Annotated in this window: 51 protein-coding genes and 1 rRNA gene; 26 read left to right on the forward strand and 26 right to left on the reverse strand. The window is 41.9% G+C overall.

Annotated elements, in window-relative coordinates:
- Window positions 1-21: 21 nt before the first annotated feature.
- From C4B60_RS20640 to C4B60_RS20675, 8 genes are all read right to left on the reverse strand, one after another.
- A 16S ribosomal RNA gene (locus tag C4B60_RS20640) occupies window positions 22-1572 on the reverse strand.
- 291 nt (window positions 1573-1863) lie between these two features.
- Complete coding sequence (locus tag C4B60_RS20645; protein WP_104059858.1) at window positions 1864-2643, reverse strand: ABC transporter permease; 780 nt, start codon at window positions 2641-2643, stop codon at window positions 1864-1866.
- Window positions 2640-3539: an ABC transporter ATP-binding protein gene (locus C4B60_RS20650; RefSeq protein ID WP_104059859.1), complete on the reverse strand. Its 900-nt coding sequence runs from the start codon at window positions 3537-3539 to the stop codon at window positions 2640-2642. Before C4B60_RS20650 ends, C4B60_RS20645 begins: the two co-directional genes overlap by 4 nt.
- A gap of 2 nt (window positions 3540-3541) precedes the next feature.
- On the reverse strand, window positions 3542-3733 hold the full coding sequence (locus tag C4B60_RS20655; RefSeq protein ID WP_104059860.1) for a PLD nuclease N-terminal domain-containing protein: 192 nt from the start codon (window positions 3731-3733) through the stop codon (window positions 3542-3544).
- Window positions 3724-3951: a hypothetical protein gene (locus C4B60_RS20660; protein WP_104059861.1), complete on the reverse strand. Its 228-nt coding sequence runs from the start codon at window positions 3949-3951 to the stop codon at window positions 3724-3726. The genes C4B60_RS20655 and C4B60_RS20660 overlap by 10 nt, the downstream gene beginning before the upstream one ends.
- Window positions 3944-4252, reverse strand: a complete 309-nt coding sequence (locus C4B60_RS20665; protein ID WP_104059862.1) for a DUF5345 family protein — start codon at window positions 4250-4252, stop codon at window positions 3944-3946. Before C4B60_RS20665 ends, C4B60_RS20660 begins: the two co-directional genes overlap by 8 nt.
- On the reverse strand, window positions 4230-4772 hold the full coding sequence (gene sigY, locus C4B60_RS20670; RefSeq protein ID WP_167578722.1) for an RNA polymerase sigma factor SigY: 543 nt from the start codon (window positions 4770-4772) through the stop codon (window positions 4230-4232). Before sigY ends, C4B60_RS20665 begins: the two co-directional genes overlap by 23 nt.
- A 180-nt stretch (window positions 4773-4952) precedes the next feature.
- A complete protein-coding gene (locus C4B60_RS20675) occupies window positions 4953-5903 on the reverse strand; it encodes a phosphatidate cytidylyltransferase (protein WP_104059864.1) in 951 nt (316 codons plus the stop codon).
- A gap of 45 nt (window positions 5904-5948) precedes the next feature.
- Between C4B60_RS20675 and C4B60_RS20680 the strand changes: the two genes are divergently transcribed.
- Window positions 5949-6506, forward strand: coding sequence for a hypothetical protein (locus tag C4B60_RS20680; protein WP_104059865.1), 558 nt, complete (start codon window positions 5949-5951; stop codon window positions 6504-6506).
- 45 nt (window positions 6507-6551) lie between these two features.
- On the opposite strand, the gene gyrA is transcribed toward C4B60_RS20680, so the two are convergent.
- From gyrA to dnaA, 7 genes are all read right to left on the reverse strand, one after another.
- Window positions 6552-9098 carry a DNA gyrase subunit A gene (gene gyrA, locus C4B60_RS20685; RefSeq protein WP_104059866.1) on the reverse strand — a complete coding sequence of 849 codons (2547 nt, stop codon included), beginning with the start codon at window positions 9096-9098 and terminating at the stop codon, window positions 6552-6554.
- Window positions 9099-9420: 322 nt separating this feature from the next.
- Window positions 9421-11343, reverse strand: a complete 1923-nt coding sequence (gyrB, locus tag C4B60_RS20690; RefSeq protein ID WP_104059906.1) for a DNA topoisomerase (ATP-hydrolyzing) subunit B — start codon at window positions 11341-11343, stop codon at window positions 9421-9423.
- Between the two features lie 64 nt (window positions 11344-11407).
- Window positions 11408-11659, reverse strand: a complete 252-nt coding sequence (gene remB / locus C4B60_RS20695; protein ID WP_104059867.1) for an extracellular matrix regulator RemB — start codon at window positions 11657-11659, stop codon at window positions 11408-11410.
- 4 nt (window positions 11660-11663) lie between these two features.
- Complete coding sequence (gene recF / locus C4B60_RS20700) at window positions 11664-12791, reverse strand: DNA replication/repair protein RecF (RefSeq protein WP_104059868.1); 1128 nt, start codon at window positions 12789-12791, stop codon at window positions 11664-11666.
- Between the two features lie 14 nt (window positions 12792-12805).
- The gene (yaaA, locus tag C4B60_RS20705) at window positions 12806-13027 is read right to left on the reverse strand and encodes a S4 domain-containing protein YaaA (protein ID WP_104059869.1); all 222 of its coding nucleotides are present in this window, start codon (window positions 13025-13027) and stop codon (window positions 12806-12808) included.
- Window positions 13028-13207: 180 nt separating this feature from the next.
- Window positions 13208-14344: a DNA polymerase III subunit beta gene (dnaN, locus tag C4B60_RS20710; RefSeq protein ID WP_104059870.1), complete on the reverse strand. Its 1137-nt coding sequence runs from the start codon at window positions 14342-14344 to the stop codon at window positions 13208-13210.
- Between the two features lie 199 nt (window positions 14345-14543).
- The gene (gene dnaA, locus C4B60_RS20715) at window positions 14544-15890 is read right to left on the reverse strand and encodes a chromosomal replication initiator protein DnaA (RefSeq protein ID WP_104059871.1); all 1347 of its coding nucleotides are present in this window, start codon (window positions 15888-15890) and stop codon (window positions 14544-14546) included.
- A gap of 780 nt (window positions 15891-16670) precedes the next feature.
- Between dnaA and rpmH the strand changes: the two genes are divergently transcribed.
- The 9 genes from rpmH to noc all read left to right on the forward strand — a co-directional run bounded on the left by rpmH (window position 16671) and on the right by noc (window position 24121).
- Window positions 16671-16805 (forward strand): 50S ribosomal protein L34, encoded by a 135-nt coding sequence (gene rpmH / locus C4B60_RS20720; RefSeq protein WP_084215458.1) that lies wholly within the window; start codon window positions 16671-16673, stop codon window positions 16803-16805.
- A gap of 73 nt (window positions 16806-16878) precedes the next feature.
- Complete coding sequence (gene rnpA / locus C4B60_RS20725; RefSeq protein ID WP_104059872.1) at window positions 16879-17238, forward strand: ribonuclease P protein component; 360 nt, start codon at window positions 16879-16881, stop codon at window positions 17236-17238.
- 56 nt (window positions 17239-17294) lie between these two features.
- On the forward strand, window positions 17295-18062 hold the full coding sequence (gene spoIIIJ / locus C4B60_RS20730; RefSeq protein WP_104059873.1) for a YidC family membrane integrase SpoIIIJ: 768 nt from the start codon (window positions 17295-17297) through the stop codon (window positions 18060-18062).
- 17 nt (window positions 18063-18079) lie between these two features.
- The gene (jag, locus tag C4B60_RS20735; protein WP_104059874.1) at window positions 18080-18706 is read left to right on the forward strand and encodes an RNA-binding cell elongation regulator Jag/EloR; all 627 of its coding nucleotides are present in this window, start codon (window positions 18080-18082) and stop codon (window positions 18704-18706) included.
- Between the two features lie 249 nt (window positions 18707-18955).
- Window positions 18956-19093: a hypothetical protein gene (locus tag C4B60_RS21570; RefSeq protein ID WP_167578723.1), complete on the forward strand. Its 138-nt coding sequence runs from the start codon at window positions 18956-18958 to the stop codon at window positions 19091-19093.
- A gap of 46 nt (window positions 19094-19139) precedes the next feature.
- Window positions 19140-20525: a tRNA uridine-5-carboxymethylaminomethyl(34) synthesis GTPase MnmE gene (gene mnmE, locus C4B60_RS20740; protein ID WP_104059875.1), complete on the forward strand. Its 1386-nt coding sequence runs from the start codon at window positions 19140-19142 to the stop codon at window positions 20523-20525.
- A 30-nt stretch (window positions 20526-20555) separates the two neighbouring features.
- Window positions 20556-22451: a tRNA uridine-5-carboxymethylaminomethyl(34) synthesis enzyme MnmG gene (mnmG, locus tag C4B60_RS20745; protein WP_104059876.1), complete on the forward strand. Its 1896-nt coding sequence runs from the start codon at window positions 20556-20558 to the stop codon at window positions 22449-22451.
- A gap of 17 nt (window positions 22452-22468) precedes the next feature.
- On the forward strand, window positions 22469-23182 hold the full coding sequence (gene rsmG, locus C4B60_RS20750) for a 16S rRNA (guanine(527)-N(7))-methyltransferase RsmG (RefSeq protein ID WP_104059877.1): 714 nt from the start codon (window positions 22469-22471) through the stop codon (window positions 23180-23182).
- A gap of 78 nt (window positions 23183-23260) precedes the next feature.
- On the forward strand, window positions 23261-24121 hold the full coding sequence (noc, locus tag C4B60_RS20755) for a nucleoid occlusion protein (protein WP_104059878.1): 861 nt from the start codon (window positions 23261-23263) through the stop codon (window positions 24119-24121).
- Between the two features lie 119 nt (window positions 24122-24240).
- Here noc and C4B60_RS20760 read toward each other — a convergent pair whose 3' ends face one another.
- Genes C4B60_RS20760 through C4B60_RS20790 form a run of 7 tightly spaced genes read right to left on the reverse strand, consistent with a single transcriptional unit; the run spans window position 24241 to window position 31468 of the window.
- Window positions 24241-25173 carry a U32 family peptidase gene (locus C4B60_RS20760; RefSeq protein WP_104059879.1) on the reverse strand — a complete coding sequence of 311 codons (933 nt, stop codon included), beginning with the start codon at window positions 25171-25173 and terminating at the stop codon, window positions 24241-24243.
- 1 nt (window position 25174) lies between these two features.
- The gene (gucD, locus tag C4B60_RS20765) at window positions 25175-26623 is read right to left on the reverse strand and encodes an alpha-ketoglutaric semialdehyde dehydrogenase GucD (RefSeq protein ID WP_104059880.1); all 1449 of its coding nucleotides are present in this window, start codon (window positions 26621-26623) and stop codon (window positions 25175-25177) included.
- A gap of 18 nt (window positions 26624-26641) precedes the next feature.
- On the reverse strand, window positions 26642-27406 hold the full coding sequence (locus C4B60_RS20770) for an IclR family transcriptional regulator (protein ID WP_104059881.1): 765 nt from the start codon (window positions 27404-27406) through the stop codon (window positions 26642-26644).
- Between the two features lie 4 nt (window positions 27407-27410).
- Window positions 27411-28676: a TRAP transporter large permease gene (locus C4B60_RS20775; protein ID WP_104059882.1), complete on the reverse strand. Its 1266-nt coding sequence runs from the start codon at window positions 28674-28676 to the stop codon at window positions 27411-27413.
- 9 nt (window positions 28677-28685) lie between these two features.
- Window positions 28686-29192: a TRAP transporter small permease gene (locus C4B60_RS20780; protein WP_104059883.1), complete on the reverse strand. Its 507-nt coding sequence runs from the start codon at window positions 29190-29192 to the stop codon at window positions 28686-28688.
- 54 nt (window positions 29193-29246) lie between these two features.
- Window positions 29247-30284: a DctP family TRAP transporter solute-binding subunit gene (locus C4B60_RS20785; protein WP_167578724.1), complete on the reverse strand. Its 1038-nt coding sequence runs from the start codon at window positions 30282-30284 to the stop codon at window positions 29247-29249.
- A 17-nt stretch (window positions 30285-30301) separates the two neighbouring features.
- Window positions 30302-31468 (reverse strand): iron-containing alcohol dehydrogenase, encoded by a 1167-nt coding sequence (locus C4B60_RS20790; protein WP_245154070.1) that lies wholly within the window; start codon window positions 31466-31468, stop codon window positions 30302-30304.
- Window positions 31469-32428: 960 nt separating this feature from the next.
- On the opposite strand from C4B60_RS20790, the gene C4B60_RS20795 reads away from it, so the two are divergent.
- The 3 genes from C4B60_RS20795 (at window position 32429) to C4B60_RS20805 (ending at window position 34833) form a co-directional block, all read left to right on the forward strand.
- Window positions 32429-33190, forward strand: coding sequence for a ParA family protein (locus tag C4B60_RS20795; protein WP_104059886.1), 762 nt, complete (start codon window positions 32429-32431; stop codon window positions 33188-33190).
- Window positions 33183-34031, forward strand: a complete 849-nt coding sequence (locus tag C4B60_RS20800) for a ParB/RepB/Spo0J family partition protein (RefSeq protein WP_104059887.1) — start codon at window positions 33183-33185, stop codon at window positions 34029-34031. Before C4B60_RS20795 ends, C4B60_RS20800 begins: the two co-directional genes overlap by 8 nt.
- A gap of 91 nt (window positions 34032-34122) precedes the next feature.
- Window positions 34123-34833 (forward strand): DUF554 domain-containing protein, encoded by a 711-nt coding sequence (locus C4B60_RS20805; protein WP_104059888.1) that lies wholly within the window; start codon window positions 34123-34125, stop codon window positions 34831-34833.
- On the opposite strand, the gene yyaC is transcribed toward C4B60_RS20805, so the two are convergent.
- On the reverse strand, window positions 34796-35446 hold the full coding sequence (gene yyaC, locus C4B60_RS20810; RefSeq protein ID WP_104059889.1) for a spore protease YyaC: 651 nt from the start codon (window positions 35444-35446) through the stop codon (window positions 34796-34798). The two genes, C4B60_RS20805 and yyaC, sit on opposite strands and share 38 nt — an antisense overlap.
- Window positions 35447-35663: 217 nt before the next feature.
- Here yyaC and C4B60_RS20815 point away from each other — a divergent pair, with 217 nt between their 5' ends.
- From C4B60_RS20815 to dnaB, 12 genes are all read left to right on the forward strand, one after another.
- The gene (locus C4B60_RS20815; protein ID WP_104059907.1) at window positions 35664-36557 is read left to right on the forward strand and encodes a mechanosensitive ion channel family protein; all 894 of its coding nucleotides are present in this window, start codon (window positions 35664-35666) and stop codon (window positions 36555-36557) included.
- 12 nt (window positions 36558-36569) lie between these two features.
- A complete protein-coding gene (locus C4B60_RS20820) occupies window positions 36570-36767 on the forward strand; it encodes a DUF951 domain-containing protein (protein WP_104059890.1) in 198 nt (65 codons plus the stop codon).
- Between the two features lie 183 nt (window positions 36768-36950).
- On the forward strand, window positions 36951-38051 hold the full coding sequence (gene ychF, locus C4B60_RS20825) for a redox-regulated ATPase YchF (RefSeq protein WP_104059891.1): 1101 nt from the start codon (window positions 36951-36953) through the stop codon (window positions 38049-38051).
- A 300-nt stretch (window positions 38052-38351) separates the two neighbouring features.
- Window positions 38352-38720, forward strand: a complete 369-nt coding sequence (locus C4B60_RS20830; RefSeq protein WP_104059892.1) for a PadR family transcriptional regulator — start codon at window positions 38352-38354, stop codon at window positions 38718-38720.
- Window positions 38683-39324, forward strand: a complete 642-nt coding sequence (locus C4B60_RS20835; RefSeq protein ID WP_104059893.1) for a DUF1129 family protein — start codon at window positions 38683-38685, stop codon at window positions 39322-39324. Before C4B60_RS20830 ends, C4B60_RS20835 begins: the two co-directional genes overlap by 38 nt.
- 144 nt (window positions 39325-39468) lie before the next feature.
- Window positions 39469-39759 (forward strand): 30S ribosomal protein S6, encoded by a 291-nt coding sequence (gene rpsF / locus C4B60_RS20840; protein WP_104059894.1) that lies wholly within the window; start codon window positions 39469-39471, stop codon window positions 39757-39759.
- Window positions 39760-39838: 79 nt separating this feature from the next.
- Window positions 39839-40360 (forward strand): single-stranded DNA-binding protein, encoded by a 522-nt coding sequence (gene ssb / locus C4B60_RS20845; RefSeq protein WP_104059895.1) that lies wholly within the window; start codon window positions 39839-39841, stop codon window positions 40358-40360.
- Between the two features lie 45 nt (window positions 40361-40405).
- Window positions 40406-40642 carry a 30S ribosomal protein S18 gene (gene rpsR, locus C4B60_RS20850; RefSeq protein ID WP_104059896.1) on the forward strand — a complete coding sequence of 79 codons (237 nt, stop codon included), beginning with the start codon at window positions 40406-40408 and terminating at the stop codon, window positions 40640-40642.
- Between the two features lie 209 nt (window positions 40643-40851).
- Window positions 40852-41781: a YybS family protein gene (locus tag C4B60_RS20855; RefSeq protein ID WP_104059897.1), complete on the forward strand. Its 930-nt coding sequence runs from the start codon at window positions 40852-40854 to the stop codon at window positions 41779-41781.
- Between the two features lie 108 nt (window positions 41782-41889).
- Window positions 41890-43866 (forward strand): DHH family phosphoesterase, encoded by a 1977-nt coding sequence (locus tag C4B60_RS20860; protein WP_104059898.1) that lies wholly within the window; start codon window positions 41890-41892, stop codon window positions 43864-43866.
- The gene (gene rplI, locus C4B60_RS20865; protein ID WP_104059899.1) at window positions 43863-44312 is read left to right on the forward strand and encodes a 50S ribosomal protein L9; all 450 of its coding nucleotides are present in this window, start codon (window positions 43863-43865) and stop codon (window positions 44310-44312) included. Before C4B60_RS20860 ends, rplI begins: the two co-directional genes overlap by 4 nt.
- Before the next feature lie 114 nt (window positions 44313-44426).
- Window positions 44427-45791, forward strand: a complete 1365-nt coding sequence (dnaB, locus tag C4B60_RS20870) for a replicative DNA helicase (RefSeq protein WP_104059900.1) — start codon at window positions 44427-44429, stop codon at window positions 45789-45791.
- Between the two features lie 34 nt (window positions 45792-45825).
- Here the strand turns inward: dnaB and C4B60_RS20875 are convergent, their stop codons facing one another.
- Window positions 45826-46128, reverse strand: a complete 303-nt coding sequence (locus C4B60_RS20875; protein ID WP_104059901.1) for a putative quinol monooxygenase — start codon at window positions 46126-46128, stop codon at window positions 45826-45828.
- Between the two features lie 831 nt (window positions 46129-46959).
- Between C4B60_RS20875 and C4B60_RS20885 the strand changes: the two genes are divergently transcribed.
- Entirely contained in the window at window positions 46960-48252 is a 1293-nt protein-coding gene (locus tag C4B60_RS20885) for an adenylosuccinate synthase (protein ID WP_104059903.1), read from the forward strand.
- 49 nt (window positions 48253-48301) lie between these two features.
- Here the strand turns inward: C4B60_RS20885 and C4B60_RS20890 are convergent, their stop codons facing one another.
- Together C4B60_RS20890 and C4B60_RS20895 are read right to left on the reverse strand one after the other, a co-directional pair.
- Complete coding sequence (locus C4B60_RS20890; RefSeq protein WP_104059904.1) at window positions 48302-49114, reverse strand: STAS domain-containing protein; 813 nt, start codon at window positions 49112-49114, stop codon at window positions 48302-48304.
- Window positions 49115-49224: 110 nt separating this feature from the next.
- A complete protein-coding gene (locus C4B60_RS20895) occupies window positions 49225-50136 on the reverse strand; it encodes a YitT family protein (protein WP_104059905.1) in 912 nt (303 codons plus the stop codon).
- Window positions 50137-50547 lie beyond the last annotated feature (411 nt).

A 50547-nucleotide genomic window follows, 5' to 3' on the forward strand; every position in this document is an offset into this window, starting at 1 on the left:
AGCCATCGGCCATTTCCTTAGAAAGGAGGTGATCCAGCCGCACCTTCCGATACGGCTACCTTGTTACGACTTCACCCCAATCATCTGTCCCACCTTAGGCGGCTGGCTCCATAAAGGTTACCTCACCGACTTCGGGTGTTACAAACTCTCGTGGTGTGACGGGCGGTGTGTACAAGGCCCGGGAACGTATTCACCGCGGCATGCTGATCCGCGATTACTAGCGATTCCAGCTTCATGTAGGCGAGTTGCAGCCTACAATCCGAACTGAGAACGATTTTATGGGATTAGCTCCACCTCGCGGTCTCGCTGCCCTTTGTATCGTCCATTGTAGCACGTGTGTAGCCCAGGTCATAAGGGGCATGATGATTTGACGTCATCCCCACCTTCCTCCGGTTTGTCACCGGCAGTCACCTTAGAGTGCCCAACTGAATGCTGGCAACTAAGATCAAGGGTTGCGCTCGTTGCGGGACTTAACCCAACATCTCACGACACGAGCTGACGACAACCATGCACCACCTGTCACCACTGTCCCCGAAGGGAAAAGTCTATCTCTAGACCGGGCAGTGGGATGTCAAGACCTGGTAAGGTTCTTCGCGTTGCTTCGAATTAAACCACATGCTCCACCGCTTGTGCGGGCCCCCGTCAATTCCTTTGAGTTTCAGCCTTGCGGCCGTACTCCCCAGGCGGAGTGCTTAATGCGTTAGCTGCAGCACTGAGGGGCGGAAACCCCCCAACACTTAGCACTCATCGTTTACGGCGTGGACTACCAGGGTATCTAATCCTGTTTGCTCCCCACGCTTTCGCGCCTCAGTGTCAGTTACAGGCCAGAAAGTCGCCTTCGCCACTGGTGTTCCTCCACATATCTACGCATTTCACCGCTACACGTGGAATTCCACTTTCCTCTCCTGCACTCAAGTTCCCCAGTTTCCAATGACCCTCCCCGGTTGAGCCGGGGGCTTTCACATCAGACTTAAGGAACCACCTGCGCGCGCTTTACGCCCAATAATTCCGGACAACGCTTGCCACCTACGTATTACCGCGGCTGCTGGCACGTAGTTAGCCGTGGCTTTCTGGTTAGGTACCGTCAAGGTACGAGCAGTTACTCTCGTACGTGTTCTTCCCTAACAACAGAGTTTTACGATCCGAAAACCTTCTTCACTCACGCGGCGTTGCTCCGTCAGACTTTCGTCCATTGCGGAAGATTCCCTACTGCTGCCTCCCGTAGGAGTCTGGGCCGTGTCTCAGTCCCAGTGTGGCCGATCACCCTCTCAGGTCGGCTACGCATCGTCGCCTTGGTGAGCCGTTACCTCACCAACTAGCTAATGCGCCGCGGGCTCATCCGTAAGTGATAGCCGAAACCATCTTTCAGCCGGCTCTCAGGAGAGAGCCGGAATTATCCGGTATTAGCCCCGGTTTCCCGGAGTTATCCCAGTCTTACGGGCAGATTGCCCACGTGTTACTCACCCGTCCGCCGCTAATCGTTTGGAGCAAGCTCCAAACGATCCGCTCGACTTGCATGTATTAGGCACGCCGCCAGCGTTCGTCCTGAGCCAGGATCAAACTCTCCGTAAAGTGTTTGAAAAGCTCATTTGTTTCATTTAAATCAAGAATTAACGTTGACGTTTTTGGTTGTTTAGTTTTCAAGGTTCAAGGTGTTTCACTTGCGCGTTGCTCTCTCAAGCGACTAGATCATCATACCATTTTTTCGATATCGATGTCAACAACTTTTTTTTACTTTCATTTTTCGCTGCTGCTAATGCGTCTTCAAAAGCGACGCTTATTAATATATCATCCTATTAAATTTAAAGCAACCATTTTGCCGAAAAACTTTTTACCAATTTATAAATAAAGAGAATGGATACGCTACCGCAGCCATTCTCTTCTTTTCATATATTGTATCGCTGTACTAATCATGCCCATAATCAGCAGGATGGTAATGGCTGCTATAGGAAACAGATCTGTCAGAGATTCTCCTGAAATACTTTGACCGGCAAGAGTCATCAGATTTCCCGGAGACCATTTTAAAGGTTCTATAAATAAAGCAGGTAAAACGGAAAAGCCAAGGATGAGCAGGATACTAACTGCTGCAACAGCTGTTGTTTTCTTTAATAGGGCACTGAACATAAGCGTAATAGAAACAATAAAGAGCAGCCAGAGAATATAGAAGGATGATGAAATGAAAACGTCAGTCCAGGACAGCGGTTCAAACAATAGGTGAATATAATAGATGGCACTCAGGATTCCAGCCAGGTATGAAAGGATGATTAATAGAAAAGCAGCAATCCATTTAGATAAGAAGTAGCTCGTGTAGGAGACGGGCTTTGTCAGAATCATATGGGCTGCCCCGCTCGTTCTTTCACCTGCAAGCATGCCCATAAGCGCTAATACGACAATCAGGTTTCCAAGCTGCGAAAATTGACTTAAAGTATCGATAAAAATTTGCGGTGATGTCGGAAGAGGGATTTCGACAATAGCTCCTTCTGGCAATCCGCCAAATTCCTTTAAAATATCTGAAAGATAATACGCAGTCAGCGGCTGCATGATTCCAAATGAAATAAAAAGCAAAGGCATCCAGATTATTTTGTAATTTCGGATCATTTCGATAAATTCCTTTTGCATCAGGACAAAGAGCTCTCTCATCATTTTTTCATCACCTCATGGAACACATCTTCAAGGGTGGTTGTTCCCACTTCGATTGATCGAACAGAAATAGATTTAGTCAAGAGCTCCCTCAACACACCTGCTCTAAGCTCCTGTATGGAGGCTCCTGTGACGACAGCAGAATTTTGTTCAACACTAACCGACCATTGCGGGTGTGCTATCACTAATTCTTTTGCCCATTTTTCGAGCGGCTCCTCAGCTTTCACTACGAGCTGCGGTCTGTCGAATTGTTTATACACGGAATCAAGCGAGTCAAATACCACTTTCTCTCCTTTATTCATAATCAGCACATCATCACATAGCATTTGTGCATCATGTAAAACATGAGTTGAGTATAAAATGGTTAAGCTTTCATTTTTTAATTCCTTTAACAGCTCCATCACTTCTTTTCTGCCAGTCGGGTCTAAAGCTGAGACCGGCTCATCAAGCAACAGCAGCTTCGGCTGATGAACAAGTGCCTGGGCAATGCCAAGCCGCTGCTTCATTCCACCCGAAAACCCGCCAATCTTTTTTCTTCTGAACTCTTTAAGCCCTACTCTTTCAAGCAGCTCCTCTGTTAATGCTGCAGCCTCCTTTCTTGTTTTTTTGCCCAGCTGTGCGACAAAATGGAGGTATTCTTCAGGCGTCATCCAGTTTAAAAAAGCTGGATATTGAGGAAGGAAGCCAATGATGGTCCTTGGATCGCTAATTGAAGCTTCATAGACAATTGTCCCGCTTGAAGGAGTGGTTAAACCGCTCAGCATATGCAGGGCAGTGGTTTTACCCGCTCCATTGGGTCCAACCAGTGCAGTGGTTTTTCCTTTTTGCAGACTGAAGCTCAAGTCGCTTACCGCTTGTGTAGAACCAAAAGATTTAGACAAATTTTTTACCTGAATCATGTTTACACGTCCCTTCGACCGAAAATGAAGTACAGGATCGGCCCAATCGTGCTTAAAAACAAAATAACAAGTGCCCAGACCACTTTTGGTCCGTTCGTTTCAGGTCTTCTAATAAGATCCACAATCGCCACAACGGTTAACAATAAGCTCACCACGATTAATGGAGCAAGGACCGCGATATTCGTTATTTCCATTTATTTTCCCTCCTTTTTATCATCCATGGGGTAACCACACGCGACCAAAGCAAGTAGCTAAGAATAGGCATTGGCGTTTGGAGCATTCCCCACACCCCCCAGAACCATCTTGCATGCCCATTTTTTCTGGCATCAATAAACAAGTAAATACTTTGCGCAAGTAATATAGCTGCAAGCAAAACGATGATCCAGCCTGGCACCTGACTTAGTTCATTCATACTGCATCACCAATTTTCGATATAAATAGTAAGCTCCTGCTCCAGCGATAATCACTCCAATGAAAATCTGCGCAATTAGATAAACAATAGGTGAATTAATAATGAAGGAAGCACTGAAGAAAGTAAGCAAAAGAGCGACCAGGATAAATAAGAAAAGCTCCTTTCGCTGTTTTTTTCGGGTTTCCTGAACAAGCATCGACAATGTTTCGACTGATGGGGTTTTGAATTCAATCTCGTCCAGTTTACTGAGACTTCCCCTTACTTTTTCTTCCATTATTTTATTCTCGCTTTTTTGATCCATCTTCCTCGAGCTCCTTTCTTAGCTTTCCTAGTGCATTGCTTAATCTGGATTTAACCGTTCCTATTGAAATGCTGCATATGAGGGCGATGTCTTCGTAGCTATAGCCGTAATAGTGCTTAAGAATAAGAGGAATACGATGCTTATCCTTCAGCTTTTTTAAGGCTTCGGTTACCGCTAGCCAGTCATCATTATTTCCCGGGTGATGAAGCTTGAAGGACAGCTGCTGCTCGTTAAAATAATTTCGTTCCCTTTTTCTTTTTCTTTTTTCATCAAGCCAGAGGTTTGTGGCAATCTGTATCATCCAGGTTGAAAAAGCTGCTCTTGTTGGATCAAATTGATAAAAACGTTCAATGCAGCGGACCATGGTATCCTGTGCAAGGTCTTCAGCGGCTGAAGGGTGAAGCGTCAGCTTAAGGACATATAAAAATAAAAAACGGTAATGATGCTGTAAAAGCTCAGCAAGCGCTTTGTCATTGCCTTTTAGTGCTTGCCTAATTAACTGATGGTCCTGATCGTTCACTTCTTCACCCTCCTTTCTGCTCCTTACTAGTACGCTCAGCTATCTTATTTTGTTCATTTTTTTAAAAAATTTTTTCAGCTCTGATTTTTACCGCATAAAAAAACAGGAGATTCCTTCTCCTGTTTTGTCTTTAGATATAACGATGGCTTTGCTTTTCACTCTCTTATTCTTTCTCTCTATTTAAAAAATGTAGTAATAAACCAAGTGGAAAAACACAGGTGCAGTATATGTTAAACTGTCTATTTTATTGATAAATTTACTTTCCGGCATGCTTTCGCTGCGTTCTCTGAAAAAGAAATTCCGCTTTAAAACGGAGATGACAACCGTTCCAAAAAATCCTGCCACACCAATGATTAATCCGGACACCATACTAAAACCTACTGACATAGGGGTGATGTAAGGGGCGATTAAGACAGATAAGATTATTGTCCCTGCTACACCAACCGCAAAGCCTTCCCAGGTCAGATTAGGGTTTGCGAGCGGAAGAACTTTCTTTTTGCCGAATTTTTTCGATACAAGATAATGAATAACATCATTTGCCTGTGTGAGCGAAACTAAATACAGAACCATTAACGCACCATATTGCGCTGCCAGATCCACATCGTGCCGGGTGATTTCAGGCATTTTTGCAAATAAAGCCAAGTGGCTGATACCAAACACCATCAGCATGACACCCCATTGCGTAACACTTACAGACTTTAAAAAACCGATACTTCCCCCTTTGAAAATCCGTGCAAGAGGAAGAAATAAAAAAACATAGATTGGAATAAAAACGATAAACATCCCATACCAGCCGATATAAATCCAATAAAAGTTAAGAGGAATCGATAAATACGCCCAAATAAAAATCCTTCGATCCTGCTTTCTCGTGTCCATCATCGAAAAATATTCTTTTAATGCCAAAAAACATAGAATCATCAGGGATAATAATGATACATTTGGATGGAAGGCAATTGATAAAAAGAAAATAATCGCCATTCCCCACCACATTCTTGTCCGAATGACCAAGTCATCATATTTATTAATTCCCCTGTTTTTGCGTTTCTGATAAAAAGCAACCAGCGAAACGAGCAGACTTACTAAAATTAATAGAATAAAAATAAAGTAAATGTACTGAAAAGAATAATTCATACGAAGTGACAGCTCCATTCACGACAAGATAAGGAGTGGCAAACCATGCAGCAAAGAAAAATTTATATTCTTCTCACCGACACCGGGTCCATCTTTACAAAAGCAATAAAAAGATACACAAGAGCACCTTATAACCATTCCTCTCTTGCGCTGGATGAGGAATTAATTCAATTATATAGCTTTGGCCGTAAAAATCCTAATAACCCTTTAAATGGAGGATTTGTCCATGAAGATGTGCTAAATGGCACTTACAGAAATTTTCCTAACACAACCTGTGCTGTCTATGAAATTTCAGTTACCGACAGGCAGTACCACAAAATCAACCGCTTGATCAGTGTGTTTAAGCAAAATGACCGAAAAATGCTTTACAATTTATTAGGTGTGTTTGGTGTTGCTTTAAAAGAACCGTTTGAGCCAATTGGTTCCTACTTCTGTTCTCAATTCGTAGCTGATATCCTTCACCGCTCTGATATTAAACTCTGGAATAAACTGCCAGCCCTTGTCGAGCCGAACGATTTTAGAGAATCAAATCAAACTACATTAATCTATGAAGGCCCGCTGTCGCTTTATCCCCCTCTTCAAAAACGAAAGCACCTCCCATAAGGAGGTGCTTTTATACTGACTATTTATTGTCCGCTGTTCTGCGTCTTATTCTTCTGTATCATCGTCTGTCGTGTAATCTGCAGTAATATCCGTTTCTTCAGTTTCGACCGGATTTGCAGGCGACTCTGTTTCAAGCATTTCTTCGATTTCTTCTTCAATCTCTTCTTCTTTTTCAATACGGGTAACAGTAGCCACGTATTCCTGATCGCCAAGTCTGATCAGCTTTACGCCCTGAGTGCTTCTGCCCGTTTGAGAAATATCACTTACGCCCATACGGATGAGTACACCCTGAACCGTGATAATCATAACATCCTCATCACCTGTCACCGATTTTACGGCGACGAGCTTGCCGTTTTTATCCGTGATATTGCAGGTCTTGATTCCTTTACCGCCACGGGACTGAACGCGATAATCCTTTTCAGTCGTCCGCTTGCCGTACCCGTTTTCAGTTACGACAAGAATCTCATTGTCCGGTTCAAGGATTTCCATCCCGACAACAACATCTTCCCCTTTTAAACGAATGCCCCGAACCCCTGTAGCTGTACGTCCCATCGAACGTACATCTTTTTCAGGGAAGCGGATAAGCAATCCGTTTTGAGTTCCAATTACGATTTCTTTGTTTCCATCAGTAAATTTAACGGAAATCAGATCATCGCCTTCTTTTAGGTTGATGGCGATTAATCCGTTCGTTCTGATATTGGCAAAATCAGAAACCGGTGTACGCTTGGATATTCCGTATTTCGTTGTAAAGAAGAAGAATGAATCTTCTTTAAACTCTTCAACCCGGATCATCGCATTAATGTCCTCATCTTTATCAATGCCAAGCAGGTTAATAATCGGAAGTCCTTTTGCTGTACGGCTGTACTCAGGAATTTCATATCCTTTCGTACGGTATACCTTCCCTTTATTGGAGAAGAAAAGAATTGTATCGTGAGTTGACGTAGTCAGGAGATGTTCAACAAAGTCATTTTCATTTGTTCCCATCCCTTGAATGCCCCGCCCTCCGCGTTTTTGGCTGCGGTATGTAGAGGCAGGAAGTCGTTTAATATACCCGTTATGCGTAAGTGTAATGATCAGGTTTTCACGAGGGATCAAGTCCTCATCCTCAATCATTTCAGCTCCGCCTGTTGTGATTTCTGTGCGTCTGCCATCATTGAAGCGCTCTTTAATTTCAAGCAGCTCTTCTCTGATGATTTCAAGAACACGCTCATCACTGTTTAACACCGCTTTTAAATCGGCAATCAGCTGCACAAGCGCCTGGTATTCCTCTTCAATCTTATCCCGTTCAAGACCGGTTAAGCGCTGAAGACGCATATCCAAAATAGCCTGCGCCTGCTTTTCTGATAAGCTGAATTGCTCCATCAAGCCTTCTCTTGCTGCATCGGTTGTTTGAGAACCGCGAATAAGCGCAATAATCCGGTCGATATGATCAAGTGCGATACGCAGACCCTCTAGAATATGAGCGCGTGCTTCTGCTTTACGAAGCTCGAATTCCGTTCTGCGACGGATCACAACCTTCTGATGCTCCAGGTAATGATGAAGTGCTTCCTTCAAATTCAAAACCTTTGGCTGTCCATCCACAAGCGCAAGCATATTAATTCCAAAGCTTGTCTGAAGTGCCGTTTGCTTATACAGATTATTTAACAGGACATTTGCATTGGCATCGCGGCGTACTTCAATGACAATACGCATTCCGTTACGATCCGACTCATCCCGTAAATCAGTAATGCCATCAATCTTCTTATCACGGACTAATTCAGCAATTTTTTCAATTAATCTCGCTTTATTGACCTGGTATGGCAGTTCGTGAACAAGAATCGTTTCACGGCCATTAGCCTTTTGTTCAATTTCAACTTTAGCACGCTGGACAACGGATCCGCGTCCTGTTTCATATGCCCGTCTGATTCCACTTCTGCCGAGAATTAACGCGCCAGTCGGGAAGTCAGGACCTGGAATATGCTCCATTAACTCTGCGATGGTGATTTCCGGATACTCACTGAATGCAAGCAGACCGTCAATAACCTCTCCCAGCTGGTGAGGCGGAATATTGGTAGCCATACCAACCGCAATCCCGCTTGAACCGTTTACGAGTAAGTTAGGAAAACGGGACGGAAGAACAACCGGTTCCCGTTCTGATCCATCGTAGTTGTCTTTATAGTCAATTGTATCTTTGTTTATATCGCGGATAAGCTCCATTGAAATTTTCGACATTCTCGCCTCGGTATAACGCATCGCTGCCGCTGCGTCTCCGTCAACAGAACCAAAGTTTCCATGTCCCTGGACCAGCATATAACGGTAGCTGAAATCCTGCGCCATACGAACCATTGTGTCATAAACAGCTGAGTCACCATGCGGGTGATACTTACCGATAACTTCACCAACGATACGGGCGGACTTTTTATAGGCTTTATCAGATGTCATGCCCAGATCATTCATCGCATACAAAATACGGCGGTGAACCGGCTTTAAACCATCTCTTGCATCCGGAAGCGCACGCGCAACAATAACGCTCATGGCATAATCCAAAAACGATGTACGCATTTCCTGACTAATATTAATTTCATGAACATTCGAACTTGGCGTCTCGGCCATAAAGAAACCTCCTTTTCAAACTAAAAGCGTAAGGGGGCGGTTAGGGGCGACAAGTTTAAGGCGCGCTGGCATGATGGCGCTCTTTGCCATCAAGTCAGCGTGACTTAAAACCTCGAGCCCCTGCCCCCTGCAGCTGGATATTACTAAAAGCGTAAGGCGCTCGTTCAGCTCCGACAGACATAAGACGATCAGCCAATCAGGCGCTTTTTGCCTGAATGGATGAGCGGCTTTCGATCCGAGGAGATGCCCACTGCAGCAAGCTACTACAGCCTGTCTATTCTTTCAAAAAAAAGAAAGGATAGCTGAGGCTCTATCCTGCTTTTTATATATCTAGGTTTTTAACATACATTGCGTTATCTTCAATGAACTGACGTCGCGGTTCTACCTTGTCACCCATTAGGATCTCAAAGGTTTCATCCGCTTCAATCGCGTCCTTCAGACTTACTTGAAGCATCGAACGGGACTCAGGGTTCATGGTTGTCTCCCAAAGCTGTTCCGGGTTCATCTCTCCAAGACCCTTATAGCGCTGAAGGCCGGGCTTTGGAGCTGGTGATAATTCAGCAAGTACTTTATTCATTTCGCGCTCCGTGTACGCATAGTGAATCGCTTTTCCCTGCGTAATCTTGTAAAGCGGCGGCTGAGCGATATAAATATAACCCGCTTCAATGATATTTCTCATATACCGGTATAGGAAGGTTAACAGCAATGTACGGATGTGAGCGCCGTCTACATCGGCATCTGTCATGATCACCACTTTATGATAACGCGCTTTGGAAAGGTCGAATTCTTCCCCTATTCCAGTTCCCAGAGCAGTAATAATGGCACGGATTTCATTATTGGAAAGAATCTTATCGAGTCGTGCCTTTTCTACATTTATAATTTTTCCGCGAAGCGGTAAAATCGCCTGGAAGTGACGGTCACGGCCCTGTTTTGCTGAACCGCCGGCTGAGTCACCCTCAACCACATACAATTCGCTGATTTGCGGATCGCGTGATGAGCAGTCAGCCAGTTTACCAGGAAGACTTGAAACCTCAAGCGCTCCTTTGCGCCGGGTTAATTCCCGTGCTTTTTTAGCTGCCAGACGGGCGCGTGCAGCCATCAGACCTTTATCAACAATCTGGCGGGCAACCACCGGATTTTCCATTAAGAATTTATCGAAATGCTCGGAGAACAGATTATCCGTAATCGTACGGGCCTCTGAATTCCCAAGCTTTGTTTTGGTTTGTCCTTCAAATTGAGGATCAGGGTGCTTGATTGAGACAATCGCAGTCAGCCCCTCACGAACATCCTCCCCTGATAGATTGCTGTCAGCATCCTTCATCAGGTTATTACGTGTTGCGTAGCTGTTAATCACACGTGTCAGTGCTGTTTTAAAGCCGGATTCATGTGTACCGCCTTCATGAGTACTAATGTTATTGGCAAAAGAATAAATATTGCTTGCATAGCCTTGGTTGTATTGGAGAGCGATTTCAATTGAAATGCCTTCCTTTTCTCCTTCAACAAATACAGGCTCATCATGAATCACTTCTTTTGAACGATTCAAGTGGGATACATACGATTTAATTCCGCCTTCATAGTGGAATCGTTTAGAGACCGGTGAGCCGTCCTCCTGTGTAACCCGCTCATCGGTAATAACAAGGGCCAGTCCTCTGTTTAAGAAAGCAAGCTCCCGTACCCGGTTTGCAAGCGTGTCAAAATCGTATTCGGTTGTTTCAGTGAAAATTTCAGGGTCTGCCTTAAAGCGTGTAATCGTTCCTGTACGGTCGGTTTCACCTACTACTTTAAGATCAAAGCTTGGAACACCTTGTCGATATTCCTGGTTGTACACCTTTCCGTCACGATGAACAAACACTTCAAGCTTTTCAGACAGGGCATTTACAACAGATGCACCTACCCCGTGAAGTCCTCCGGAAACCTTATAACCGCCTCCGCCGAATTTACCTCCGGCGTGGAGTACGGTCATAATAACCTCTACAGCCGGGCGTCCCATTTTTTCATGATTCCCTACAGGAATACCTCGTCCGTTATCTTCTACGACGATTGCGTTATCTTTTTCAATGCTTATCTTTATTTCATCACAGTAACCGGCAAGTGCTTCATCAATACTGTTATCAACAATTTCCCAAACGAGATGATGCAGTCCTCTTGCCGCTGTCGACCCGATGTACATCCCCGGGCGTTTTCGTACCGCTTCGAGTCCTTCTAGTACCTGTATCTGATTTTCATCATAAGCTTGCGGTTGCATTTGCGTATTGTCTGCTGCCACGCGGTTTCACCTTCACTTTCTCTGATGTTGCAATTTTTACAATTTATTTTAAAAGGGGCACGGTCATTTTATCGGACCTTTTCTTAAGAGTAGCTGACGACAATGGTGATAAATAAACCTTGAAATCTGTGATCACAATTGATTTACAGTTTGATTGGCAAAGATCGACAATGCCGTTGTCGTTATCTTTCATAAACTGCTCCATGATAAGAGAGGAATTTGCCGACTGTATATCCATTATCGCCACGATGTCATGCATTCTCACCATCGATTCGCCTCCTATATGCACGTACATAGGATCAGCCTCCTCCTGTTTGTCTGCTCATGCTCCCATTATCGACAATAAATGTGGTTGCTTCCCTCAGGGTCTGATGATCAATGCCTTCTACGCTTGTGGTAGTCACAAAGGTTTGAACCTTCCCCTGAATGGTATTTAATAAGTGAGATTGACGATAGTCATCAAGTTCGGATAACACATCGTCAAGCAGTAGTATGGGGTATTCGCCAATTTCAGCTCGGATTAATTCAATCTCAGCAAGCTTAATTGAAAGAGCAGTTGTTCGCTGCTGGCCCTGGGATCCAAAGGTTTGGACATCGTGGCCATTCACCAGAAACTGCAGATCATCACGGTGAGGGCCTATTAAGGTAACCCCACGGTCGATTTCCCTGCTGCGCAGCTCCTCAAATTTCTTTCGCATGACTGCTTCAATTGCTTCTGCATTGTCTTCATTGGTTACCTGGACTGAGGGCTTGTACACCACCTCAAGCGTTTCAAGATTTCTTGAAATGCCGGAGTGAATTGGCTTTGCCCATTGCTGCAGAAGATCAATAAATTGAAAGCGGCGGTTAATGATCTTAACGGCCATTTCAATAAATTGGTCCGTTAACACATCAAGCATCGTCTCGTCCCGCTGTTTTTTGACCTGAAGCTGCTTTAAGTAGTGGTTTCGCTGCTGAAGAATTTTTTGATACAAACTGCTGTCGTGCAGGTAGACGGCAGAAATCTGGCCAATCTCCATATCAATAAAACGACGCCTTACTTGAGGGCTCCCTTTTACCAAGTGGAGATCTTCGGGCGCGAACATGACTACATTCATATTGCCTATATAACGGCTTAATTTGGACTGTTCAAGATGATTCAACCTGGCTTTTTTGCCTTTTTTGGTAATGGATAACTCCAAAGGAAGAGCGCCATGATGCTTCATCACTCTACCTTTTATTTTAGCATATTCTGATTCCCATTGTATTAAATCTTTATCATTGGAGGTCCTATGGGATTTTGCCATGGCAAGCACGTAAATCGATTCCATTACATTCGTCTTGCCCTGGGCGTTCTCTCCCAGAATCACATTCACGTTATTATCAAATTGGACCGTTAATTTATCATAATTCCGATAGTGGGCAAGCTCGAGCTCATCAATATACATAATTTAACATCCTTCTACTCGTGTGACTTCACCACATAGGAGCCTACACCAGGAATTTCCACTTTGTCTCCGTCGCGTAATTTCCGGCCTCTTCTCTGGTCAAGCTCTTCATTTACGAAAACCTCATGTTCGCCTAAAAACCATTTAGCCATCCCTCCGCTTTGGATAACCTCAGCTAATTTCAGGAACTGGCCAAGGGTAATATACTCCGTTCGGATGGTGATCGTTTCACTCATTTCGCTCACTACCTTCTTATTATTCTCTAATATCTTATTTTACCCAAATTTCACAAGGAAAACAAAGAAAATGTCAGATTTCCCGCCTTTTCTTGCGATTTCTTTACGAAAACAACCAAATGCCTACTGCTTCGACTGAAACAATAGGCATTTGGTGAAAAAATGATGGTTATTTAAGTCCTAATACGTACGAACCGGCGTGATTAACTGCAAAATCGTATCATCAGAGGTTGGGCGAAGAACAAATGGTCTCATAGCCCCTGTGAATTGAATATTGGTTTCAGCACCTTCAAACACCTTTAATGCATCCATCATGTATTTGGCACTAAAGGAAATATTCAGCTCTTCGCCTTCAGTTGATTCGCTTTGCACTTCCTCTACAACCTTCCCGATCTCAGGTGTATTGGAGGAAATCTCTACTCTTCCATCCTCACCGATCGATAAACGGACGACATTGTTTCTTTCTTCCCGTGCAAGCAAAGAAGCGCGGTCGATCGCTTGCAAAAATTCCTTGCCGCCAATGGTTAAAGAGGTCTTGCTTTCTGAAGGCACCAGTCTGGACGTATCTGGATAGTTTCCTTCAAGCAGACGGGAGAAAAATAGAACATGCTTTGCTCTGAAAAGCACCTGGTTTTCTGTGATGACAATTTCAAGCTCATCAGAAGTATCCTCAAGAATCTTATTTAACTCATTTAAGCTTTTTCCTGGAATGACCGCTTTGCTCTCTTCTCCATTTCCTCCGCTGATCGGTGCTTTTCTCATTGCAAGACGGTGGCTGTCTGTTGCAACACAGTTCAGCAGGCCATCCTGGATGTGCCAGTTTACACCTGTCAAGATAGGGCGTGTTTCTGAGGTGGACACTGCAAAGACAGTTTGTCGAATCATAGTTTTTAACAGATTCGTCGCGATCTTAAGGACATTATCTTCTTCAATCTGAGGCAGATGAGGATACTCTGAAACATCCAGCCCGTTTAAATTAAATTCGGATTTACCAGATCTGATGACGGTTTGCAGATGGGAATGAACTTCAATTTCCACTGTATCCATTGGAAGCTTCTTTACAATGCTTTCAAAGAATTTAGCCTGCAGCACGATTCCGCCAGGCTGTTGGATCTGAACGATATCTTTTCCGTCTTCATCTCTTGGAATAAAGGATTCAATTGAAATATCAGAATCGCTTCCTGTTAGCGTTACACCTTCTTCGTGGGCAACGATTTTAATTCCTGTCAAAATCGGAATGGTTGTTCTGGAAGATACAGCTTTCATTACATCGTTTACGCCGTTTACTAAGCGGTCACGCTGGATTTGGAATTTCATTTTTTATGGCCTCCAAAATGTTTGTAGTCGATTGCTTATATATAATAATTTAATTCTTTTAAAATAATAGTAATACTAGTAGGCGCTGTGGATATGTGGATAAGCCTGTTGATGACTTCTCATACAGAGTTTTCCCCATGTGGAAAAACTGTGCTTAAGCGTGTACGTTTTATTCACATTTACCCACAGTTTAACGAATCTATTTCTGCAGCGTCGATTTAATTTCCTTTACTTCCTGCTTGAGTGACACATCGTGATCGAGCAGCTTGGAGATTTTTTCGTGCGCATGTATAACCGTTGTATGGTCACGGCCTCCAAATTCCTCTCCGATTTTAGGCAAAGAAAAATCAGTCATTTCCCTGGATAGATACATGGCAATCTGACGCGGGAAGGCGACGGTTTTCGTTCGTTTTTTCGCTTTAAAATCCTCTAATCGAATACTAAAATGCTCTCCTACTACCTTTTGGATATCAAGAATCGTAATAACCTTTGGCTTGGAGCTTGGCATAATATCCTTCAGCGCTTCAGCTGCAAGATCGGCATTAATGTCTTTGCTGACAAGTGAAGAGTAAGCCACTACGCGTATTAGTGCACCTTCAAGCTCACGTATATTTGAATCGATCTGATTGGCAATGTAGAGCATGGCCTCATTAGGGATATCCAGTCCTTCTGCACGCGCTTTTTTGCGAAGGATCGCAATTCTTGTTTCCAGATCAGGCGGTGTAATATCAGTAATCAGCCCCCATTCAAAGCGGGAGCGCAGACGATCTTCTAATGTAGGAATTTCTTTTGGCGGTCTGTCACTTGAAATGACAATTTGCTTGCTCTCTTCATGTAAGGTATTAAAAGTATGGAAAAATTCCTCTTGCGTTTGTTCTTTACCGGCCAAAAATTGAATATCATCTATTAATAGAACATCGACATTTCGATATTTATTGCGAAAATCTACCGCTTTATTGTCACGGATGGAATTAATAAATTCATTTGTAAATTTTTCAGATGATAAATAAACCACTTTTGCAGAAGAATTATGCTCAAGTACATAGTGTCCGATCGCGTGCATTAAGTGGGTTTTTCCGAGTCCTACTCCCCCGTAAATAAATAATGGATTGTATGCTTTTGCCGGAGCTTCAGCCACTGCAAGTGAAGCAGCATGAGCGAAGCGGTTGCCGGAGCCGATAACGAATGTATCAAATGTATATTTAGGATTCAGCATGCTTTGAGACCATTCCTGCTGGTCGTCGCCTTTAACCGGTTTTTTTGGAGGTGCGGCAAAATCAAAATCATCCTGGTTCTGATTTTGAGGAATAATAAATCTGACAGCCAGCTCTTCTCCCGTTACATCCTTTAATACACCGGAAATTAATTGAGAATAATGGCCCTCCAGCCAATCACGGGCAAATTCGTTTGGTGCGGTGATCGTCAATGTATCCCGCTTTAATGAAAAAGCTTTAGTGGATTTCAGCCAGGTCTCAAAGCTTGGTTTACTTATCTTTTTTTCTATATGCTCTAGTGCCCGGTTCCATAGATCCGTGATATTTTCCAACTACTAAACCCTCCTTGCCTAGTTATTTTCCGAGAATAATATTCTCTTTTGGGTTTTCTTATATATATACATTCCTATGAATAGGTCAAAAAACCGCTTTGTATATTTATCGACATAATCCAAAGCCTGTGGACAAGATTCTCCATACATGTTGAGAAAACTATCCACAGCCTATCCACAGTTGTGGATAATATTTTTTATGTAGACAACTTATCAAGAGTGAAAACACACTTATAATAGCAGAAAATCCTTTGTCGTGCAAGGAATCTATTAATTTATCCACAGAGCCTTGCACACTGTGATTTCTTTTGTCCACAGGGTCTGAAACTGTGAAAAAGCTGTCGATAGGCGCTGTGGATAAAGAAAAACTGTGTCGAATAAATAAAATCAGTTGTCCACAGAGATCGAAAAATATCTTTTTTTAAGTTAGAAAAAGTTATTATTCATATAGAAAGTTAAAAAAAGGAGTAAAATCAAATTCAGTTTTCAAAATAAAACTATCCACAGGTTTTTATTCTTTCTAAAAAATATTGCGTCTTTGCCAGGCGGATCCTTTCTGGAATTCTTATTTATTTCAGATCCTCTCCTTATATAGATGAAAAAAATGAAGCATATTTAGTGAAAAATAAAATTCGCTCTTGAAGTACGATTTGGACTCTGATATGATATAGTGGTTGTATGAAATGAACATTGACATTTGATATGTGAAATCTATATAATTATTTAGAATGTCTGAAAGCTTGATCTCCCACGGGTGATCAATTAGGAGGTGTCTTATACATGAAACGTACGTTCCAACCAAATAAGCGTAAAAGAAGTAAAGTACACGGATTCCGCGCACGCATGAGCACAAAAAATGGCCGCAAGGTTCTAGCTCGCCGCCGTCAACGTGGAAGAAAAGTATTGTCTGCTTAAGACCACTGATTCCACTCAGTGGTCTTTTTTCACTTATACCGCAGAGAAATTAACGATAATGGCAGGTGTTAAAATGAAAAAAGAGCAGCGAATCAAGAAGAACCCTGAATTTCAGCAAGTGTTCCGAGAAGGATCCTCTATGGCAAACCGCCAGTTTGTTCTTTATTATCTGAAGAGAGAAAATCAGACGGCATTTCGTGTAGGACTATCTGTGAGCAAGAAGGTTGGGAATGCTGTTGTGCGCAATCGAATTAAACGCTACATTAGACAAGCCTTCCTTGAGCTCTCCCCTCACCTCAGACAGGATGCAGACTATATTGTCATTGCTAGAAAGCCTGCAGCTGACTTTAATTTTCACCAAACCAAAAACAGTTTAATTCATGTGATGGGAAAAGCGAAGGTTCTTCAAAAGAAAGTGAATTCAGATAAATAACATGTTACAATTACGTTTGGTATGCAATCAATATAATTATAGGGAGGAACATCTGGGTGAAAAAACGATTATTGCCCCTTTTGACAATTGTGGGGTTAGTCACTCTTCTGACTGGCTGTATGCAGATCGATCAGCCGATTACATCAGACAGTGAAGGGTTTTGGAATAGCTACTTTGTTTATCCATTGTCATGGTTAATCACAACCATAGCAGAATGGACTGGAGATAATTATGGACTAGGGATTGTGTTTGTAACCTTAATCATTCGATTTGCACTTTTGCCATTAATGATTAAACAAACAAAAAACACAAAAAAAATGCAGGAAATTCAACCTGAAATGTTGAAATTGAGAGAAAAGTATTCTTCTAAAGACGCTCAAACTCAGCAAAAGCTTCAGCAGGAAACAATGGCAATGTTTCAAAAGAATGGGGTTAATCCTCTGGCAGGATGTTTCCCGCTTCTGATTCAAATGCCGATTCTTATCGCATTTTATCATGCGATCGTTCGTACGACAGAAATCGCCAACCATAATTTCCTTTGGTTCGATCTTGGCGAAAGAGATCCATTCTTTATTCTTCCAATCGTTGCCGGTATTACGACCTATCTGCAGCAAAAGATTATGATGGCAGGAAATCCGGCTGGCTTGAATCCTCAGATGCAAATCATGCTCTACCTGATGCCTGTGATGATCGTCGTATTTGCGATCACCTTCCCATCAGCATTATCACTTTACTGGGTAGTTGGTAATGTCTTTATGATCGTTCAGACCCTACTCATTAATGGAACTGGCAGCAAAAAAGTAGACCAATCTGTGCAACAATAGACAGGGGGAGCCAAAAAGTGACTCAAATCACAATGACAGGTGCCACAGTGGAAGAAGCTGTCGCTGCTGCTCTTGAGAAATTACAGATTCCCAAGGAAAAAGCGGAAGTAACAGTCATTGATGAAGGAAAAAAAGGGTTTTTAGGGCTGATTGGGACACGCCCCGCAAAGGTCAGCGTGTCAAAGAAAAAAGATGCGGTTGAAGAAGTAGATCTTTACTTAAAAAACGTAACGAAGCATATGGGATTGGATATTCAGACGAAAATTGATAAAAATGGAAAAATAGTCACTTTTCAATTGGAAAGCGAAAAGGTCGCCTTATTAATTGGTAAAAGAGGCCAAACGCTTAACTCTCTCCAATACCTGGCTCAGCTTGTCGCCAATCAGCATTCAGACCAATTCCTAACCGTCATGCTGGATGCGGAGAATTACCGAAAGCGCAGACAGGAAACACTCGAGCATTTAGCGAAAAAAATGGCTGATCAGGCACTAAGAACAAGAAGACCTGTCAAGCTTGAGCCTATGCCATCTTATGAAAGAAAAATCATTCATAATGCGCTTACTGGAAGACGTGATATTGAAACAAACTCAGAAGGCGCTGAACCACACAGATATTTAATGATCCAGCCAAAAAAGAACAGATAAAAAGGATTCTCTTCATGAGAATCCTTCTTTTTTTGTGTAAGAATTAGCAAGTAAACCGGTGACTATATTTTTCAATTTAATGGATAAAAATATTAATATAAAATAATATTATTCAATTAATTTACAATAAATTAAAATAATATTCCCCTCTTCTTTTTATAGTTATATTCTAATATACAAAGAAAAGGTGTAAGAAAAGTGAAACTATTCACATGTGGATAAAAGAAATGGCTGCTTGAAAATGAACCTGTGGATAATCAGGCTGATTCCCTTTTTAAAAAGGCCAAAGTGTGGTATTCTCATTATTTAGAGGATGACAAATTAGCGGGAGTAGCTAATTTACCTATAGATAGAAATAAAACGTTAACGTTAATCCTTATCGCATAAGGGTTTAAATACAAGAATCAAAGCAATAATGAGAGGTGAAAGCAGAGTGGAATTTGATACAATTGCAGCGATTTCCACCCCAATGGGTGAAGGAGCGATTGCAATCGTCCGTCTGAGCGGAGACGAAGCGTTTGCCATTGCAGATCGTGTGTTTAGAGGTATGGGTGGTAAACAGCTGGAGTCTGTCCCTTCCCATACTATTCATTATGGGCACATAGTGGAGCCTTCGACAAGCGCTGTAGTGGAAGAGGTAATGGTTTCTGTGATGAAAGGACCTAAAACCTTTACCCGTGAGGATGTAATAGAAATTAATTGTCACGGTGGCCTGGTCACTGTTAATCAGGTGCTGCAGCTGCTTTTAAAACAAGGAGCAAGACTTGCTGAGCCTGGAGAATTTACAAAGCGGGCATTTTTAAATGGCCGTATCGATTTATCGCAGGCTGAAGCCGTGATGGATTTAATCAGGGCGAAAACCGATCGTGCGATGAGTGTCGCAATGGGTCAGATGGAAGGAAGGCTGTCAAAGCTTGTCCAGTCCCTGCGCCAGGAAATTTTGGAGATTTTAGCGCAGGTTGAAGTAAACATCGATTACCCGGAGTATGATGATGTTGAAGAAATGACGCTTTCCATGATGACTGAAAAATCGGCTTACGTCAGAAGTGAATTACAAAAGCTGCTCCGAACATCTGAGCAAGGGAAAATACTGCGTGATGGTCTTTCTACTGTCATCATCGGCCGGCCAAATGTCGGAAAATCTTCCTTACTGAACAGTCTCGTTCATGAAAATAAAGCGATTGTCACAGATGTGCCCGGTACAACGCGCGATGTAATAGAAGAGTATGTTAATGTCCGCGGGGTTCCGTTAAAGCTAGTCGATACTGCAGGGATCCGGGAGACGGAGGATATTGTCGAACGAATCGGTGTAGAGCGCTCGAGAAAGGTTTTAAAGGAAGCAGATTTAATTTTGCTCGTTTTAAACCATGCTGAAGAGCTGTCTGAAGAAGATCGCCGTCTTTTTGAAGCGGTTAAAGGGATGGACTTCATTGTCATCGTGAATAAAACAGATTTACCGCAATCGTTAAATATAGATGAAGTAAAAGAATTGGCTGCTCATCACCCCCTTGTAGCAACTTCACTGCTGAAGGAGCAGGGAGTGGATGAGCTTGAAGAAGCAATTGCCTCATTATTTTTCGCAGGATCACTGGATGCTAAAGACAGCACCTATGTCTCGAACAGCCGCCATATCGCTTTATTACACCAGGCGCTTCAAACGATTGAAGAAGCCATTGGGGGAGCAGAGATGGGCACACCGGTTGATATGGTTCAAATTGACTTGCGAAGAACATGGGAGATTCTCGGAGAAATTATCGGAGATACCGTTCAAGAAAGCTTGATTGATCAGTTGTTTTCACAATTCTGCCTTGGGAAATAAAGAGAAATTAAAGGAGGAACGTTCATCATTATGGTGAAAAAATTTGAGGCAGGTACATTTGATGTAATTGTCGTAGGTGCAGGGCATGCAGGGGTAGAGGCAGGACTTGCTGCTGCCCGTATGGGTGCTAAAACGTTAATGCTGACCATTAATTTGGACATGGTCGCGTTTATGCCATGTAACCCTTCAGTCGGCGGACCGGCAAAGGGAATAGTTGTGAGAGAAATTGATGCGCTTGGTGGACAAATGGGCAGAACGATTGATAAAACCCATATCCAAATGCGTATGCTTAATACAGGAAAAGGACCTGCTGTCCGCGCACTTCGTGCACAGGCAGACAAGGTTCTCTATCAGCAGGACATGAAAGAAACGATTGAAAACGAACCGAATATTACGCTTTTGCAGGCAATGGTAGAAGAGCTGATTATTGAAGACGGCGAATGTACAGGAGTTGTTTCCAAAACAGGAGCTGTTTATCGTGCGAAAACAACGATTATTACAGCTGGTACATTCCTGCGCGGAGAAGTCATTATTGGAGATCTGAAATATTCAAGCGGTCCAAACAACCAGCAGCCGTCAATTGGACTTGCTGATCATCTGCGCGGTCTGGGCTTTGATATTGTACGGTTTAAAACAGGTACGCCGCCGCGTGTTAACAGCCAGACCATTGATTATTCCAAAACGGAAATTCAGCCTGGAGACGACGTACCGCGTGCGTTCAGCTATGAAACCACTGAATTTATTACAGATCAGCTGCCATGCTGGTTAACGTATACAAATGAGGTAACACACACAATTATTGACGAAAATTTACACCGTTCGGCGATGTATTCAGGTATGATTAAAGGAACTGGACCAAGATATTGTCCTTCTATTGAAGATAAAGTCGTTCGCTTTAATGACAAGCCACGTCACCAGATTTTCCTTGAGCCTGAAGGACGGAACACAAAAGAAGTGTATGTACAGGGACTTTCTACAAGTCTTCCTGAGGATGTACAGCAAAAGCTGCTTGCATCAATTCCAGGGCTTGAGAAAGCGCAAATGATGCGTGCCGGCTACGCCATTGAGTATGACGCAATTGTACCAACTCAGCTTTGGCCGACACTTGAAACGAAAAAAATAAAAAATCTTTATACTGCAGGTCAGATCAATGGCACATCAGGCTATGAAGAAGCGGCAGGACAAGGTTTAATGGCAGGAATTAATGCTGCACGCCGCGCATTTAATCAGGAAGAAGTTATTTTAAGCCGTTCTGATGCTTATATTGGCGTTTTAATTGACGATCTAGTAACTAAAGGGACAAACGAGCCTTACCGCCTGCTAACGTCCCGTGCAGAATATCGTCTGCTGCTTCGCCATGACAATGCGGACCTTCGCCTGAAGGATATCGGCTTTAACATCGGTCTGGTTTCAAACGAAAGCTATGACCGCTTTAACGGGAAAAAAGAATTAATTGATGCGGAAATTAACCGCCTGAAAGCTGTGATGATTAAGCCTGATCAGAAGACTCAGGACCTGCTTGCCGACATTGGAAGCAGCCAGCTTAAGGACGGAATTCGCGGATCAGACCTTTTAAGACGTCCAGAAATCACGTACAATCATATTAAAGAGCTTTCACCGGCAGATGCTGATCTTCCATTTGAGGTTGAAGAGCAGGTAGAAATTCAAATCAAATACGAAGGTTATATCGAAAAATCACTGCAGCAGGTAGACAAGCTTAAGAAAATGGAAAACAAAAAGATACCAGAAGGCATTGATTATGATGCGATTACCGGTATTGCGAGTGAAGCGAGACAAAAACTTCGTGATGTACGTCCGCTTTCCATTGCACAGGCTTCACGCATCTCAGGGGTAAACCCGGCAGATATCTCAATCCTCCTTGTTTATATTGAGCAGGGAAAGATTGCGAAAGTGTCAGGGCAGTAACCTAAAGGAGAAGACACATGAACCCAGAGCAATTCCAACAGCTGTTAAAAGAAAAAGGAATCGAGCTTTCAGCGCATCAGCTTCAGCAGTTTAGCCGCTATTACGAGATTCTCGTAGAGTGGAATGAAAAAATGAATCTTACTGCGATCACGGATCGTAAGGAAGTTTATTTAAAGCATTTTTTTGATTCGATATCTGCAGGCTTTTACCTGGATTTTACCAAACCTCTTTCCATCTGTGATGTAGGAGCAGGAGCGGGTTTTCCGAGCATTCCTCTGAAAATCTGCTTCCCTCAATTAGAGGTTTCCATTGTTGATTCTTTAAATAAGCGCATTACATTTTTAAACCATTTAGCAAGTGAATTAAAGCTTGAAAATGTGCATTTTTATCACGATCGTGCTGAGACATTTGGCCAGAATAAATCACATCGTGAATCATATGATCTGGTCACTGCAAGAGCGGTAGCCCGTCTGTCAGTGCTGTCTGAGCTGTGTCTGCCATTAGCTAAGCCAGGCGGACGGTTTGCGGCAATGAAAGCAGCAAGTGCAACCGACGAATTACAGGATGCAAAGCGGGCCATTAAAACGCTTGGCGGAGGAGAAATCAATGTTCACTCATTTGAGCTTCCAATCGAGGAAAGTGAACGTTCTATCATCGTTGTTGATAAATCAGTCTCTACGCCAAAGAAATACCCCCGCAAGCCCGGAACCCCTAACAAATCTCCACTTTAGGCGGGTAATGCGTTGTTTCACGTGAAACATGGAGTTTGGGAGTAGAGATTGCGAGTTTCATAAAGGTGGTGTGTCTTGATGAAGACTCCGTTTTCACGGATCTTTGGCCTTGGTGATAAGGAAGAACCAGTTTCTCCAGAAGCCTCGGAAAGTAAAGAAGAAGTTAAGCAAATACAAATTCATCTCATTCAGCCCAACCGTTTTCAACCAAGAACGATTTTTGATGATGAGAAAATAGAGGAATTAGCCAGAACTATTCATACACATGGAATTATTCAGCCCATTGTCGTGCGTGAAGGGGAAGGCGACCTTTATGAAATCATCGCTGGCGAACGAAGATGGCGTGCCATGAAATCTTTGGGCTGGGAGAAGGTTCCCGCTATCGTAAAAAACCTGAGTGATACAGAAACAGCTTCTGTGGCACTCATTGAAAATCTGCAGCGTGAAGAGCTCTCACCAGTGGAAGAGGCAATGGCTTATCAAAAGCTTTTAGACCTCCACCAACTTACGCAGGAAGCACTTGCTCAGCGACTTGGCAAAGGACAGTCCACCGTTGCAAACAAGCTGCGACTATTAAAGCTCCCGGACTCTGTGCAGCAAAGCCTGACTCAAAAACAAATAACCGAACGCCACGCCCGCGCGCTCATTCCGTTAAAGGACGAAGAACTGCAGAGCAAGCTTTTAGAGGAAGTAATTGAACAGCAGCTGAATGTTAAACAAACAGAAGCCCGCGTTCAACGATTACTCGAGGGGCCTCAGCAAAATTCAAAACCTAAAAAACGGGCATTCAACAAAGACGTCCGAATCGCCGTCAACACCATCCGGCAGTCCCTCACCATGATCTCAGACTCCGGAATGAAGCTCGACTCCCAGGAAGAAGAATTTGATGATTACTATCAAATCACGATCAAGCTTCCGAAGAAAAAGAAAAATAAATAACAGTTTAAGAGCTTAAAATATAAACTGATTTTGGTTTACAGAGTATATCTTTAAATTAAGGAAAACTATAATATTAAAAAAATCCCTTTGCGTGGTAAAGTACCAGCAAAGGGATTTTTTTAATTAGGTATTCCTAAGTCAGCAACACCATAACATGATTCAATTGCAGCTGGATAATAACGTGAAATCATTTCTCTGCTTAATTGCAATCTTTTAACTCTTTCTTTTGCTAATGAAATATTTAATTGCTCAAGATGCTTTCCAGTCGGGTATACGTCTGGATGATTTCTCATTCCCATTTTCAAATAGACTGGAGATAGTACGCGAATCATTTCAGGAATTTCATAATAGCGTAAAAATCCTCCAAGGCTATCAGGAGTTTCTACATATATATCAAATGGTACATCTACGGCTTCTCTTATTTCATATAATTTTTCAATCGATAGACTCGATGGAAGATTAATGGTAGAAGCACCCATCTCTACTAACAATTTCGCTGTGACTGGATTTGTCACCATTAATTGAGCGGAAATTTTAAATACAAAGTCCTTTGGGAGTTTACCCTGTTTTTTTAATTCGTTAGCTACTTTTAATAGTCCTTCATCTGCTATTAGTGCTCCTCTAAGACCCAATTCAGCTCCTCTTAAAAGATCTTCAAGTGCATATATCAGTTGATTAACACCTTCGTGTTTTAGTGCTTGCATCTTTCCGTTTGGCGTTAAAGTACCGGCACTTATATCCCATGTTCCTCTGGGGCCAACAAAAAGACTTAATTCAACATCATGTTCTTTTGCAAGGGCACACATTTTATTGATCTCTTCATCAAGCAGCATCATAATTCCGCTGCCCTGAGAAATTCGATGTACTTTTTGTTTTTTAAATTTTAGTTCGTTTAAGAGTGCTTCCATTACAGCTGGACCTTCAATACTTGGTATCTCTATTCGATATTGTCCACCATCAGGGAAACGCTTCTCTGATGTAGGGAGTTTTATCCTCTCAGATGATAGATAACCCATGTCTTGTAGAATTTCCTCAGCCACATATGTTTTCATATCAACCTCTGATAAGTACAGTTTTAGACGTAGTATAGAATTCCTTTGCTGCCTCGCCTTGTTCTTTAGATCCAGCACTTGAAAACTTTGTTCCGCCGAATGGAGCTTGCAATTCAACTCCGGCACTTTCAGCATTGACTCTAACCATTCCGCTTTCAATGTCTTCAATGTATTCTAATGCTTTAGCAATATTGGAAGTGTAGAGACTGGCACTTAAACCATAACGGGTACTGTTTGCTGCTTCAATCGCCTCTGTAATATTCTTTACTTTTATAAGAGCGATAACCGGACCGAAGATTTCCTCATTTGCAATTCGCATTTCTGAATGAACATTCTCAAATACAGCAGGGGAAACGTAATACCCTTTTTTAAGTTCGCCTTCTGTTAAGCGCTCACCGCCAACAAGTAATTTTGCACCTTCGTTTTGTCCGATAGAAATATAGTCCAGTACAGTATTCATTTGACTCTCACTTACACATGGGCCCATCCAGGTGCTTTCTTCAAGTCCGTTGCCAACTTTAATGTTTTTTGATTCATTTACAAGTCGATCTTTAAGCTTTTCATAAATACCTTCTTCAACAATTACCCGACTAGTGGCAGTACATTTCTGACCCGTCGATTTAAAAGCTCCACTCATAATACCATTTACTGCATCTTCTAGGTTAGCATCATCCATCACAATAACAGGGTTTTTACCGCCCATTTCCAATTGGAATTTCACACTATTTCTAGTGGCTGCTTCTGCAACCAATTTCCCTGTAGAGTCTGATCCCGTGAATGAGATTCCATCAATGTTTTCATTTGAAATTAATGCGTTGCCGACTGTCCTACCAGCCCCGGTAATGAAATTTAACACACCTTTTGGCAGGCCAGCTTTTACAAAACATTCAACAACTTTAAAGGCTGTAATAGCGCTTTCAGTAGCTGGTTTGAAAACGACTGTATTCCCGTAAATAAGAGCAGGAGCTATTTTCCAAATTGGGATAGCTACAGGGAAATTCCATGGAGTAATGATTCCAACTACTCCAATTGGCTCACGTTTCGTGTACATCAATGCTTCTTGGTCAGTAGCAGGTATTACATCTCCTTGTTTTCTCATGCCTTCTGAAGCATAGTAACGAAGAATTGCGATGCCGCGCTTCGTTTCTCCAATAGCTTCGGTAAGAGTTTTCCCCATTTCTTTTGTTAAAGTCTCTGCAATTTCATTTAGATTTTTTTCAATTTCATCTGCAACCTTGTAGAGAAAATTTCCACGTTCTACGTAGCCAGTTCTTTTCCATTGTTTAGAAACTCTTTTAGCAGCTTCCACAGCAAGATCAATATCTTTTTCGGTAGAGGATTGCATTTCTCCAATTGCTTCATCAAAGTTTGCTGGATTATAGCTTTTTATGATCTCATTTTCAGACGTTACCCACTGACCGTCAATATAATTTTTTGCTTCAATTGTCATAATTTCACTCCTAAATATTTATTGTTTGTACCCATTTAAATAAGATAATCTGCTGCTTAATTTAAGAATTTCCTCTCTCGCAATATTTTCTTTAAGTTTCCATTTTTCAGTTGTCATAGCAATACTTACTCCAGCAACAATTTCACCTGCATTATTATAAATGGGACCTGCTATACAATGAAATCCAATAGCTGATTCTTGATGTTCTTCTATATATCCATTTTTCTTGGCTTCTTGGAGATTTTTATATAAGTGATCTAAATCGGTAATGGTATATTTAGTCACCGCTTTTAACCCGTCTGAGAAAAGATCAATTAATTGATCATACGAAAGGGTTATTAACTGAACTTTCCCCACTGACGTGCTGTGCGAAGGGTACTGCATACCAGGTGACGTAACTAAATCGATTTGTGATGACCCTTTAATTTTCGACAAATACATGACACGATTACCTTGTAAGATTCCAAGCTGAATATGTTCATCCACTATATCAAGTGTTTTTTTTGCTTCCTGTGTAAAAATATCAATCAAATTAAAATCTTTTAAGTAGCGACTTCCGTAGTGTGCAAGAGCAGGGCCGATTCCATAACCTTCGTTTTGTTTTTTTTCGATCCAACCCAACGTCTCTAAGGTCTTGAGTAGGACAGAGCATGAACTTTTAGATATATCTAGTTCTTTTGAGATATCCGTAGCTCTTAAATCAGATTTAGAACGGACTAGTAAATTAATAATCAGGTCGGCTTTTATTAATGCTGGAACTAAATAAGTTTGTTTTTTATCCATATAATTAACTTCCTAACAGTACTAATGATATTTGCGGGAATAGGACTAGTAATAATAGAACAGTCACCATAACTGCTATAAATGGCATTACAGCCTTAACCAACGCATTGAAACTAATTGTATCTAAAGATTTAGCTACAAACAAATTCACACCAAGGGGTGGAGTTAACAAACCAATCGCTAAGTTCGTGATCATAAGTACTCCAAAGAAAACCAAATTAATTTCATAATAAATAAGCAGCGGTAATAAGATTGGTACAATAAGTATGATCGCTGCATTTAGCTCGATAAACATACCTACAACAAAGAAGACAAGCATTATAATTATTAAGAAAACCAGCGGACTCTCTGTAAGGGATGTTAGAGCAGCTGCAAGCTGACTCGGAATTTGTTCTACAGTAATTAACCAGCTCATTAAATTCGCAGAGGCTACTATAAATAAAATCATAGAAGATAATATACCCGCTTCAACAAATGTATTTTTTAACTCTTTCAACGTCATTGATCTATAAATAAATAAAGCAACAACTAATCCATAAACACAGGCAATAACACCAGACTCAGTTGGGGTAAATTTACCTGAATAAATACCGCCTAAAATAATTAAAGGCATGAGCAAGCCAAGGATGGAATCTTTAAATGTTACAAACACGCGTTTCAATTTGAACTTTTCCGTACCTTTGTATCCTTTTTTTAGGGAAACTAGGTAAGCATAAACTATTAAGGCTAATCCCATGAAAATACCTGGGAGAATTCCTGCAATAAATAAATCTCCTACACTAGTATTAGCAGAAATTCCATACGTAATAAAGGGAATGCTCGGCGGAATAATAATTCCAATAGTCCCGGCTGAAGCAAGTAAAGCCAATGAAAACTTTCTATCATATCCTTCTTTAATCATTGCCGGTACTAGAATGGAGCCAATTGCAACCACCGTAGCAGGAGCAGAGCCTGATATGGCAGAAAAAAACATACTTGCTACCACAGCAATGATAGCAAACCCGCCTGTTAAGGACCCAACGAGGCTTGAGGCAAAATCGACCAGGCGTTGTGAAATACCTCCCTTCTCCATTATCTTTCCTGCCAGCATGAACAAAGGAATGGCCATTAAGGGAAAAGAATCTAAACCTGTTATCATTCTTTGGATTGTTACAAATTCTGAAAAGTCACTATTCATTAAGAAAATGATAGAGGCGAGCGTAACTGATATTGCCAATGGCACGTTTAAAATAAGTAATATAAATAGGATAATTAGAAGTGTATAGATCATTATTTATCCTCAATCCGCCAATATTTCTGACTTTTCTATTTTATTCATGTGGATAATATCATCAATAAATAGGAAAATATATCGAATAAACATTAAAACCGTACCAACAATGATAGAAAGATATACAAAGTGTATAGGCATTTGGAGTGCAGGTGATAGCTGGCCTTTAGTAGCCATATCCATAATAAAAGGGATACCAATAAACAAGATTAAGATGCAGTAAACCATCGATAGAATGTAACTAATAGCACGAACTATCCGATTCATTTTTTCTGGCAAGTATATTGTTAATATGTCCAGGGTAATATGAGCGCCCTTTTTAACGCCTAGGCTGGCTGCTATAAACGTAGCCCAAATCATAAGGTATCTTGCAGCTTCTTCAGACCAGGAGAAGGAGAAATTAAAAATGAATCTACCAATTACATTTAAGAATACGATTAGAACCATTAATAACAATGAACCGAAAATAAAGTATTCTTCTATATAATTGATTATTTTTTCAATTTTTTTAAGCATATTCTCACCATCCTTATTTATTTTTTCGAAGAAAGAGTCTTCGAAAAAGTAAATTTATTGATAAGCTTCTAATTTTTCCATCAGAAGATCAAAAATATCTGCTCCTACAACATCACGATATTCTTGTACCACAGGATTAGCCAAATCACGGAACTCATTAAATTGATCGTCTGTAAGCTCAGTAATCGTAACACCATGTTCTTCAACTACTTTCCGTCCTTCAGCTTCCTGATCCTGATTCATTTGTCTCTCAGTCTCTGCCCAAGTTTGAGCTTCCTCATTTAAAATTTGCTGTAAATCCTCTGGCAGTGCTTGATAAGCATCCTCATTAATTACGAATGCGTAGACCCCATATACATGATTTGTTAAGGTCATGAATTTTGTTACTTCATAGAATTTCATTCCTACTATCAGGGAGAATGGATTTTCGTATCCATCGATTACACCTTGCTGCAGACTGCTATATAGTTCGTTAAACGCAATCGGAGTTGGATTGCCGCCAAACGCAGAAATCATATCCATATGTGCCTGGTTTTCCTGGGTGCGAATCTTTAATCCTGATAAATCCTCCGGAGTGACAATCTCTTTTATATTGTTCGCCATATGTCGGACACCATTTTCTCCCCAAGCCAATCCGCGCATACCTGTGTCTTGTAATAATTGTTCATATAATTGATCACCAAATTCCCCATCTAAAACTTCAAAAGCTTCGTCACCGTTTTTAAATAGATAAGGAAGATCAAGCACCATCATTGATTTTGAAAAACCTGAAAACGGACCAGTTGAAATAACTGCCATTTCAATAGAACCGTTTTGAACACCTTCAAGCGTTTCGCGTTCAGCACCTAATTGACTATTTGGGTATGTTTCAACCTTAATACGTCCATTAGACTTTTCTTCAATCGACTTTTTGAATTCCTGTAATGAATTTTCTAAACGATCGTCTGTTGCTGCTGAAGAATGAGCAACTTTTAATGTGTAAACATCTCCATCATTAACCGAGGCTGAACCCTCACTTCCATTTGAACTACTATTACACGCGGCAAGAAATAAGAGCAATAATGTAGCTAGAAAAAATTTAAGCGCTTTCATTTTAACTCCTCCTTTATTCATAATTTACCTTCATAAGAGTTGATTATTATTTCTTTAATATCTTCTGACGATGTAATCCGTGGATTTACATGAATATTTCCACTACGCATTGAATCACGAATTAGTACATCTAATTTTTCTAAATCCACGCCTAAATCTTTTGTTGTTTTAGGTATTCCTAACTCTTCGTTTAGTTCTAAAATTCTCTCAACTACAGAGTAAGCGTTTTCATTTTTGGTTTTAGAATCCTGATATAGATTCATTGCTTTAGCAATTTCACAAAAATCATCAACAGCTGCTTTATAGTTAAACTCCAATACATATGGAAGTAAAACTGCATTTGCAAATCCGTGCGGAATATTGAACAAGCCACCGAAAGATTGGGAAATAGCATGGACATTACCTAATCTTGTTTGTGAAAAGGCCATTCCTGCTAGCATTGAAGCCTCTAACATTCGAGAGTTACTTTGAAGATCATTTCCTCTGAAATAGGAAGTACTTATATTTTCATTGATTAGCTTAATTGCTTTCAGTGCAATTTCAGACACAATACCATTTTTCTGTTTTGATAAATATGATTCTATAGCGTGAGTTAAAGCATCTACTCCTGTAGAACTAATAATGAAATTAGGACATCCTAACGTGAGGACAGGGTCAACAATTGCGTATGTAGGAAATATTTTTTCACTGATGATGGCCATTTTAAAAAGTGTATTTTCATCCGTGATTATGGTCGATGCAGTTACTTCACTGCCTGTACCAGCTGTTGTTGGAATCATAATAGTAGGTAATGGATTATTTACTACCAGACCAACTCCCTCATAATCTAAAATACTTCCGTCATTTCTCCTCATAATTGCTATAGCTTTTGCGGTATCAATACTGCTACCTCCACCTAAACCGATAATTAAAGTAGAATCATGGAGTTTGGACATCTCTAATCCTTTCGATATTGTAGATGATTTGGGATTTGGCTCAACTTCGTCGAAAACATTATAAATAACATTTAAGTCATTTAATTTTTTCTCGAGAGCATCTACTAATCCTGCCTTAACAATCCCTTTATCCGTAATAATTAAGACATGAGAAGAGTCTTCTTTTTCCAACACTTCTGAAATCCTATGTAGAGCATCCACCCCGAAAAAAACTTTGGTAGGTAGGTAGAAGTGATATGAGTCAACCAAATAAATCCCCCCTTAATGTTGTTCAATATATTGAACTTAAATTAATATATTGAACTTAATACAGAATATAGCACATAATTCTGCTAAAACAAACACTTTTTTAAAAATTCTCACAACTGTTGTGATTAATTGGAGGAAGGTCTTAGGTAATATATGAATTAAATATTATTTATAGCAGTTAAAAAAAGAGGGTGGTTAAGTCAATCGAAATATATTGTTCGGACTTTTCCGTCTATGATTTAAGGAAATCCCTCATTTTTGTAATTCTTATACTATATATAAGATTAGAGGATTCTGAAGAATAGATAAATTTCTCAAGGGTTAATTGGAGCGGAAGAGGTATCGAAGTGTTCTGGATATAAATCTATTTTAGTAAAATGGGATTCTACTTCTAACTTTCTAATTTTAAAGAACTGAAAAAATTATCTAAGGATTAATTGAAGTGGAAGGGGCTGACTCCTGCGGGATGAAGCGGGAGTTTGAGATCCACTTGCGAAGCAAGTTAGCTCAAACCCCGCCCCGCGGAAAGCATGCCCCTGCAGCGGAAATTAACATGTCTAATTTAGAGGTAATTTTTTCTTAACAGGCTAAATTCATAGAACCAAATATATTCCCAAGGAGTTGATTGAAGTGGAAGGTGGTGACTCCTGCGGGGTGAAGCGGGGAAGCTGAGATCCATTGGCGAAGCCAATTAGCTCAGCCCCGCCCCGCGGAAAGCATCCACCTGAAACGGAAATCAACACGCCCCATTAAAAAGATTTTACCCTTAACACTCAAAATTCGAAGGATTAATTACCCCACCACAGTACGTTCTTCTCATTTCTCTCAAAACATACCAAAAAACGTTAAAAATCTGTTAAAATATATACAAAGAATGCCCGGATAAAAAGGCTGCTCTTAAGTAATTGGCATGCTGAAAACATTCAGACAGTTCCCGGCACATAAGGATAGGTGAAATGAATGGGAAGAATTATCGCCATTACAAACCAAAAAGGCGGAGTCGGAAAAACCACAAGCTCCGTTAATTTAAGCGCTTGTCTTGCCTACCTTGGCAAAAAAGTACTGCTAGTCGACGTTGACCCCCAGGGAAATGCCACAAGCGGCGTGGGAATCGATAAAGGAGAAGTGGATCAATGCATCTATGATATTTTAGTAGACAATGCTGATATCCGTCCTATAATAAGAGAAACAGCAGTTGAAAATCTTCATGCGATCCCGGCAACAATCTCACTGGCAGGCGCAGAAATTGAACTCGTATCTACCGTCTCACGCGAAGTAAGGCTGAAAAAATCCCTTAAGGAAATTCAGCCGAATTATGATTATATTATTATCGACTGCCCACCTTCATTAGGGCTCTTAACATTAAATGCCCTCACAGCCTCAGATGCTCTCATTATCCCTGTTCAATGTGAATACTACGCGCTGGAAGGACTTAGTCAGCTTCTCAGTACCGTTCGCCTTGTCCAGAAGCATTTGAACCACGGGCTGCTGATCGACGGTGTGCTCCTAACGATGCTTGACGCAAGAACAAATCTCGGAATTCAAGTCATTGAAGAAGTGAAGAAATACTTTCAGGACAAAGTCTACCGTACCATTATTCCGCGCAATGTCCGTTTGAGCGAAGCACCAAGTCACGGGCTCCCAGTTGTTTTGTATGATCCTAAGTCAAGAGGGGCAGAAGTGTATCTTGAACTGGCGAAGGAAGTGATTAGAAATGGTTAAAGGGTTAGGTAAGGGCGTAGGGGCATTGTTTAAAAACATGTCTTCCGTAGAGGATGAGCAGGTCCAGCAGCTGCTGTTAAAGGATATACGGCCAAATCCTTACCAGCCTCGAAAGGTTTTCAAGCAGGAGGCACTTGAAGAGCTCACAAATTCGATTCGGGAGCATGGTGTTCTCCAGCCCATAATCGTGCGTAAAAGCATTAAGGGCTTTGAAATTGTGGTAGGTGAAAGAAGGTTCCGTGCTTCCATGGGAGCAGGACTGGATCACATTCCTGCAGTTGTCAGGGAGCTTTCTGACAAAGAAATGATGGAGCTTGCCGTGCTTGAGAACCTTCAGCGGGAAGATTTAACGCCGATGGAAGAAGCGAGATCATATGAAGTGATGATGGTAAAGCTTAATATGACCCAGGACCAGCTTGCAAAAACACTTGGTAAAAGCCGGCCGCATATAGCGAATCATATCCGTTTACTGGGACTGCCGGAAGAAATACAGGACAAGATCGCTGCAGGTGAATTATCGATGGGTCATGGCCGGGCATTGCTTGGCCTGAAAAAAAAGGCCAGCCTGCAGGAGATGGCCGACCGGGTGATAAAAGAAAAGCTGAACGTCAGGCAGCTTGAAAAACTCGTGCAGGAAGCGAATAATGTTTCACGTGAAACAAAAAAAGCTTCAAAGCCAAATCCATTTTATCGGGAGCATGAAGGTGTGCTTCGCGAACGATTTGGAACAGGTGTGGCCATTAAGAAGGGCAAGACAAAAGGGAAAATTGAGATTGAATTCATGTCAGATGATGACCTTGACCGAATTTTATCTCTTATCAATGTAAATCAGCATGATTAAAAAAACACGACTCGATGAGAGAGATCTCCCGGGTCGTGTTTACTTGAATAAATGGATCGTTGCATTCAGCCTAAAGAGAAGAGGGTAAAGGATGGTATTGTTAGGAACGCTCGTGAATGGTGCTTTAATTATTATTGGTACACTGTTAGGAAAGCTGCTGCAGCGCATTCCTGACAAGATGAAGGCGACCGTTATGTCTGCGATTGGATTAGCAGTCGTCGTACTTGGTCTTCAAATGGGGTTTCAAAGCACGAATTATTTAATTGTCATTTTAAGCCTGGTGATTGGAGCAGTCATTGGGGAATGGATTGGATTGGATGATAAATTAAATGCAGTTGGACGGTGGATTGAAAGAAAAGCCGGAACAAACGGTGACACAAGCATTTCTCAGGGCTTTGTCACAGCCACGCTAATTTTTGTCATCGGGGCGATGTCTGTAATCGGTGCCCTCGACAGTGGAATACGCGGTGACCATCAGGTGCTGTACACGAAATCCATCATTGATGGGTTCACATCGATTATTTTAGCTTCTACACTCGGTGTGGGGGTTCTTTTTTCTGCTGTTCCGGTGGTTCTTTATCAGGGGTCAATCGCTTTATTTGCCACGCAGATTGACCGTTTTGTACCTGATGCCTTAATGGATAGCTTTATTGCTGAAATGACCGCTACAGGGGGCGTAATGATTTTTGCCATTGGGTTGAACTTAATCGGCATTACAAAAATCAGGGTAGCTAACCTGCTGCCAGGGATATTGGTCGTAGCGGCTATTGTCTCTCTTGTTTACTGGTATCAGGGATTGTAGGTCTTCCTGAAGTCAGGATATTTCGTGTGCCGGTATGGTTTTTTCGGCGGAGAATATGGGAATAATGAATGGCGTCGGCAATGATGTTCGCCATTTCCGTTACCACATAAAGACGGGTATTATGAAGCATTGTTAGCTCCATGTATCCACCAACATTTACAATCCCCATGATATGGATGTGGCCGACATCCGGAAGTTTTTTCTGTACGCCTGCCCCGGGACGAACGGGTCCGTTACCAATTTCAATAAATCCTACACTCGTTTGCTGGCCAAGGCATGCATCAATTCCGACAATAAAAGCATCAGGATGAACTTTTTCTATTAGTTTAATGGTTTTTTCCAGGTTTAACGCATGAACGGGATTTTTTAACGTCCCGTAAATATGCACCTGTGAAAGGCTTCTTTTTTGGACTAAGGTTCCAATGATCGGGCCCAGTGAATCACCAGTTGAACGATCTGTCCCGATACAGACAAAGACGATGGATTCAACGGATGAAGGATACCTTTGTGCAAGCTCTTTTGATAGAAAGTGAGCGGTCATCGGATCATCCATATGGCTTCGATAAGAGGTGGAGCGTAACGGCTGCCTGCTGGGCTGTAAATTCATTGTCATCTGAACTATCTCCTTTTTAAGAGGATAAGTTAAGCATTGCCATTTTAAAAAAGGCACATACGTTTTCCGGGTCAATATGTACCCAATCTCGAACAGCCGTAAGAATATTTGTCTTATTACTCTGTTATTGTTTTTAATCTATGCGGTTAGTTGTTAAAATAGAAAAAACGTTTTGAATTTTATAAGGATGTGCTTGGAAGTGCAAACATTCAGTCCTATGTGGCAGTCATTCATTGAATATGTTGCTGATGAAGAAATTTGGCTTTCGCTTGGATTTACCATCATTAAGATCATCTTCATTATTCTTATAGCCGGAATTACCGTGAGACTGGCTAAAACGATTATTGCAAATGTGTTTAATATCCGTTCTAAGGCTCCTCTTCATGTGTCAGAAAGAAGAGAAAAAACGCTGTTAAAGCTGCTGCAGAACATTGTGACCTATGTCGTTTATTTTGTGGCAATATTAACCATTTTATCGGCGGTTTCAATTGATGTAACTGGCTTGATTGCCGGTGCAGGAATATTGGGGCTTGCAGTCGGTTTTGGTGCTCAAAACCTGGTGCGTGATATCATTACCGGATTCTTTATTATTTTTGAGGACCAGTTTTCAGTAGGAGATTATGTGAAAATCGGTCAGGCTGAAGGTCATGTCGAAGAAATCGGACTGAGAACCACAAAAATTAAAAGCTGGACCGGAGAACTGCATATTTTTCCTAATGGCAGTGTGAATGAAGTCACCAATTTTTCCATTCACAACAGTGTTGCTGTCGTGGATATCAGCATCGCCTACGAGGAAGATATTGACCGTGCCGAACGGGCACTGGAGGAATTATTGGATTCCCTTGAAGGAAAATATGAAGAAATCATTTTCAAGCCCGAGCTTTTAGGGGTCCAGACACTTGGTGCTTCTGATATTGTCATGAGGGTTATCGCAGAAACCGAGCCGATGAAGCACTGGTACGTAGCCAGAGCGCTTAGAAAAGATATTAAAAACCATCTTGATAAGATCGGTATCGAAATTCCTTTCCCTCGTATGGTAATGTATTCTAGACAGGATGAAGAACAAAATGCGTACGGGAAAACAAGAAAGAATAGAGCCCAAAGCGAATAGGAGGAACATGAGGTGGAGGAAAAAGAATTCGGCCTAAACGATGTGGTAGAAATGAAAAAACAACACCCATGCGGAACGAACCAATGGAAGATTATCCGCATGGGAATGGATATCCGCATTAAATGTGAAGGCTGCTCCCACAGTGTGATGATTCCCAGGAAAGAATTTTCGCGTAAAATGAAAAAAATTCTCGTAAAGCACGAAGAATAAACGTCCCCCTCCTAGTCGAGATACATGACAGGAGGGGTTTTTTCTGCGGTAAAATGACTGGTGTGAAAAGGGCGGGGCACTTGTGTTTTATCCTTGATCACTCTATAATTGTGTGAGGTTTGTATAATAAGAGAACGGTCTATGGACATTTATGATAGAAGAGAAATTGAGGAGTGAAGATATATGGCTCTAACAGCCGGAATTGTTGGCTTGCCTAACGTAGGGAAATCAACCTTGTTTAATGCAATTACAAAAGCGGGTGCAGAATCAGCGAACTATCCTTTCTGTACCATTGATCCTAACGTAGGAATCGTTGAGGTGCCAGATCAGCGTCTGAACAAATTAACAGAGCTTGTTCAGCCGAAGAAAACAGTCCCGACTGCCTTTGAATTTACGGATATTGCAGGGATTGTAAAAGGGGCTAGTAAAGGGGAAGGGCTTGGCAACAAGTTTTTATCTCATATTCGTGAAGTGGATGCAATCGTTCAGGTTGTGCGCTGTTTTGCTGATGACAATATCACGCATGTGTCAGGAAAAGTAGATCCAATCGATGACATTGAAGTAATTAATCTTGAGCTGATTTTAGCTGACCTTGAAGCGGTTGATAAGCGTATTGCCCGTGTCGGCAAAATGGCCAAGCAAAAAGATAAAGACTCTCTTGCAGAGCTTGCTGTGCTTGAAATGGTGAAAGAGGCACTTGAAAATAACCTCCCTGCACGTACAGTGGAACTAACTGATGATCAGCAAAGGATCGTTCGTCAATTCCACCTGCTGACAAGCAAGCCGATGCTTTATGTATCAAATGTTGGGGAGGATGAAATTGCCGATCCTTCAGGCAACGAGTACGTAGAACGCGTCCGCGAGTTTGCTGCTAAGGACAATGCAGAAGTGATTGTCGTATGTGCCAAAATCGAAGAAGAAATTGCTGAGCTTGATGATGAAGAAAAAGCCATGTTTCTTGAGGAGCTTGGAATTGAAGAGTCAGGTCTTGATCAGCTGATCCGTGCCACCTACAATCTTCTTGGTCTTGCTACCTACTTCACAGCAGGCGTTCAGGAAGTCCGCGCATGGACCTTCCGTCACGGCATGAAAGCGCCGCAATGTGCAGGGGTTATTCATACAGACTTTGAGCGCGGATTTATCCGTGCAGAAACGGTCTCCTATGAGGATCTTGTCGGTACAGGCTCCATGTCAGCAGCCAAAGAAGCAGGCAAAGTACGCTTAGAAGGAAAAGAATACATCGTAAAAGACGGAGACGTTATTCACTTCCGCTTTAACGTTTAATTATGAGAAGCTGTTCCGGTCAGAAAGAATGATCTGGAGCAGTTTTTTAAATATAGGAATGAAAGAGGAAAGCCGAAAGTATAGAATAACCAAGTTAGTGTCACTGAGAAGGCAATTACGTCTGATTTCTATTATCTGCTTAATCCCACAATAACCCGACAATTATTTGATAAATAGGAAATAAGATTCGATATAGACACCACTTAAAATAAATGATATTCTATTACTAACTTGCATAGCAAGTTACTTTTTAACTCTACTAACTTGCATAACAATATAGTGATGTAAAGGAGCATTCCAATGAATAAAAGCCAGATGCTAAAAGGTGTATTGGAAGGCTGCATTCTTGCAGTAATTGAAGAAAAACCAACCTACGGATATGAACTGTACGTCAAGCTGTCAGACCAGGGCCTGGAATCTGTCAGCGAAGGTTCTATTTATCCGGTGCTTCTCAGAATCCAAAAAGAAGGTTTAATTGAGGGCACTTTGGTTAAATCCACCAACGGTCCGAACAGAAAATATTATTCACTAACAGACAAAGGAAAGGAAGCACTGGCACGGTTCAAGGAAGAATGGGAAAAGCTCGCTGGATCTGTCAGCCATATCCTGCTGAAGGGAAGGAGTAAAATGAATGGCCACAACCACCACATACATTCAGCTGAACAATGATCGCAGAAAGAAGCTGACAGATGAAAATGAAGAAATATACGGAGACATCCTGCTGTATGTCAGAAGCAGCAATGTAGACCAACGAGCAGGTGAAGAGCTTTTAATGGAGCTTCTTGAACATTTAATTGAGGCTCAGGACAGAAGGAAGCGGGCTGTTGATGTATTTGGTTCTGATCCGAAGGAATACTGTAAAAGTCTTGTAGATGAACTTCCAAAGGAATCTGTCCCAAGTAAAATATTGTTTTTTATCTATATGTTTTCTTACGGTGTTATGTGGATGTTTGGAACGATGGGTGTCATTGAATTTCTCTTCCCTTCTTTAAAACAGCCGATCGCACTTTCCCATTTAGTTTTATTTGGCGCTTTATTCATTACCATCCCTGCAGCTGCAATAGTATTAATGAAGCAGCTGGCATTCAGTAAAGAACGGTCAAAGCAAGCCGCCTGGAGCGGTGTTGCACTATCCATCATTTTACTACCTTATGCCATCTTTCTTCTAGCTCCTTCAACAGGGGAAGTGGTGATCGCCCCTTGGGTGTATGTCGTCATCGCTTTGCTGCTTTTCATTGGGACTAGGCTTCTTAAACAAAAAGTATTCGATTAATAAGACAAAATGAGCATAACTGCATCCTTCCATTGTATTAATGTGAAATCTATGATATACTCCTATATTGTGAGTAATATTATTTGTATTATTCCTTGCTTCTCAAAATTGGGAGGCCGCATAGACCATAAGGAGGTGAAAACGATGACTAAGTACGAAATTACGTACATTATCCGTCCGGATGTGGATGATGAGCAAAAGAAAGCGATCAATGAGCGCTTTGCTACAATCCTTACTTCTAACGGAGCGGAAATCATCGAATCAAAAGAGTGGGGTAAGCGCCGTTTAGCTTACGAAATCAATGAGTATCGCGAAGGGATTTACCATATCGTCAAGTTGACTTCTGGTTCAGAAGCAATCAACGAATTTGACCGTTTGGCTAAAATCAGCGATGACATTGTCCGCCACATGACGGTTCGTGAAGAAGAAAAATAATTTTTAATGATAAATGCTACCCATTGAGAAGGTATTTCGATAGAAATAATCCTGATCAAAGACAAAGGAGTTGATTCTGATGATGAATCGAGTCGTACTAGTGGGCCGATTAACGAAGGATCCAGAGCTGCGCTACACGCCAAGCGGTGTGGCAGTTGCAACCTTCACTCTTGCTGTTAACCGTGCATTTACGAATCAGCAGGGAGACCGTGAAGCGGATTTTATTAATTGTGTTGTATGGCGCCGGCCAGCCGAGAACGTGGCTAACTTTTTGAAAAAGGGAAGCCTTGCCGGAGTGGATGGACGCGTTCAATCACGAAGCTATGATAATCAGGAAGGAAAACGTGTATATGTAACAGAAATCGTTGCAGAAAGCGTTCAGTTCCTTGAGCCGAAAAATGCATCTGGCGGACAGTCTGGTGGAAATTATGGAGGAGAACAGGGTTACCGCGGTAACCAGGGGAACCAAAATAATAACTTCAGTCAGAATCAACCTAGAGACAATAACCAGAACAACCAGAATTACACAAGAGTGGACAAGGATCCATTCTCAAATGACGGTCAGCCGATCGACATTTCAGATGATGATTTGCCATTCTAAGTTGTAATTTCGATAAAAATTTTAAAATAGAAGGAGGGGAATCTCATGGCAGGAGGACGCAGAGGCGGACGTCGTCGTAAAAAGGTATGTTATTTCACAGCAAATAACATCACTAGCATCGACTACAAAGACGTAGATCTTCTTAGAAAGTTTATTTCTGAGCGTGGTAAAATTTTACCACGTCGTGTTACTGGTACAAGAGCAAAATACCAACGTATGTTAACTATTGCAGTTAAACGTTCACGTACAATGGCATTGCTACCATTCGTTACAGGCGAATAACCATATCGAGCAACCGTTAGTCCCCGAGGACTAACGGTTGTTTTTGTTTGAAAATTAGAAAAGGGATTTTAAATGGTTTTCAGGGGGTAAAATACACCAACTAGTCGAAATCATTTTCAAATAGTTGAATGCAGGAAAAAGGACCGATAAAATGAGGGTGATCCTGTTTTGTCATTAAGCTAGCAGGGAAAAATAATTGGGGTGACTTTATGAAACATTCGAGCGCAAGAGGTCTGACAGAAGGCGCTGTACTCGTGGCGTTTTTTGCAGTATTGCTCCTAATTTCAATTTATATTCCACCATTGGCGCTGGTTGTAAACTTATTTTTAGTGCTGCCTTATATTATTTACAGTTCAAAATACCCTCTAAAGTCTACCTTGATCATGGTGGCTGCCGGAATTGGTGTATCAGGAATAATTGGTTCTCTGCTTGCGATTCCGCTAGCTATTGCTTATAGCACCACCGGAGCAGCAATTGGCTGGATGATTAAAGAAAATAAAAGCAAGCTGATGATCTTTTTGGTATCAACTGTAATCTTTCTTTTTCACGCTATTACCCAATATGTAATTTCGATCTTCCTGTTGGGAATCAATGTGATTGAAGAGATGTTCACCGTTATGGACGAAACCTATGAGCGATTTCTCGCCATGAGTGAGTCTTCGGGAATAGATGTGGCAGAGCTTCAAAGCAACTGGACGACCCACATGAACACGATAGAAATGCTGCTTCCCACCCTGTTGGTCTTTGGTGTAGCAGTTATGGTTTGGATCATCATTACCGTCAATTTGCCTATTGCCAAACGCTTTTCCATTCAAGTTCCCAAATTTACCCCTTTTCGCGAGTTATCCCTTCCGAAAAGTGTGATATGGTATTATTTAATCATTCTAATTACAACGCTTGTAAGTTCGCCGGAGCAAGGTAGTCTTTATGCAATGGCGGTTTTAAATCTTCAAGTTGGCTTAGAGATTATCCTAATCCTGCAGGGTCTTTCCTTTATCCATTTCTTTGCCCATTTAAAAGGGTGGGGGAAAGGGTTAATTGTCCTGTTGACGATTTTTGGAATTGTATTAAGTCCATTTACGCGTATATTAGGTATAATAGACTTAGGTTTTGATTTGCGTAAACGTCTGCAGCAATAAACAGACGAATGTTCTTTTAATATAGGCTGCATACACAAACTGTCAGCTGTGAGTATATGATAAAAAAACACTATTCAGGCGGATTTATCCGTTTTGGGAGCTGAAAGCATGCCAACTTATTTTCTACATCGTGTAATGAGAAGATTACTGATCGGGCTTTCGGTTTCATTAGTGCTTCTTTTAGCGGTATTCGCCTTTTTTAATTGGTGGATCACCTTAATCGGCTTTTTGCTGGTTACTCCTTTGCTGTGGTTCTCGTTTTCATTCGAGAAGCGCTTTTTTGAGGATACGGAAGAATATATTTCGACCTTATCGTATCGGATAAAGCGGGTGGGAGAAGAAGCATTAATGGAAATGCCTGTAGGGATCCTTCTCTACAATGATGATTTCTATGTCGAGTGGGCTAATCCTTATCTTTCCACTTTTTTAGAGGATGGCACGATGATCGGCCGTTCCCTTTATGATGTGGCGGACGTGCTTGTTCCTGTCATAAAAAAAGAAGGAAGCTTGGAGGAAACAGTCACCTGGCAAGAAAGAATTTTTCGCGTTGTCCATAAGTCGGATGAAAAGCTGCTATACTTTTTCGATGTCACCGAGCAATCAGAGGTAGAACAGCAATTCGAAGCAGACCGGACCGTGCTTGCTGTCATTTTTCTGGATAATTATGACGAGCTTACGCAGGGAATGGACGACTCAGCACGAAGCAATATAAATAGCTCCGTCACAACGCTATTAAATAATTGGGCAAATGAACATCATATTTACGTTAAACGCATATCATCCGACCGTTTTATCGCCGTGCTGAATGAAAATATTTTGCGCGATCTTGAGCATGAAAAATTCACGATTCTGGATTCTATTAGAGAAATGACCTCTAAGCAAAATGTACCGCTCACACTCAGCATTGGCATCGGCTCCGGTGCAGAAACCCTGCCCGAGCTCGGCATTCAGGCTCAATCAAGCCTTGACCTTGCGCTTGGCCGCGGGGGAGACCAGGTGGCAATTAAGCAGCAAAGCGGCAAGGTGAAGTTTTATGGCGGGAAAACAAATCCGATGGAAAAACGCACAAGGGTCAGAGCACGTGTTATTTCCCATGCGCTTCGCGAGCTGATCGTCGGAAGTGATAAGGTCATTGTTATGGGGCATAAGAGACCGGATATGGATGCGATCGGTGCTGCCATCGGTATTAGAAAGATTGCCCAAATGAATAATCGCGAAGGCTATGTAGCGCTTGATTTTTCACAAATTGACAGCGGCGTTAAGCGGTTGATGGATGAGATTAAAACAAAGCCAGAGCTTTATTCACATATTATTACACCGGAAGAAGCGATCGAAATGGCAACAGAAGATACTCTTCTTGTCATTGTCGATACACATAAGCCTAGTCTTGTTATTGAAGAGAAGCTTTTGAGAAATGCGGAAAAGGTTGTCGTCATCGATCACCATAGACGGGGAGAAGAATTTATTCAAAATCCTTTGCTTGTCTATATGGAGCCATATGCATCTTCCACAGCAGAGCTTGTGACAGAGCTATTGGATTATCAGCCGAAGCATGAGAAAATCACAATGCTTGAAGCAACTGCCCTGCTTGCTGGTATAATTGTAGATACAAAAAGCTTTACGCTCAGAACAGGGTCGCGCACATTTGATGCGGCCTCGTATCTAAGGACCCAAGGGGCAGATACGGTGCTTGTCCAGCAATTCCTGCGTGAGGATGTCACAACGTACTTAGAGCGGGCAAGGCTGGTTGAAACCGTTGAGTTCTTTGTCCATGGCATGGCCATTGCTACCGGTGAGGATCAAAATATTCACGACTCCGTCCTCATTGCACAAGCCGCAGATACACTCTTGTCAATGGAGGACGTAGCTGCCTCATTCGTTGTAGCGATGCGTGATGAAAATGTTGTCGGCATCAGCGCACGCTCACTTGGCACCGTGAATGTCCAGGTCATTATGGAAAAATTAGATGGAGGCGGGCATTTAACCAATGCAGCTACCCAGCTTTATGATAGTACAATTGATGAAGCAGTCGAGCGTTTAAAAGCAGCAATAAATGAATACATTGAGGGGGGCACTGAAGAATGAAAGTAATATTCTTAAAAGATGTAAAAGGCAAAGGGAAAAAAGGTGAAGTGAAAAATGTAGCGGATGGCTACGCGCACAACTACCTCCTGAAAAATAAACTGGCTGTTGAAGCAAGTGCCGGTAATGTGAATCATTTAGATGCACAAAAGAAAAAACAGGAAAAAGCCCAGGAGGAGGAACTTCAGCAGGCACAGGAGCTAAAGAATACGCTTGAAGAGCTGACAATCGAGCTAACAGCCAAGTCTGGTGAAGGCGGACGTCTTTTCGGTTCAATTACCTCCAAGCAAATTGCTGAGGAATTAAAGAAGCGACATAAAATTAAAATTGATAAACGTAAAATTGAGCTAAACGATGCGATTCGTGCTCTTGGTTACACAAATGTCCCTGTAAAACTTCACAATGAAGTCACAGCGACACTGAAAGTTCACGTAGTCGAGGAAAAATAAGGAGACCTCCCGAAGTGGTCGAATTCATGCTATACTTAAAAAAATGTGATCATTATCGATCACATTTTTTTCGATCAAAACCCTTTTTAGAAAAGCGGGAGGGGAAATAAAAAGATGAATGAGCAGTTTGCGGATCGAATTCCGCCTCAAAATATAGAAGCAGAGCAGGCCGTGATTGGGGCAATTTTTCTTGAGCCCCAGGCTTTGATTTCTGCTGCAGAAATCCTGATGCCTGATGATTTTTACCGCAGTTCCCATCAAAGAATTTTTGAAGTCATGATGAGCCTGAGTGACAAGGGAAAAGCGATCGACTTAATTACGGTAACAGAAGAGCTTGCTGCAGCAAAGGAGCTTGAGGATATTGGCGGAGTGTCTTATCTCAGCGACCTGGCTGCCTCTGTTCCAACCGCAGCCAACCTTGAATATTACGCACGCATCGTAGAAGAAAAATCCTTGCTGCGCCGTTTGATCAGAACTGCAACCACGATTGCACAGGACGGCTATGCACGGGAGGATGAGGTAGAAAATCTTCTCGGCGAAGCAGAGCGAAATATCATGGAAGTGGCGAACCGTAAAAATACAAGCGCATTCCACTCGATGAAGGATGTCCTTGTCAGAACGTATGACAACATCGAGATCCTGAACAGCCAAAAGGGTGAAATTACAGGAATTGCGACAGGCTTTAACGAGCTTGACCGTATGACGGCGGGCTTTCAGCGAAATGATTTAATCATCGTAGCAGCCCGTCCTTCTGTTGGTAAAACGGCATTCGCCTTGAATATTGCGCAAAATGTCGCAACGAAAACAGGAGAAAATGTCGCGATTTTCAGCCTTGAGATGGGTGCTGAGCAGCTGGTGATGCGTATGCTTTGTGCAGAGGGCAATATTAATGCCCAGAACCTTCGTACAGGAGCCCTGACCGATGAGGATTGGCGTAAGCTGACGATGGCTATGGGAAGCTTGTCAAACGCAGGAATTTACATTGATGATACACCTGGTGTGCGTGTACAGGATATTCGTGCAAAATGCCGGCGGCTTAAGCAGGAGCATGGTCTTGGCATGATCCTGATTGACTATATGCAGCTGATTCATGGAACCGGCAAGCCTGGCGAAAACCGTCAGCAGGAGGTATCTGAAATCTCCCGTTCATTGAAAGGGTTAGCGCGTGAGCTTGAAGTGCCCGTGATTGCCCTGTCACAGCTTTCCCGTGGAGTTGAGCAGCGTCAGGACAAGCGCCCGATGATGTCGGATTTGCGTGAGTCCGGAAGTATTGAGCAGGATGCCGATATCGTCGCCTTCCTTTACCGGGACGATTACTACGATAAAGAAAGTGAAAACCAGAACACGATTGAAATCATCATCGCCAAACAGCGTAACGGCCCGGTCGGAACCGTATCGCTCGCCTTTATTAAGGAATACAACAAATTCGTTAATCTCGAACGCAGACTTGATGACTCAGGCATGCCGCCTGGTGCATAAACGGGTAAACAGCACAGGCTGTTTACCCGTTTTTTTATTTCTTTCCGCCCAACAGTTTAAGCGTACTGATTCTCTCCATCCCGGTAATAATCGGCCTGGCCCGTTTAATTAACTCCTGGGTAGCTTCAAGCGCTAATGAGGCTTGATGTGCCTCTTCATTGCTCCACACCTCATAGACAAACACAGCATTCGGCTCATTATCAGAAATACTGACAAGATAAACCTCACATTCATCCAGATCCTTCATTGACTCTGCAGCCTCAAGCAACAATCCCGCCATCGTCTCCCGTTCGCCTTCCTGTACCGTTATCTTCCCAAACAAACTAAACTTCTCCATCCCATCATCTCCATTAGCTAATTGAGTTACTATTTATTTCTCCAAAGGCAATCCAATTTCCTATTCTTTTTTAAAATATTTTCCTTAAAACGGAATTTTATAAATGACTCTTCCTGCTGAGCCAGTGCAACTCTTCCATTTAGGATAGGAGTATGAATATTATTGAGAGGGATACTGTTAAAGACATAGAAAGGATTATAAGATTGAACTACATGAAGAGAAATTCACCCATAACCCTGTAAATTTTATAGCTCAAACAACCTTTTACCTCAGTGATTGGTGTGTAAGGGGCCGACTCCTGCGGGAAGAAGCGGGGAAGCTGAGATCCATTGGCGAAGCCAATTAGCTCAGCCCCGCCCCGCGGAAAGCGTGCCCCTGAAGCGCAAATCATCCCTCCATTTGTACTCCATACTCCTTAACATTTAAAGATATAGGTTAGCATTAAAAGGAAATCACCCATAACCCAATAAATTTTAGAGCACAAACAACCTTTTTCCGTAGTGATTGGAGTGTAAGGGGATGACTCCTGCGGGGAAAAGCGGGAGCTTGAGATCCACTTGCGTTCGCAAGTTAGCTCAAGCCCCGCCCCGCGGAAAGCATTCCCCTGAAACGGAAATCACTTCTTCATTTTGACCGCATATTCCCCTAACATCCTAATTACAAAAATATTTCTTTACCCCATTAAAGTATCGCTCCGCCGCCATTTATACGAATATACTGACCCTTTTATCGATTAATGTTCGTCTTTTTGAGTTGACGTCACCATGATAGATTGGTACACTAATCTTGTTTGAAAAAAAGGGTCTAATCAGCCTGACGGAGGTGCATTTCATGTCTTCAGTAGTAGTTGTGGGCACACAATGGGGAGATGAAGGGAAAGGCAAAATCACAGACTTTCTCTCAGAACATGCAGAAGTAATAGCGCGTTACCAGGGCGGTAACAACGCTGGACATACAATTAAATTTGACGGTGAAACGTACAAGCTACATTTGATCCCATCCGGAATCTTTTACAAAGACAAAATTTCCGTAATTGGAAACGGAATGGTCGTCGATCCAAAGGCACTAGTAGCAGAGCTTAAATACCTGCACGACCGTGGAATCACCACAGAAAACCTGCGTATCAGCAACCGCGCACACGTTATCCTTCCTTACCACCTAAAGCTTGATGAGGTAGAGGAAGAGCGCAAGGGTGCTAACAAAATTGGAACCACTAAAAAAGGAATTGGCCCGGCTTACATGGATAAAGCTGCACGCATGGGAATCCGCATCGCTGATTTACTTGACCGTGAAGCATTTGAAGAAAAGCTTACTCATAACCTTGCAGAAAAAAACCGTATGCTTGAGCGCTTTTATGAAGTAGAAGGCTTTAAGCTTGAAGATATCCTTGAAGAATACTTCGAATACGGTCAGCAAATCGAAAAATATGTTTGTGATACCTCGGTAGTGTTGAATAACGCGCTTGATGAAGCACGCCGCGTTCTTTTTGAAGGCGCACAAGGTGTAATGCTTGATATCGACCAGGGTACATACCCATATGTAACTTCGTCCAACCCTGTAGCAGGAGGGGTAACGATTGGATCCGGTGTTGGTCCGACTAAAATCAACCATGTAGTTGGTGTATCCAAAGCCTATACGACCCGTGTAGGAGATGGCCCGTTCCCAACAGAGCTAAACGATGAAATCGGCCATAAGATTCGTGAAGTAGGAAGAGAATACGGAACAACGACCGGACGTCCGCGCCGCGTGGGCTGGTTTGACAGCGTAGTAGTACGCCATGCACGCCGTGTAAGCGGAATTACGGATCTTTCAATTAATTCAATCGATGTTCTGACAGGGATTCCGACGTTAAAAATCTGTACAGCTTACCGCCTGGGCGATGAAGTGATTACAGAATACCCGGCTAATCTTCGCACGCTTGCTAAATGTGAGCCTGTCTATGAAGAGCTTCCAGGGTGGGAGGAAGACATCACTGGTGTACGTTCACTTGATGAGCTTCCTGAAAACGCACGCCATTATCTTGAGCGCGTATCACAGCTTACAGGAATTCCATTATCGATCTTTTCAGTGGGGCCTGACCGCACGCAGACAAATGTCATTAAAAGCGTATGGCGTCCTCAATAAGACAGCAAAAAGCATCGGCTCCCTGCCGATGCTTTTTTTCTTGTTTAGATCAGGCATCCAGCGCCTGCATGACACTCGAAAAGGTTTTAACCCCGGTAAAATCGATGCCGCTTAAGACAATGCTTTGAGCAAGCTCCGGTCTCAGCCCGGTTACGGTTGCGTCAATTCCAAGGAGCTTTAACACTTCTAAAAGTGAAAAAATATGACTTGCCACTTCATTATCTATTTTATAAATGCCGGAAAAATCAATGATTAAGCAATTAACTTCCATCGTACTGAGCTTTGGTACAGCCTTTGATAGCAGATGCTCAGCACGCTCCTGGTCGATCGAGCCGATTAACGGCAATATGGCCATACCGCTCTTTAGCGGAACTATTGGTGCGGCAAGTTCAATAATTTCTTCCCGGTTTCTCCTGGCAATCTCGTCTTTATAGCTTTCATAGTCTAAAATAGAATTGGTAAGCCTAAGGTCGAGTAAATAATTTAAGCGGTTCGCAACAAAGAGGATATCCTCCACAGCAAGCTCAAAGTTTAAGCAAATATCCGTAACAATTTTATTATAAAAGGACCGTGTTTCCGCAAAAGGCTTGATCAAAGTGGATAGTTGATCAAACACATACTTTTGTTCATATTGCTGACCTTTAGTAAATTGCACAAACTGTTCTTCTGCCTCCTTTTCACTTGGCAAAAGGATGGATTGGCTAAAAAACGTAAAAAAGGAAATATGAAGCTGCCGTGATTTTTCCACAAGCGCCTCTGGAACTTCAATTTCAATTTTTTTAAGACTAAATGCGATCAGTTGTTCAGCCAGCGGCTCCGCATGATCAGCGAGGTAGGTTGCAACTGGGGTCAGCTTACTCATTTTCGTTTCTCCTCTACTACGATAAATTTCTGTATTTAGTATACCTGTGGAAGATGGGAATTTGCTATAGAAAATTAGTAGTATGTTAAATTGTTACAAATTACTAGTCGTTAATGAATGGCTTTCTTTTTAAATCTTCCGCCCCGCACCTCTGCAATGCTTCCCACTGCAAGAAATGCGGAAGGATCAATATCCTGAACAATCCCTTTTAACTTCGCCTCCTCCACACGTGTAATGACACAAAAAATGACTTTCTTCCCGTCTCCCGTATAAGCTCCTTCACCGTTTAAATAAGTAACGCCTCTTCCAAGACGGTCGATGATTGCTTCGCCAATCGTGTCATAATGATCACTTATAATCCAGGCTGATTTTGATTCGTCGATTCCCTGAATCACAATATCGATTGTTTTAAAGGCAATAAAATAAGTCATAGCAGAATACATGGCTCTGTCCCACTCAAAAACAAAACCGGCTGCAATAAAAATAAAAAGATTAAAAAACATAATAATTTCTCCAACAGAAAAGGGACTGCTTTTGTTAAATAAAATGGCTAAAATTTCTGTCCCATCCAAAGATCCTCCATACCGGATCACAATCCCTACCCCGGTTCCTAAAGTAATTCCGCCAAATACTGTAGCCAAAAGAAGGTCATCGGTAAAAACCGGGACGGAATGGAGCATAAAGGTTCCTAATGATAAAACACTGATTCCAAGAACTGTAGACAGTGCAAAGGTTTTGCCGATTTGTTTATACCCAAGAAAAAAGAAAGGAATGTTTAGAAGAAAAATAAAAAACCCCAGCTTCCAGCCCGTTAGATAGGAAAGAATAATTGAAATGCCCACGATACCCCCATCTAATACCTGATTGGGGACAAGGAACAGCTCTAATCCAACCGCCATCAAACAGGCACCGAGGATGATAAAGGTCACCCGCTTGATAATCGTGGTTAATGAGAGTGTTTTGTGCTGACTCCGCCTCAGGGAAGGCTTTGGAGGACTGGTAAATTTCTTTCGCTTCGCCATTAACAATCCTCCATTTCATGGATGTAATAACTATAAGTATATAATAAAATTACATAGTAATAATGAAGAAATTTAGCATGCTTTTATAAAAATTAGTTCAATTTTATTGGAATTACGACAAATTATTTCACGTTGATTTATCTATAAGAAGAGGGGCAGGGAAATACATGCACGGCCCTGGAAAAGTGAAATGGAAGAGAGAGAAATAAATGGACTCACAGCTTTTTTATTTCAGATCTTAGTTGAGAAAAGTAAAAGAGAAACCAAGGAAAAGTTTTTTCAAAAAAAGATTGTCAGCTTTAAAAGAACTGTGGTATATTAAGACTCGTTGTTACGACAAAATTCTACAAGGCCCGTTGGTCAAGCGGTTAAGACACCGCCCTTTCACGGCGGTAACACGGGTTCGAATCC

It is taken from the genome of Jeotgalibacillus proteolyticus, assembly GCF_002926065.1.
Taxonomy (GTDB): Bacteria; Bacillota; Bacilli; order Bacillales; family Jeotgalibacillaceae; genus Jeotgalibacillus; species Jeotgalibacillus proteolyticus.

Bases quoted from the DNA above. Each gene is read 5' to 3' on its own strand.
- C4B60_RS20645 (WP_104059858.1), bottom strand. From the start codon at position 2,643: ATGATGAGAGAGCTCTTTGTCCTGATGCAAAAGGAATTTATCGAAATG.
- C4B60_RS20650 (WP_104059859.1), bottom strand. From the start codon at position 3,539: ATGATTCAGGTAAAAAATTTGTCTAAATCTTTTGGTTCTACACAAGCG.
- C4B60_RS20655 (WP_104059860.1), bottom strand. From the start codon at position 3,733: ATGGAAATAACGAATATCGCGGTCCTTGCTCCATTAATCGTGGTGAGC.
- C4B60_RS20660 (WP_104059861.1), bottom strand. From the start codon at position 3,951: ATGAATGAACTAAGTCAGGTGCCAGGCTGGATCATCGTTTTGCTTGCA.
- C4B60_RS20665 (WP_104059862.1), bottom strand. From the start codon at position 4,252: ATGGATCAAAAAAGCGAGAATAAAATAATGGAAGAAAAAGTAAGGGGA.
- C4B60_RS20675 (WP_104059864.1), bottom strand. From the start codon at position 5,903: ATGAATTATTCTTTTCAGTACATTTACTTTATTTTTATTCTATTAATT.
- C4B60_RS20680 (WP_104059865.1), top strand. From the start codon at position 5,949: ATGCAGCAAAGAAAAATTTATATTCTTCTCACCGACACCGGGTCCATC.
- gyrA (WP_104059866.1), bottom strand. From the start codon at position 9,098: ATGGCCGAGACGCCAAGTTCGAATGTTCATGAAATTAATATTAGTCAG.
- gyrB (WP_104059906.1), bottom strand. From the start codon at position 11,343: ATGCAACCGCAAGCTTATGATGAAAATCAGATACAGGTACTAGAAGGA.
- remB (WP_104059867.1), bottom strand. From the start codon at position 11,659: ATGTACGTGCATATAGGAGGCGAATCGATGGTGAGAATGCATGACATC.
- recF (WP_104059868.1), bottom strand. From the start codon at position 12,791: ATGTATATTGATGAGCTCGAGCTTGCCCACTATCGGAATTATGATAAA.
- yaaA (WP_104059869.1), bottom strand. From the start codon at position 13,027: ATGAGTGAAACGATCACCATCCGAACGGAGTATATTACCCTTGGCCAG.
- dnaN (WP_104059870.1), bottom strand. From the start codon at position 14,344: ATGAAATTCCAAATCCAGCGTGACCGCTTAGTAAACGGCGTAAACGAT.
- rpmH (WP_084215458.1), top strand. From the start codon at position 16,671: ATGAAACGTACGTTCCAACCAAATAAGCGTAAAAGAAGTAAAGTACAC.
- rnpA (WP_104059872.1), top strand. From the start codon at position 16,879: ATGAAAAAAGAGCAGCGAATCAAGAAGAACCCTGAATTTCAGCAAGTG.
- mnmG (WP_104059876.1), top strand. From the start codon at position 20,556: ATGGTGAAAAAATTTGAGGCAGGTACATTTGATGTAATTGTCGTAGGT.
- rsmG (WP_104059877.1), top strand. From the start codon at position 22,469: ATGAACCCAGAGCAATTCCAACAGCTGTTAAAAGAAAAAGGAATCGAG.
- noc (WP_104059878.1), top strand. From the start codon at position 23,261: ATGAAGACTCCGTTTTCACGGATCTTTGGCCTTGGTGATAAGGAAGAA.
- C4B60_RS20760 (WP_104059879.1), bottom strand. From the start codon at position 25,173: ATGAAAACATATGTGGCTGAGGAAATTCTACAAGACATGGGTTATCTA.
- gucD (WP_104059880.1), bottom strand. From the start codon at position 26,623: ATGACAATTGAAGCAAAAAATTATATTGACGGTCAGTGGGTAACGTCT.
- C4B60_RS20770 (WP_104059881.1), bottom strand. From the start codon at position 27,406: ATGGATAAAAAACAAACTTATTTAGTTCCAGCATTAATAAAAGCCGAC.
- C4B60_RS20775 (WP_104059882.1), bottom strand. From the start codon at position 28,676: ATGATCTATACACTTCTAATTATCCTATTTATATTACTTATTTTAAAC.
- C4B60_RS20780 (WP_104059883.1), bottom strand. From the start codon at position 29,192: ATGCTTAAAAAAATTGAAAAAATAATCAATTATATAGAAGAATACTTT.
- C4B60_RS20785 (WP_167578724.1), bottom strand. From the start codon at position 30,284: ATGAAAGCGCTTAAATTTTTTCTAGCTACATTATTGCTCTTATTTCTT.
- C4B60_RS20795 (WP_104059886.1), top strand. From the start codon at position 32,429: ATGGGAAGAATTATCGCCATTACAAACCAAAAAGGCGGAGTCGGAAAA.
- C4B60_RS20800 (WP_104059887.1), top strand. From the start codon at position 33,183: ATGGTTAAAGGGTTAGGTAAGGGCGTAGGGGCATTGTTTAAAAACATG.
- C4B60_RS20805 (WP_104059888.1), top strand. From the start codon at position 34,123: ATGGTATTGTTAGGAACGCTCGTGAATGGTGCTTTAATTATTATTGGT.
- yyaC (WP_104059889.1), bottom strand. From the start codon at position 35,446: ATGACAATGAATTTACAGCCCAGCAGGCAGCCGTTACGCTCCACCTCT.
- C4B60_RS20815 (WP_104059907.1), top strand. From the start codon at position 35,664: ATGTGGCAGTCATTCATTGAATATGTTGCTGATGAAGAAATTTGGCTT.
- ychF (WP_104059891.1), top strand. From the start codon at position 36,951: ATGGCTCTAACAGCCGGAATTGTTGGCTTGCCTAACGTAGGGAAATCA.
- C4B60_RS20830 (WP_104059892.1), top strand. From the start codon at position 38,352: ATGAATAAAAGCCAGATGCTAAAAGGTGTATTGGAAGGCTGCATTCTT.
- C4B60_RS20835 (WP_104059893.1), top strand. From the start codon at position 38,683: ATGGCCACAACCACCACATACATTCAGCTGAACAATGATCGCAGAAAG.
- rpsF (WP_104059894.1), top strand. From the start codon at position 39,469: ATGACTAAGTACGAAATTACGTACATTATCCGTCCGGATGTGGATGAT.
- ssb (WP_104059895.1), top strand. From the start codon at position 39,839: ATGATGAATCGAGTCGTACTAGTGGGCCGATTAACGAAGGATCCAGAG.
- rpsR (WP_104059896.1), top strand. From the start codon at position 40,406: ATGGCAGGAGGACGCAGAGGCGGACGTCGTCGTAAAAAGGTATGTTAT.
- C4B60_RS20855 (WP_104059897.1), top strand. From the start codon at position 40,852: ATGAAACATTCGAGCGCAAGAGGTCTGACAGAAGGCGCTGTACTCGTG.
- C4B60_RS20860 (WP_104059898.1), top strand. From the start codon at position 41,890: ATGCCAACTTATTTTCTACATCGTGTAATGAGAAGATTACTGATCGGG.
- rplI (WP_104059899.1), top strand. From the start codon at position 43,863: ATGAAAGTAATATTCTTAAAAGATGTAAAAGGCAAAGGGAAAAAAGGT.
- dnaB (WP_104059900.1), top strand. From the start codon at position 44,427: ATGAATGAGCAGTTTGCGGATCGAATTCCGCCTCAAAATATAGAAGCA.
- C4B60_RS20875 (WP_104059901.1), bottom strand. From the start codon at position 46,128: ATGGAGAAGTTTAGTTTGTTTGGGAAGATAACGGTACAGGAAGGCGAA.
- C4B60_RS20885 (WP_104059903.1), top strand. From the start codon at position 46,960: ATGTCTTCAGTAGTAGTTGTGGGCACACAATGGGGAGATGAAGGGAAA.
- C4B60_RS20890 (WP_104059904.1), bottom strand. From the start codon at position 49,114: ATGAGTAAGCTGACCCCAGTTGCAACCTACCTCGCTGATCATGCGGAG.
- C4B60_RS20895 (WP_104059905.1), bottom strand. From the start codon at position 50,136: ATGGCGAAGCGAAAGAAATTTACCAGTCCTCCAAAGCCTTCCCTGAGG.